The organism is Streptomyces sp. NPDC029122 (assembly GCF_055569445.1).
Map to the genome: position 1 here is coordinate 1 of NZ_JBVHWK010000038.1, position 54774 is coordinate 54774.

At 71.8% G+C, this 54774-nt stretch carries 55 protein-coding genes, 1 pseudogene and 1 riboswitch (1 of these 57 only partly in view); of the genes and pseudogenes, 25 read left to right on the plus strand and 31 right to left on the minus strand.

Going from position 1 to position 54774, the window contains the following annotated elements; translation table 11 throughout:
- The first annotated feature begins 415 nt into the window (after positions 1-415).
- Together ACZ4WZ_RS30920 and ACZ4WZ_RS30925 are read left to right on the plus strand one after the other, a co-directional pair.
- On the plus strand, positions 416-1171 hold the full coding sequence (locus ACZ4WZ_RS30920; RefSeq protein ID WP_467895893.1) for an XRE family transcriptional regulator: 756 nt from the start codon (positions 416-418) through the stop codon (positions 1169-1171).
- Positions 1158-1625 (plus strand): NUDIX hydrolase, encoded by a 468-nt coding sequence (locus ACZ4WZ_RS30925; RefSeq protein ID WP_467895896.1) that lies wholly within the window; start codon positions 1158-1160, stop codon positions 1623-1625. Before ACZ4WZ_RS30920 ends, ACZ4WZ_RS30925 begins: the two co-directional genes overlap by 14 nt.
- Before the next feature lie 759 nt (positions 1626-2384).
- On the opposite strand, the gene ACZ4WZ_RS30930 is transcribed toward ACZ4WZ_RS30925, so the two are convergent.
- Genes ACZ4WZ_RS30930 through afsQ1 form a run of 3 tightly spaced genes read right to left on the minus strand, consistent with a single transcriptional unit; the run spans position 2385 to position 5165 of the window.
- Positions 2385-3020, minus strand: coding sequence for a hypothetical protein (locus tag ACZ4WZ_RS30930; RefSeq protein WP_467895899.1), 636 nt, complete (start codon positions 3018-3020; stop codon positions 2385-2387).
- On the minus strand, positions 3001-4491 hold the full coding sequence (locus ACZ4WZ_RS30935; protein WP_467895902.1) for a sensor histidine kinase: 1491 nt from the start codon (positions 4489-4491) through the stop codon (positions 3001-3003). The genes ACZ4WZ_RS30930 and ACZ4WZ_RS30935 overlap by 20 nt, the downstream gene beginning before the upstream one ends.
- Positions 4488-5165 carry a two-component system response regulator AfsQ1 gene (gene afsQ1, locus ACZ4WZ_RS30940; RefSeq protein ID WP_180291024.1) on the minus strand — a complete coding sequence of 226 codons (678 nt, stop codon included), beginning with the start codon at positions 5163-5165 and terminating at the stop codon, positions 4488-4490. Before afsQ1 ends, ACZ4WZ_RS30935 begins: the two co-directional genes overlap by 4 nt.
- Positions 5166-5353: 188 nt before the next feature.
- Between afsQ1 and ACZ4WZ_RS30945 the strand changes: the two genes are divergently transcribed.
- A complete protein-coding gene (locus ACZ4WZ_RS30945; RefSeq protein WP_467895906.1) occupies positions 5354-6052 on the plus strand; it encodes a SigE family RNA polymerase sigma factor in 699 nt (232 codons plus the stop codon).
- 145 nt (positions 6053-6197) lie between these two features.
- Here the strand turns inward: ACZ4WZ_RS30945 and ACZ4WZ_RS30950 are convergent, their stop codons facing one another.
- A complete protein-coding gene (locus ACZ4WZ_RS30950; RefSeq protein ID WP_467895909.1) occupies positions 6198-6830 on the minus strand; it encodes a uridine kinase family protein in 633 nt (210 codons plus the stop codon).
- A gap of 143 nt (positions 6831-6973) precedes the next feature.
- Here ACZ4WZ_RS30950 and ACZ4WZ_RS30955 point away from each other — a divergent pair, with 143 nt between their 5' ends.
- Positions 6974-7345 carry a hypothetical protein gene (locus ACZ4WZ_RS30955; protein WP_467895912.1) on the plus strand — a complete coding sequence of 124 codons (372 nt, stop codon included), beginning with the start codon at positions 6974-6976 and terminating at the stop codon, positions 7343-7345.
- Positions 7346-7408: 63 nt separating this feature from the next.
- On the opposite strand, the gene ACZ4WZ_RS30960 is transcribed toward ACZ4WZ_RS30955, so the two are convergent.
- Genes ACZ4WZ_RS30960 through deoC form a run of 3 tightly spaced genes read right to left on the minus strand, consistent with a single transcriptional unit; the run spans position 7409 to position 10736 of the window.
- Positions 7409-8311 carry an aldehyde dehydrogenase family protein gene (locus ACZ4WZ_RS30960; protein ID WP_467895914.1) on the minus strand — a complete coding sequence of 301 codons (903 nt, stop codon included), beginning with the start codon at positions 8309-8311 and terminating at the stop codon, positions 7409-7411.
- Positions 8311-9768 (minus strand): aldehyde dehydrogenase family protein, encoded by a 1458-nt coding sequence (locus ACZ4WZ_RS30965; protein ID WP_467895917.1) that lies wholly within the window; start codon positions 9766-9768, stop codon positions 8311-8313. Before ACZ4WZ_RS30965 ends, ACZ4WZ_RS30960 begins: the two co-directional genes overlap by 1 nt.
- 5 nt (positions 9769-9773) lie before the next feature.
- Positions 9774-10736, minus strand: coding sequence for a deoxyribose-phosphate aldolase (deoC, locus tag ACZ4WZ_RS30970; RefSeq protein WP_388935003.1), 963 nt, complete (start codon positions 10734-10736; stop codon positions 9774-9776).
- Between the two features lie 136 nt (positions 10737-10872).
- Between deoC and ACZ4WZ_RS30975 the strand changes: the two genes are divergently transcribed.
- The 3 genes from ACZ4WZ_RS30975 to ACZ4WZ_RS30985 all read left to right on the plus strand — a co-directional run bounded on the left by ACZ4WZ_RS30975 (position 10873) and on the right by ACZ4WZ_RS30985 (position 12498).
- Entirely contained in the window at positions 10873-11502 is a 630-nt protein-coding gene (locus ACZ4WZ_RS30975) for a PH domain-containing protein (protein ID WP_467895920.1), read from the plus strand.
- Between the two features lie 155 nt (positions 11503-11657).
- Entirely contained in the window at positions 11658-12233 is a 576-nt protein-coding gene (locus ACZ4WZ_RS30980) for a VanZ family protein (protein WP_467895923.1), read from the plus strand.
- A gap of 52 nt (positions 12234-12285) precedes the next feature.
- Positions 12286-12498: a PspC domain-containing protein gene (locus ACZ4WZ_RS30985; RefSeq protein WP_388934506.1), complete on the plus strand. Its 213-nt coding sequence runs from the start codon at positions 12286-12288 to the stop codon at positions 12496-12498.
- A gap of 57 nt (positions 12499-12555) precedes the next feature.
- Here the strand turns inward: ACZ4WZ_RS30985 and ACZ4WZ_RS30990 are convergent, their stop codons facing one another.
- The 3 genes from ACZ4WZ_RS30990 to ACZ4WZ_RS31000 form a co-directional block, all read right to left on the minus strand.
- Entirely contained in the window at positions 12556-13323 is a 768-nt protein-coding gene (locus ACZ4WZ_RS30990; protein ID WP_467895926.1) for a hypothetical protein, read from the minus strand.
- A gap of 128 nt (positions 13324-13451) precedes the next feature.
- Positions 13452-13712: a hypothetical protein gene (locus ACZ4WZ_RS30995; protein ID WP_388934510.1), complete on the minus strand. Its 261-nt coding sequence runs from the start codon at positions 13710-13712 to the stop codon at positions 13452-13454.
- A gap of 140 nt (positions 13713-13852) precedes the next feature.
- A complete protein-coding gene (locus tag ACZ4WZ_RS31000; RefSeq protein WP_467895929.1) occupies positions 13853-15001 on the minus strand; it encodes an adenosine deaminase in 1149 nt (382 codons plus the stop codon).
- A gap of 112 nt (positions 15002-15113) precedes the next feature.
- Here ACZ4WZ_RS31000 and ACZ4WZ_RS31005 point away from each other — a divergent pair, with 112 nt between their 5' ends.
- Together ACZ4WZ_RS31005 and ACZ4WZ_RS31010 are read left to right on the plus strand one after the other, a co-directional pair.
- Positions 15114-15833 carry an alpha/beta hydrolase gene (locus tag ACZ4WZ_RS31005; protein ID WP_467895931.1) on the plus strand — a complete coding sequence of 240 codons (720 nt, stop codon included), beginning with the start codon at positions 15114-15116 and terminating at the stop codon, positions 15831-15833.
- Between the two features lie 52 nt (positions 15834-15885).
- Complete coding sequence (locus ACZ4WZ_RS31010; RefSeq protein WP_467895934.1) at positions 15886-16251, plus strand: cupin domain-containing protein; 366 nt, start codon at positions 15886-15888, stop codon at positions 16249-16251.
- Between the two features lie 227 nt (positions 16252-16478).
- On the opposite strand, the gene ACZ4WZ_RS31015 is transcribed toward ACZ4WZ_RS31010, so the two are convergent.
- Positions 16479-17417 carry a LysR family transcriptional regulator gene (locus ACZ4WZ_RS31015; protein ID WP_467895937.1) on the minus strand — a complete coding sequence of 313 codons (939 nt, stop codon included), beginning with the start codon at positions 17415-17417 and terminating at the stop codon, positions 16479-16481.
- Between the two features lie 98 nt (positions 17418-17515).
- Here ACZ4WZ_RS31015 and ACZ4WZ_RS31020 point away from each other — a divergent pair, with 98 nt between their 5' ends.
- The 3 genes from ACZ4WZ_RS31020 to ACZ4WZ_RS31030 all read left to right on the plus strand — a co-directional run bounded on the left by ACZ4WZ_RS31020 (position 17516) and on the right by ACZ4WZ_RS31030 (position 20795).
- Positions 17516-18823, plus strand: coding sequence for an MFS transporter (locus ACZ4WZ_RS31020; RefSeq protein WP_467895940.1), 1308 nt, complete (start codon positions 17516-17518; stop codon positions 18821-18823).
- A 180-nt stretch (positions 18824-19003) separates the two neighbouring features.
- The gene (locus ACZ4WZ_RS31025; RefSeq protein WP_467895943.1) at positions 19004-19711 is read left to right on the plus strand and encodes a L,D-transpeptidase family protein; all 708 of its coding nucleotides are present in this window, start codon (positions 19004-19006) and stop codon (positions 19709-19711) included.
- An 82-nt stretch (positions 19712-19793) separates the two neighbouring features.
- Positions 19794-20795, plus strand: coding sequence for a sigma-70 family RNA polymerase sigma factor (locus ACZ4WZ_RS31030; RefSeq protein WP_467895946.1), 1002 nt, complete (start codon positions 19794-19796; stop codon positions 20793-20795).
- Here ACZ4WZ_RS31030 and ACZ4WZ_RS31035 read toward each other — a convergent pair.
- The 10 genes from ACZ4WZ_RS31035 to ACZ4WZ_RS31080 all read right to left on the minus strand — a co-directional run bounded on the left by ACZ4WZ_RS31035 (position 20691) and on the right by ACZ4WZ_RS31080 (position 32267).
- Positions 20691-21029 (minus strand): STAS domain-containing protein, encoded by a 339-nt coding sequence (locus ACZ4WZ_RS31035; protein ID WP_467895950.1) that lies wholly within the window; start codon positions 21027-21029, stop codon positions 20691-20693. The two genes, ACZ4WZ_RS31030 and ACZ4WZ_RS31035, sit on opposite strands and share 105 nt — an antisense overlap.
- A gap of 128 nt (positions 21030-21157) precedes the next feature.
- On the minus strand, positions 21158-22435 hold the full coding sequence (locus tag ACZ4WZ_RS31040; RefSeq protein WP_467895953.1) for a thymidine phosphorylase: 1278 nt from the start codon (positions 22433-22435) through the stop codon (positions 21158-21160).
- A 114-nt stretch (positions 22436-22549) separates the two neighbouring features.
- Positions 22550-22948 (minus strand): cytidine deaminase, encoded by a 399-nt coding sequence (locus ACZ4WZ_RS31045; RefSeq protein WP_467895956.1) that lies wholly within the window; start codon positions 22946-22948, stop codon positions 22550-22552.
- Positions 22945-24207 (minus strand): ABC transporter permease, encoded by a 1263-nt coding sequence (locus ACZ4WZ_RS31050; protein WP_467895959.1) that lies wholly within the window; start codon positions 24205-24207, stop codon positions 22945-22947. Before ACZ4WZ_RS31050 ends, ACZ4WZ_RS31045 begins: the two co-directional genes overlap by 4 nt.
- Entirely contained in the window at positions 24204-25319 is a 1116-nt protein-coding gene (locus tag ACZ4WZ_RS31055; protein WP_388934548.1) for an ABC transporter permease, read from the minus strand. The genes ACZ4WZ_RS31050 and ACZ4WZ_RS31055 overlap by 4 nt, the downstream gene beginning before the upstream one ends.
- Positions 25316-26974: an ABC transporter ATP-binding protein gene (locus ACZ4WZ_RS31060; protein WP_467896076.1), complete on the minus strand. Its 1659-nt coding sequence runs from the start codon at positions 26972-26974 to the stop codon at positions 25316-25318. The genes ACZ4WZ_RS31055 and ACZ4WZ_RS31060 overlap by 4 nt, the downstream gene beginning before the upstream one ends.
- Positions 26975-27238: 264 nt before the next feature.
- The gene (locus ACZ4WZ_RS31065; protein ID WP_388934551.1) at positions 27239-28300 is read right to left on the minus strand and encodes a BMP family lipoprotein; all 1062 of its coding nucleotides are present in this window, start codon (positions 28298-28300) and stop codon (positions 27239-27241) included.
- Between the two features lie 230 nt (positions 28301-28530).
- On the minus strand, positions 28531-29775 hold the full coding sequence (locus ACZ4WZ_RS31070) for an amidohydrolase (protein ID WP_467896078.1): 1245 nt from the start codon (positions 29773-29775) through the stop codon (positions 28531-28533).
- Positions 29776-29988: 213 nt separating this feature from the next.
- Positions 29989-30639 (minus strand): leucine efflux protein LeuE, encoded by a 651-nt coding sequence (gene leuE, locus ACZ4WZ_RS31075; RefSeq protein ID WP_467895964.1) that lies wholly within the window; start codon positions 30637-30639, stop codon positions 29989-29991.
- Positions 30640-30683: 44 nt separating this feature from the next.
- Positions 30684-32267 (minus strand): acyl-CoA mutase large subunit family protein, encoded by a 1584-nt coding sequence (locus tag ACZ4WZ_RS31080; RefSeq protein ID WP_467895968.1) that lies wholly within the window; start codon positions 32265-32267, stop codon positions 30684-30686.
- A gap of 397 nt (positions 32268-32664) precedes the next feature.
- On the opposite strand from ACZ4WZ_RS31080, the gene ACZ4WZ_RS31085 reads away from it, so the two are divergent.
- Positions 32665-33552 carry a L,D-transpeptidase family protein gene (locus ACZ4WZ_RS31085; protein ID WP_467895971.1) on the plus strand — a complete coding sequence of 296 codons (888 nt, stop codon included), beginning with the start codon at positions 32665-32667 and terminating at the stop codon, positions 33550-33552.
- A 262-nt stretch (positions 33553-33814) separates the two neighbouring features.
- Here the strand turns inward: ACZ4WZ_RS31085 and ACZ4WZ_RS31090 are convergent, their stop codons facing one another.
- Both ACZ4WZ_RS31090 and ACZ4WZ_RS31095 read right to left on the minus strand, forming a co-directional pair.
- On the minus strand, positions 33815-34837 hold the full coding sequence (locus tag ACZ4WZ_RS31090; RefSeq protein ID WP_467895974.1) for a hypothetical protein: 1023 nt from the start codon (positions 34835-34837) through the stop codon (positions 33815-33817).
- On the minus strand, positions 34837-35577 hold the full coding sequence (locus ACZ4WZ_RS31095) for an RNA polymerase sigma factor (RefSeq protein ID WP_467896080.1): 741 nt from the start codon (positions 35575-35577) through the stop codon (positions 34837-34839). The genes ACZ4WZ_RS31090 and ACZ4WZ_RS31095 overlap by 1 nt, the downstream gene beginning before the upstream one ends.
- A 280-nt stretch (positions 35578-35857) precedes the next feature.
- On the opposite strand from ACZ4WZ_RS31095, the gene ACZ4WZ_RS31100 reads away from it, so the two are divergent.
- The 9 genes from ACZ4WZ_RS31100 to ACZ4WZ_RS31140 all read left to right on the plus strand — a co-directional run bounded on the left by ACZ4WZ_RS31100 (position 35858) and on the right by ACZ4WZ_RS31140 (position 43941).
- Complete coding sequence (locus ACZ4WZ_RS31100; RefSeq protein WP_467895977.1) at positions 35858-36523, plus strand: 2-oxo-4-hydroxy-4-carboxy-5-ureidoimidazoline decarboxylase; 666 nt, start codon at positions 35858-35860, stop codon at positions 36521-36523.
- A gap of 152 nt (positions 36524-36675) precedes the next feature.
- The gene (gene sdhC / locus ACZ4WZ_RS31105) at positions 36676-37056 is read left to right on the plus strand and encodes a succinate dehydrogenase, cytochrome b556 subunit (protein WP_467895980.1); all 381 of its coding nucleotides are present in this window, start codon (positions 36676-36678) and stop codon (positions 37054-37056) included.
- 5 nt (positions 37057-37061) lie between these two features.
- Positions 37062-37544, plus strand: a complete 483-nt coding sequence (locus ACZ4WZ_RS31110) for a succinate dehydrogenase hydrophobic membrane anchor subunit (protein ID WP_267033120.1) — start codon at positions 37062-37064, stop codon at positions 37542-37544.
- A gap of 24 nt (positions 37545-37568) precedes the next feature.
- Positions 37569-39323: a succinate dehydrogenase flavoprotein subunit gene (sdhA, locus tag ACZ4WZ_RS31115; protein WP_467895984.1), complete on the plus strand. Its 1755-nt coding sequence runs from the start codon at positions 37569-37571 to the stop codon at positions 39321-39323.
- Positions 39323-40081, plus strand: a complete 759-nt coding sequence (locus tag ACZ4WZ_RS31120) for a succinate dehydrogenase iron-sulfur subunit (protein WP_388934568.1) — start codon at positions 39323-39325, stop codon at positions 40079-40081. The genes sdhA and ACZ4WZ_RS31120 overlap by 1 nt, the downstream gene beginning before the upstream one ends.
- Before the next feature lie 182 nt (positions 40082-40263).
- Complete coding sequence (locus ACZ4WZ_RS31125; protein ID WP_467895987.1) at positions 40264-42261, plus strand: bifunctional metallophosphatase/5'-nucleotidase; 1998 nt, start codon at positions 40264-40266, stop codon at positions 42259-42261.
- A gap of 79 nt (positions 42262-42340) precedes the next feature.
- Entirely contained in the window at positions 42341-42760 is a 420-nt protein-coding gene (locus ACZ4WZ_RS31130) for a hypothetical protein (protein WP_467895990.1), read from the plus strand.
- A 3-nt stretch (positions 42761-42763) separates the two neighbouring features.
- A complete protein-coding gene (locus ACZ4WZ_RS31135; protein ID WP_467895993.1) occupies positions 42764-43195 on the plus strand; it encodes a thiol-disulfide oxidoreductase DCC family protein in 432 nt (143 codons plus the stop codon).
- A gap of 11 nt (positions 43196-43206) precedes the next feature.
- Positions 43207-43941, plus strand: a complete 735-nt coding sequence (locus ACZ4WZ_RS31140) for a TetR/AcrR family transcriptional regulator (protein WP_467895996.1) — start codon at positions 43207-43209, stop codon at positions 43939-43941.
- 51 nt (positions 43942-43992) lie between these two features.
- Here the strand turns inward: ACZ4WZ_RS31140 and ACZ4WZ_RS31145 are convergent, their stop codons facing one another.
- A complete protein-coding gene (locus ACZ4WZ_RS31145; RefSeq protein ID WP_467895999.1) occupies positions 43993-45309 on the minus strand; it encodes a metallophosphoesterase in 1317 nt (438 codons plus the stop codon).
- Positions 45306-45548 carry an SCO4848 family membrane protein gene (locus ACZ4WZ_RS31150; RefSeq protein ID WP_467896002.1) on the minus strand — a complete coding sequence of 81 codons (243 nt, stop codon included), beginning with the start codon at positions 45546-45548 and terminating at the stop codon, positions 45306-45308. The genes ACZ4WZ_RS31145 and ACZ4WZ_RS31150 overlap by 4 nt, the downstream gene beginning before the upstream one ends.
- 121 nt (positions 45549-45669) lie before the next feature.
- On the opposite strand from ACZ4WZ_RS31150, the gene ACZ4WZ_RS31155 reads away from it, so the two are divergent.
- Positions 45670-46947 (plus strand): D-alanyl-D-alanine carboxypeptidase family protein, encoded by a 1278-nt coding sequence (locus ACZ4WZ_RS31155; protein WP_467896005.1) that lies wholly within the window; start codon positions 45670-45672, stop codon positions 46945-46947.
- 11 nt (positions 46948-46958) lie between these two features.
- On the opposite strand, the pseudogene ACZ4WZ_RS31160 reads toward ACZ4WZ_RS31155, so the two are convergent.
- The 4 genes and pseudogenes from ACZ4WZ_RS31160 to ACZ4WZ_RS31175 all read right to left on the minus strand — a co-directional run.
- A pseudogene (locus tag ACZ4WZ_RS31160) lies at positions 46959-47858 on the minus strand (YhjD/YihY/BrkB family envelope integrity protein); the annotation flags it as partial.
- A gap of 169 nt (positions 47859-48027) precedes the next feature.
- On the minus strand, positions 48028-48612 hold the full coding sequence (locus tag ACZ4WZ_RS31165; protein WP_467896007.1) for a 2'-5' RNA ligase family protein: 585 nt from the start codon (positions 48610-48612) through the stop codon (positions 48028-48030).
- Positions 48613-48694: 82 nt separating this feature from the next.
- Complete coding sequence (gene trpS, locus ACZ4WZ_RS31170; RefSeq protein WP_467896010.1) at positions 48695-49708, minus strand: tryptophan--tRNA ligase; 1014 nt, start codon at positions 49706-49708, stop codon at positions 48695-48697.
- Positions 49709-49914: 206 nt separating this feature from the next.
- Positions 49915-51183, minus strand: a complete 1269-nt coding sequence (locus ACZ4WZ_RS31175; protein WP_467896013.1) for a serine hydroxymethyltransferase — start codon at positions 51181-51183, stop codon at positions 49915-49917.
- Between the two features lie 33 nt (positions 51184-51216).
- Positions 51217-51307, minus strand: a riboswitch (ZMP/ZTP riboswitch).
- 117 nt (positions 51308-51424) lie between these two features.
- Between ACZ4WZ_RS31175 and rocD the strand changes: the two genes are divergently transcribed.
- Both rocD and ACZ4WZ_RS31185 read left to right on the plus strand, forming a co-directional pair.
- Positions 51425-52630, plus strand: a complete 1206-nt coding sequence (gene rocD, locus ACZ4WZ_RS31180; protein WP_467896016.1) for an ornithine--oxo-acid transaminase — start codon at positions 51425-51427, stop codon at positions 52628-52630.
- A 177-nt stretch (positions 52631-52807) separates the two neighbouring features.
- Positions 52808-53350: a hypothetical protein gene (locus ACZ4WZ_RS31185; protein ID WP_467896019.1), complete on the plus strand. Its 543-nt coding sequence runs from the start codon at positions 52808-52810 to the stop codon at positions 53348-53350.
- Positions 53351-53355: 5 nt separating this feature from the next.
- Here ACZ4WZ_RS31185 and ACZ4WZ_RS31190 read toward each other — a convergent pair whose 3' ends face one another.
- Both ACZ4WZ_RS31190 and ACZ4WZ_RS31195 read right to left on the minus strand, forming a co-directional pair.
- The gene (locus ACZ4WZ_RS31190; RefSeq protein ID WP_467896022.1) at positions 53356-54552 is read right to left on the minus strand and encodes a glutathionylspermidine synthase family protein; all 1197 of its coding nucleotides are present in this window, start codon (positions 54550-54552) and stop codon (positions 53356-53358) included.
- A 6-nt stretch (positions 54553-54558) separates the two neighbouring features.
- On the minus strand, positions 54559-54774 hold the 3' portion of the coding sequence (locus ACZ4WZ_RS31195; RefSeq protein WP_467896025.1) for a hypothetical protein. The gene runs 87 nt beyond the window's last position; 216 of the gene's 303 nt are visible here — the last part of the coding sequence; the start codon falls outside the window, past its right edge — the gene reads right to left on this strand; the stop codon is at positions 54559-54561.

Consider the following 54774-nt stretch of genomic DNA (forward strand, 5'->3'; position numbering starts at 1 on the left):
TAGGCCAGCTCCATCCAGCGCTCGATGCCGGTGGCGGAAACGTTCTCGTTGACCACCGCCATCAGCACCCCCTCGGTACCGGAGGCGATGTCGCGCACTCGGCGGCGAAGGAGCTTGTGGGGGACGTACTCGTACTGCTCACTCATCGGATGCCTCCTCAAAAGTGACGAGGAAGCGCTCCCAGCCAACCCGAGCACGGTCGAGGAGCCCCTCGCTGGGCTCAGCCAAGGCCACCGGCCTTGGCCAGGGGACATCCAGGGCATCGTGAGCATTGAGACTCTTCATGGGACCTCCGGTTCGGCGACGTCGAACCGATCGTGGTTCCCACGTGGGGGCGTTACCACTCCGTTTGCGGGACGTTTAGGACGCTTTGCCGCTACCGTCTGTTCCGTTCCGGACGGCTGTGGAGAGACATTTGAATCACGCACTGCGCCGCGCGATGGCGAATGCCAAGATGACGGAAAAGCAGCTCGCAGAAGCTTGCGGGGTGGACGCGAAGACGGTCGGACGGTGGATCACAGAGCCGAACCGCGTCCCCCACGCCCGCCACCGGTGGACAGCCTGCGAGGCATTAGGCGAGGAGGAAACGGCCTTGTGGCCCAACGCCGTCCGGTCGGCTCTCAGCAGCGGCCCCGACAAGGAGATAGTCCAGGTCTTTCCCTACAGATCCGCTGCTCCTTCGAGCCTGTGGCGCTCGCTGGTAACGAAGGCGCAGCACGACCTGCTATTCGCCGGTTACACCAACTACTTCCTGTGGCTGGAGCAGGCCAACCTTGCCCACGCCCTGCGCCGCAAGGCCTTGAGCGGCTGTCGCGTCCGATTCCTCGTCGGAGATCCCGACAGCCCCGTCACCACAGCCCGTGAAGCAGAGGAAGACGTACCCCTGACACTTTCGACCCGGATCGCCGTGACCTTGAACGAGCTGGCCAAACTCAGCGATGTCAACGGCATCGAGGGTCGATTCGAGACGGGCCACGTCAACCTGTCGGTGTTCAGGTTCGATGACGAGATGATCGTGACACCCATCCTGGCTCGCCACGTCGGCCACGATTCGCCGATGATGCACCTACGACGCCGTCAGGCGGACGGCATGTTCGACCGGTTCGCGGCGCACACCGAGGAACTGTGGAACCGAGGCCGCGACATCTGGGAGGGCAATGCCCAGGCGTGACTACGAAGACGATCCGAGCGCCCCGCCGGCGAACAGCCTCGTGCCTGCCGCTTCCGCCGTCGTGGTGGACGACGACGGCCGAGTGCTGCTGCAGCGCCGGACCGACAATGGAATGTGGGCCCTGCCGGGCGGCCGGATGGATCTCGGCGAGTCCATCGGCGACTGCGCGATCCGGGAAACCTACGAGGAGACCGGGATCACCGTCGAGATCACCGGCATCGTCGGCACCTACACCAACCCTGGCCATGTCTTCGCCTACGACGACGGCGAAGTGCGCCAGGAATTCTCCATCTGCCTCCTCGCCCGCCCGACCGGCGGCACGCTCCGCACCTCGGACGAATCCTTCGAAGTCGCCTGGTTCGCACCCCACGAGACCGACAACCTCCCCATGGTCCCCAGTATCCGCAAGCGCCTCAACGACTGGCGAGCCGGCAACGGCCCAGTCGTCCGATGACGGCCGCCAGGCGCCGTGACGTGCCTCGACCTTCGGGCGTCGCCTGCACGTCACTCCAATGGAGTGAACCCTCCAGGGTGTCAAACCGATGTCACGAGAGGCGGGTCGGCCTCGGCAAGGACTTCGACGTGAACACCGGCCCCCGGGAAACTGCGACTGGTGGACCGGTCCACGAGCAAGGTGACGCTGAAGAGGTCCAGCCAGCCACCGGAGTGATCGGCTGCCGTCCGCCGACCGGTCTCACGCGCCTGACCGGTTCCCGCGCTGCTCTGGTCGTCATTTCGTGCAGGCAGCAACCCCAGACGGCGGCCAGACGCCGAGATCCGAGAAGGGCGTAGCGATCCGATGCGCCTGGGTGCTCTGCAGGGGGCTCACATCGGCCCGGATGCCCGGCGGGCCGGCGCCCGGCCCCTCGCCTCATCGCTGAGGGACCCGTCCCTTCCCCTTGGACCCGTGACCGTTCTTTTGGGGGGTTCCCGGCAGTCCTTGTCTTTCCGGGGCGGGACGGTCGGTCAAGAGTGGAGCGAAGCGACATCGCGCAGCGACGCGACGAAGGAGCGCTCTTGAGGGACCGGCACGACACGGAAGGACGCTGGGACTGACGGGAACCCCCCGAACCGGCTGTGAGGCGGCCCCGCCGGCACCCCGCTCACCTGCCCCCGGACCCGCAGGCGGGGGCGGGTGGGCAGCCGCCGCCCGGCCCCACCCCTCGAGGGGGAAATAGCCGGCCCGCGCCGCAGGCCCCGTACGCCCCCGCGCCTACGACGCCGACGCCGAAGCCGAAGGCGAAGGCGACGCCAGGTCGCCCAGGGTCGGGACGGACTCCGGCCTCGAGCGGACCGCGTCCGTGCACTCCCACGCGCGCGGCGGGTCCGCGTCCGGGCCGCCCAGGACCACCGGGCCCGGGCCCGCCGAGAGGGCGTCGCTCGCCGACAGGGTGCAGACGATCTGCGCCAGCGCCACCGGCGGGAGGTCCTCCGGCTTGCGGCTCAGCCGCAGCGTCCCGGCCGGGTCGCCCGCCCGCGCGGGGGCCGCCGACAGGCCGTCGGGGACGCTGGTGGTGAAGCCCCCGTCCCGTTCCTCCCCGGACGGTCTGCGTTCCAGTTCCTCCAGCAGTGCCTGCGCGACCAGCACCAGGGGATCCCGCGAGGCCCGCTTCTCGGGTACGGGGACCACCCGCTCCACGCCGACCAGCTGCGATCCGCACACCAGCTCCACCGTGGCGCGGAAGCCCTGTACCCCGCCGGCCCCCGCCGGCTGTCCGGCCGTCTCGCAGGACACCCGGGACGGTGCCGGGCCCACGTCGACGGGGACCGTCGTGGCCCGGATGCCGCACCCGGACAGGGCGAGCACTCCCACGGCCAGCGTCGCGGCCCTACGCCTCCACGCCGCCACCGGCGATCACCTTCCCCACGTCCACCGGCAGCCGCAGCGTGAACACCGCTCCGCCCTCCGGTCCGTTCTCGGCCGTGATGTCACCGCCGTGGATGTGCGCGTTCTCCATCGCGATCGACAGGCCGAGCCCGCTGCCGTCCGACTTGGGCCGGGACGCGCTCGCCTTGTAGAAGCGGTCGAAGACGTGCGGCAGCACTTCCTCGGGGATGCCCGGCCCGTTGTCCTTGACCGCGATGACCAGCCACTCCCCCTCCACCCGCACCGACACCCGTACCGGCGAGCCGCCGTGCTTGAGCGCGTTGCCGATGAGGTTGGCCAGGATGACGTCCAGCCGGCGCGGGTCCAGCCGGGCCACGATCCCGCGTCCGGCGTCGAGTTCGACGGCGTCCAGCCAGGCCCGCGCGTCGATGCACGCCGTGACCTGGTCGGCGACGTTCACGTCGTCCAGTACCAGCCGGGCCGTGCCCGCGTCGAAGCGGGTGACCTCCATCAGGTTCTCCACGAGGTCGTTCAGCCGCCGCGTCTCGCTGACGACGAGCCCGACCGCCGGGGCGATCATCGGGTCGAGGTACTCGACCTCCTCCTCCAGCACCTCGGCGACCGCCGTCAGCGCGGTGAGCGGCGTGCGCAGTTCGTGCGACATGTCCGCCACGAACCGCCGGCTCGCCTCCTCGCGGGCGCTCATGTCGGCGACCTTCTTCTCCAGCGCCTCCGCCGTCCGGTTGAACGTCCGTGACAGGTCCGCGAGTTCGTCGGTCCCCGAGACGTCGAGCCGGTGGTCCAGCTCGCCCTCGCCGAGCCGCCGGGCCGCGTCCCCGAGCCGCTGTACGGGCTTCAGGACGGTCCGTGCCGCGCCCTGCGCGAGCAGCGCGGAGCCGAGCAGCGCCAGTCCGGTCGCGATGGTCAGCGACCAGCCCAGCGCGTTGAGGTCGTCCCGTTCCGTGGCGAGCGACTTGTACATGTAGCCGGTGGGCCCGCCGCCCACGATCCGCGTGCCGCCGACCAGGTACGGGTTGCCCTGCGGCTTCGTCCGCTGCCAGTACATGTGGTACTCGGAGTCGTTGGCGGCGGTGGTCTTCTGCCGGTCGTTGACGGCGTGCTGGAGGGACGCCGGTACGTCGCCCAGCCCGAAGGGGACCGCGCCCGCGGCGCCGATCACCTTGCGCCCGTCCTTGCGTTCGTGGACGAGCAGCACGCTGTACCCGGGGCTGCTCCCCGCCATCAGCTCGGCGGTGTGCTGTATCTCCTCGGGCGTCGGGTCGGCGGGCAGTGCCGCGGCCCGGTTCTGCATCTCCTGGCGGAAGTCTCCGAGGGCCGCGTCCTGGGTACGGGTGAGCACCGCCTCGCGGTTGAGCCAGTACGCGATGCCGGACGCGGACACCGCGGCCGTCAGCGCGACCAGCGCGAACACCACCAGCAGGCGCAGCCGCAGGCTCGTCCAGCGCCGGCCCGCGAACAGGGCCTTGATCACTGCGGGGAGTCCAGCCGGTAGCCGACACCCCGGACGGTACGGATCAGCGTGGGCGAGGAGGGCACTTCCTCGACCTTGGCGCGCAGCCGCTGCACGCAGGCGTCGACGAGCCGCGAGTCGCCGAGGTAGTCGTGCTCCCACACCAGCCGCAGCAGCTGCTGGCGGGAGAGCGCCTGGCCGGGCCGGCGGCTCAGCTCCAGCAGCAGCCGCAGTTCGGTCGGGGTCAGCTGGAGGTCCTCGCCGTTCTTCGTGACCGTCATGGCGGCCCGGTCGATGACCAGGGACCCGAAGACGGCGGAGTCACTGGCCTCGCGCTCGCCCCGGCGCAGCACGGCTCGGATGCGGGCGTCGAGCACGCGGCCCTGGACGGGCTTGACCACGTAGTCGTCGGCTCCGGACTCCAGGCCCACGACGACATCGATGTCGTCACTGCGCGCGGTGAGCAGGATGATCGGCAGCTGGTCGGTGCGGCGGATCCGCCGGCACACCTCGAAGCCGTCGATCCCGGGCAGCATCACGTCCAGCACGATCAGGTCCGGCCGCTGCTCTCGCAGCAGTTTCAGGCCGTCCTCGCCCGTCGCCGCGGTGGCCACTCGGTGGCCCTGGCGTGACAGGGAGAGTTCGAGGGCCGTGCGGATGGCGTCGTCGTCCTCGATCAGCAACAGGAAAGGCACGGGCTCATTCTGTCCCATCGGCCGTCCGCAGTTCGACCGTCCGGAGGGGTGCAATCGCGCCACTCGCCCGCGCACCGGTGGCTGTGACAGGCCTGTGACAGTCGGCGGACACCCTGGTTATACCCGGCGGGCAGTCTTTTCTCATCGACACGACGGACCGAAGCAGACTCCACGACGGGGGGCGCGAGATGAACACGCTGCACAGCACCACGACCGGCGCGGTCGTCACGCGGCTGCACGATGTGAACCGCCGGGCGGGTGTCCGTACGGTGACGGTCGCCCGTCAGCGGCCGGCGCACGTCACAGCCATTGACGCGAAGCAGTACCAGGCGGTTCCCGCGCAGCGCAGCACGCCGTCCTCCACGTCGGAGGCGGAGTTCACCGCGTACGTCCAGGAGCGGCGGGCGGCGCTGTACGCGACGGCCTTCCACCTCACCGGCGACCGCCACGAGGCCGAGGACCTGTTGCAGAGCGCGCTGTTCTCCACGTACCGCGCCTGGGACCGGATCAGCGACAAGGCGGCGGTCGGCGGGTACCTGCGCCGCACGATGACGAACCTGCACATCAGCGCCTGGCGCCGGCGGAAGCTGAACGAGTACCCGACCGAGGAGCTGCCGGAGACGGCCTCCGACGCGGACGCCATGCGGGGTACGGAGCTGCGCGCGGTGCTGTGGCAGGCGCTGGCCCGCATTCCGGAGCCGCAGCGCACGATGCTGGTGCTGCGCTACTACGAGGGCCGCACGGACCCGGAGATCGCGGAGATCCTGGGCATCAGCGTCGGCACCGTGAAGTCGAGCATCTGGCGCTCGCTGCGCCGGCTGCGCGAGGACGAGGTGCTGAGCTTCGGACGTGACGAGGCGGAGTCCTTCGGGGAGCTCGTCGCGTAACCAAGGACCATGGGGCCGGGGGGCCCGTCCTACGGGGGTGGGGCGGGGGCCGCAGGGGGAGAAGAGGCGGGATCAAGCGGCCGGGGGTCCGCGTGATCCCGCCTTTTCGCTTTTCGGCGGGTTTTCCGCGCGTGTCAGAGGGGTGTCAGAGGGCGGTGGGGGTGCGGTGGCGGCCCGCGGCGGCCGCGGTGAGCCGGCCGAGGGCCTCGTCGCGGCCGCAGGCGTGGGCGCCGAGGGCCACGTGCCGGGCGACGATGCCGCGTTCGGCGCGCATCAGGCGGTAGCCGCGGCGCAGCAGGAACGGCAGGGACTTGCGGCCTTCGCGCAGGTCGCGCGCGAGGCGGCGGCGGAAGGTGGTCGAGGGCCGGCCGCGCAGGCAGATGGCGTCGGCGAGCAGGCCCAGTTCCCGGCAGCGGGCCGCGATGTCGGCGGCGAAGATCCCCTCCGCGATGAACAGCGGGGTGCGGTCGATGTCGAGGGTCTCCGTGCCGGTCCGGGAGGACGTGGCGATGGAGTAGACGGGGACGTCCGTACGGCCCGTGGCGCAGAGTTCCGCGATGGCGGCGACGGCGGTCTCCGCGTCCCAGGACAGCGGGGAGTCCCAGTCGATGTCGGAGCTGCCCTCGACCAGCGGGAGGGTCGGGTCCGCCGCTTCCTTGTAGAAGTCGTCCAGACGCAGGACGGGGAGGCCCGAGCGGGCCGCGAGCCTGGACTTGCCGGAGCCCGAGGGGCCCGTCAGCAGGACGACGCGCGTGGGAAGGGAAGATGAACGGCTCACGGGAGACCAGTGTGAGGCATGACCCCGGAGATCGGGGCACCGGTGACGTCTCCTGCGACGGGCCTCACACGCGCGGTTGGAATCCGGGATCCCGCCTCCACTACTGTGTGTGCGCACGCGATTACGACCACAGGCGGGAACCCATGGCACGTCACGCAGCATCCGAACCGTCTTCCCAGCGGCTCCGCGCAGCCGGCCTGAGCCTGTCCATGGCCGGGGCGGCCCTGGCGATGGCGGCCGGCGGGGCCCAGGCGGCCGAGAACCGCCTCCAGTCCGCGGAGAACGACCTCCAGGCGGCGGTGGCGGGGGTCGCCGACCCGATCGGGAACCTCAAGGTGAATCCGCTCGCCAGGACCGGGGTGGACCCCCTCGACAACGGGGTGGCGACGAAGGTCGCGGACTTCCCGGCGGTGGGGACCACGATGGTCACGGGGATCCTGACGCAGGGCCCGTCGGTCAAGGAGCTGCCGACGGCGGCGGTGACCTCGCTGCTCGGGCCGGTCCTGCCGAAGTAGCGGGCGCGCGAAGGCCCTGGCGGCACGGGGGTCGCCGCCAGGGCCGGTCTCACGCGGGCCGTTCTAGTACGAGGAACCGCCCGAGCCCAGCGAGCCCGTCGGGTGCCAGACCGTCTTGGTCTCCAGGAAGGCCGTCATGCGGTGGGTGCCCGGGTCGGCGGTCCAGTCGTCCACAGGCTGTGGACGCAGGACGCGCTTGAGGTTGTCCGCCGCCGCGATCTCCAGCTCCTTGGCGAGGGCCTCGTCGGCGCCCGCCAGGTCGATGGCGTTGACGTCCTGGTGGGCCGCCAGGTGGGGGCCCATCTCGGCCGCCTTGCCGGAGAGGATGTTCACCACGCCGCCGGGCAGGTCGGAGGTGGCCAGCACCTCGCCCAGGGAGAGCGCGGGGAGCGGGGCCCCCTCGCTCGCGATGACGACCGCCGTGTTGCCGGTCGCGATGACCGGGGCGATCACCGAGACGAGCCCGAGGAAGGACGACTCCTGCGGGGCGACGACGGTGACGACACCGGTCGGCTCCGGGGTGGACAGGTTGAAGAACGGGCCCGCGACGGGGTTGGCCCCGCCCACGATCTGGCCGATCTTGTCGGTCCAGCCCGCGTACCAGACCCAGCGGTCGATCGCCGCGTCCACGACGGCGGCGGCCTTGGACTTGGACAGTCCCTCGGCGTCGCCGACCTCCCGGACGAACTGCTCGCGGCGGCCCTCCAGCATCTCGGCGACGCGGTAGAGGATCTGGCCGCGGTTGTAGGCGGTGGCGCCGGCCCAGCCCCCGAAGGCCTTGCGGGCCGCGACGACCGCGTCACGGGCGTCCTTGCGGGAGGACAGGGGGGCGTTGGCCAGCCACTTGCCCTTCGAGTCCGTCACTTCGTACACCCGGCCGCTCTCGGAGCGGGGGAACTTGCCCCCGACGTACAGCTTGTAGGTCTTGAAGACGTTCAGACGCGTGGTCGTCTCAACGGCACTCATCAGCGCTCCCCCTTCGGGGTCGACGGGGCGAGGTAGCCCTCCAGGCCGTGGCGACCGCCCTCGCGGCCGAAGCCCGACTCCTTGTAGCCGCCGAAGGGCGAGGTCGGGTCGAACTTGTTGAACGTGTTGGCCCACACCACACCCGCGCGGAGCTTGTTGGCGACCGCGAGGATGCGGGAGCCCTTCTCCGTCCAGATACCGGCGGACAGGCCGTACTGGCTGTTGTTGGCCTTGGCGACGGCCTCGTCCGGGGTGCGGAACGTCAGCACGGACAGGACCGGCCCGAAGATCTCGTCGCGGGCGACGGTGTGCGCCTGGGTGACGTTCGTGAAGAGCGTCGGGGCGAACCAGTAGCCGGCGGACGGCAGCTCGCAGGCCGGGGACCAGCGCTCGGCGCCCTCGGCCTCGCCGGTCTCCGCGAGCGCGGTGATCCGGGCGAGCTGCTCGGCGGAGTTGATCGCGCCGATGTCGGTGTTCTTGTCGAGCGGGTCGCCCAGGCGCAGCGTGGACAGGCGGCGCTTGAGGGAGTCGAGCAGCTCGTCGTGGATCGACTCCTGCACCAGCAGGCGCGAGCCCGCGCAGCAGACCTGGCCCTGGTTGAAGAAGATGCCGGTGACGATGCCCTCGACGGCCTGGTCGATGGGGGCGTCGTCGAAGACGATGTTGGCGCCCTTGCCGCCCAGTTCCAGGGTGACCTTCTTGTCGGTGCCGGCGACCTGGCGGGCGATGGCCTTGCCGACCGCGGTGGAGCCGGTGAAGGCGACCTTGTTGACGTCCGGGTGCGCGACGAGCTCGGCGCCCGCGTCCCCGTAGCCGGGGATGATGTTGACGACGCCCTTGGGCAGGCCGGCCTGGCGGCAGATGTCCGCGAAGAACAGGGCGGACAGGGGCGTGGTCTCGGCGGGCTTCAGGACGACGGTGTTGCCGGTGGCGAGCGCCGGGGCGATCTTCCACGCGAGCATCAGCAGCGGGAAGTTCCACGGGATGACCTGGCCGGCCACACCGAGCGGGCGCGGGTTCGCGCCGTAGCCGGCGTGGTCGAGCTTGTCGGCCCAGCCCGCGTAGTAGAAGAAGTGCGCGGCGACCAGCGGGAGGTCCGCGTCGCGGGTCTCCTTGATCGGCTTGCCGTTGTCCAGGGTCTCCAGGACGGCCAGCTCGCGGCTGCGTTCCTGGATGATCCGGGCGATGCGGAAGAGGTACTTGGCGCGCTCGGAGCCGGGCAGCGCGGACCACTTCTCGAAGGCGCGGCGGGCGGCCTTCACGGCGCGGTCGACGTCGGCGGCACCGGCCTGGGCGACCTCGGCCAGCACCTCCTCGCTGGAGGGGCTGACGGTCTTGAAGACCTTGCCGTCGGCGGCGTCGGTGAACTCGCCGTCGATGAAGAGCCCGTAGGAGGGGGCGATGTCGACGACCGAGCGGGACTCGGGGGCCGGTGCGTACTCGAAGAGGGATGCCATGGTGATCAGTCCACCGTCACGTAGTCGGGACCGGAGTAACGCCCGGTGCTCAGCTTCTGGCGCTGCATGAGCAGGTCGTTCAGCAGGCTGGAGGCGCCGAACCGGAACCACTCGTTGGTCAGCCAGTCCTCGCCCGCGGTCTCGTTGACGAGGACCAGGAACTTGATGGCGTCCTTGGTGGTGCGGATGCCGCCGGCCGGCTTCACACCGATCTGGATTCCAGTCTGCGCCCTGAAGTCGCGTACGGCTTCGAGCATGAGCAGGGTGTTGGCGGGGGTGGCGTTGACGCCGACCTTGCCGGTGGAGGTCTTGATGAAGTCGGCGCCCGCGAGCATGCCGATCCAGGAGGCGCGGCGGATGTTGTCGTACGTCGACAGCTCGCCGGTCTCGAAGATGACCTTGAGGCGGGCGGCGGTCCCGTCGGGGCGGACGCAGGCCTCCTTGACGGCCCTGATCAGCTCGTACGTCTCCAGGTAGCGGCCGGCGAGGAAGGCGCCACGGTCGATGACCATGTCGATCTCGTCGGCGCCGGCGGCGACGGCGTCACGGGTGTCGGCCAGCTTGACCGGCAGGGCGGCGCGCCCGGCCGGGAAGGCGGTGGCGACGGAGGCGACCTTGACGTCGGCGCCGTTCAGCGCCGCCTTGGCGGTGGCCACCATGTCGGGGTAGACGCAGACCGCGGCGGTCATGGGCGTGCCGCGGTCGGTCGGGTCGGGGTGGACGGCCTTGGCGGAGAGCGCCCGGACCTTGCCCGGGGTGTCCGCACCCTCGAGCGTCGTCAGGTCGATCATCGAGATGGCCAGGTCGATGGCGTACGCCTTGGCCGTCGTCTTGATCGAGCGGGTGCCGAGCGAGGCCGCGCGGGCCTCCAGGCCGACTGCGTCTACGCCGGGCAGCCCGTGCAGGAAGCGGCGCAGCGCGCTGTCGGACGCCGTCACGTCAGCGAATGCGGAGAGGGTGGTGGGCATGGTCACCAGATGAGCATATCTACGCGCGTAGCGCCTGTCACCCCCCTCGGTGCACATATGGGCGTGACATCCGCCATCGGAGCCCCGGGGCCGCGCGCCCGCACCTCCGGCGGACCCATGCGGCACAATCGGCGGCATGACTACGCCCTCCCCCCACGAGCCGGTCTACGCCGACCGCGTCTACCGCTCCCCCATGGCCGTCGTCACCGGGGTGCTGCTGCTCGCGCTCGTCGCGTGGCTCTGCGGGGACGCCGCCGTACGGGGCGGGGGGAGCGCGCGGTGGACCGGCATCGCCGTCGCCCTGCTCACCGTCCCGCTGATCGTGGCGTTCACCCTGCGCCCGGCCGTCTTCGCCAACGACGACCGGATGCGGATCCGCAACCCCTTCCGGATCATCGAGCTGCCCTGGGCCGCCGTCGACGCGGTCCGCGCCGGGTACTCGGCGGAGGTGCTGGCGCAGGGCTCGAAGTACCAGCTGTGGTCGGTGCCGGTGTCGCTGCGCGAGCGCAAGAAGGCCGGCCGGCAGTTCAGCCGCCGGGACGCGCTGACCGGCAAGGGGATGACGGCCCAGGACCAGGGGGCCGAGCCGGCCGCGCCGCAGCGGGCCTCCGCCGACCGGGCCGTGGACGAGCTGCGCGAGCTCGCCGAGCGCGGGGCGGGCCGGCCCGGCGCGCAGGGCGGCGTCACCGTGCGCTGGGCGTACGAGATCATCGCGCCCGCCGTGGCCGGCGCCGTACTGCTGGCCGTGCTCCTGGCCACGGGCTGAGCGGGCCGTACGCCGGGCCGGCCGCCCGTTGAGCGAACCGCCCGCCGAGCGGCCCCGCTGCCCGGCCGCCCGCCCGTCCGCCGGGCTGCCGTAACCGCCGTGTAACGGCCGCGGCTACCGGAACCGGTGCCGCCGGGGGGTGCGTCCTCGCAGGTGTGCACCGTCATGAGGGCAGCGGCAGCGCCGCCACCGCCACACAGCTCCCGGTCCGGTCCCGGCTCCTGAGCGGGGCCCTGCTGGCCGCGCACCTGCTGGTCGTCGGATGGCTGACCCTGAGCCCCCTGGACGTCCCCTGGGCGGCCGCCGCGAACCTGACCCCGCTGGACGGGATCAGGGCGGACCTCGCCCACGGGCCGCTGGAGGCCGCCCGGCGGATCGGCGAGGGGCTGGCGCTGCTGGCCCCGCTGGGGGTGCTGCTGCCGCTGGCCGGGGGGCGGCTGACGCCCGGGCCGCTGGCCGCCTGGTCCTCGCTCGCACGGACGGCGGCCGCGGCCGTACTGATCTCACTCGGCATCGAGATGCTCCAGACCGCGGTACCGGGCCGGGTGCTGGACGTGGACGCGCTGTTGCTGAACACCGCCGGAGTGGTGATCGTCCACCTTGCCGTCGTACCGGTGCTGCGCGCCCGGCTGCGCCGCGCCCACGCGTCTCAGGGACCCACCCCGAGAATTTCCAGGGTCGGCATCGGACCCTGGACCGAGGTCCTTTCGGCGGTACCGCGCGAGTATTGAGGCATCGCGGAAGGGAAGATCCCGGAGCGCGATCCCTACGAAGGAGAAGAAAATGAGCGCGATTACCCGCCCCCGTGACGGACGGATGATCGGCGGCGTCTGCGCCGGGCTCGCACGGCGTTTCGGTATCAAGACCCGCACGATGCGGATCATCTTCGTGGCCTCGTGCCTGCTGCCCGGACCGCAGGTCCTCATCTACCTCGCGCTGTGGCTGCTGCTGCCGAACGAGAAGGCCGGCGCGGGCACGGCGCGGACCGCCTGGTAGTCCCCCGCCAAGGGCTGCCCCCGGGACATCGGGGCCCGACCGGCGCTCCGGCGGGACTCAGCCGGCCTTCCGGACCTTCTCGAGCTGCTTGTCGGCCACTTCCTGCGGGACCAGCGCCCTCTGGTCCGCGGCGGCCACGTTCAGGGCCATCAGCCGTACGACCCGGTCCCCCTCGCGCACGACGACCAGGTGGACCGACGCCGAGACGCCCTCGGCGGCGGCGGTGGTGGTCCAGCTGACCGTCTCGTCGCCCCCCGTCCTGTACGGGACGGCCTTCACGTCCCGGTAGCGGCCGGTCTGCTTCTCGACGGTGGCGGTGAAGCCCGTACCGCAGGCCGCGACGGCCTCGCGCAGCCGGGACACGACCCGCTTGGCCTCGCTCTCCCCGTAGGAGCTGACGGAGGCCGAGACCGCGAGGCCGACCTGCTTCTGGGAGCCGATGCCTCGGTTGACGGTCTCGCGGGCCGCCGGATCGGGCTTGTCGCCCATGATGTCGGCGAGCGGCTGGCAGGTCTTCTTGTCGGCGTGCGGCTGGCCGTCGGGGGCGTTCGGGTTCTTGCCCTGCGCGGAGATCTGGTAGCCGGCCAGGTCGCCCTGGACGAGGGCGGCCCGCTCCAGGCTCGCGTCCTTGGCCTTGGGCGCGGCGGGGGCCGGCGGCGCGCCGGGCGCGCCCGAGGGGCGGACGGCCGCGGAGCCCTTGGGGTCGGGGGTCTTCCCGGGCGCGGGGGCCTCCGTACCGCTGCCGCACGCGGCCGCTCCGAGGAGCAGGGCGGGGAGCAGCGCGAACCTCGTCGCGGGTGCCGTGAATCGTGCCGTGATGCGCATGACCGAACCTCATACCCATTGCGTCGGCGGGCAGTTGGTGGTGATCGTGGCACACCGCGCAACGCGGCGCACACCTCTTCGAAGGGGCGTGCGCCGCGTGCGCGTGCGTGCGATTTCCGGCGCTTGGGTCAGCCGCCGATGCCGCCGGGCAGCGGGGGCAGGCCGCCGAGCAGGCTGGTGACCGGGGCGGCGGCGTCGGTGGCCTCGCCCTCCTGGGCCGCCTGCTGCGTCTGGTCGGTGAGGGAGCTGGTGGCGCTGGTGAGGGAGCCGAGGGTGTCCGTCAGGCTGGCGGCGGGGAGCGCCGAGGCGGAGGCGGTACCGGCGGCGCCCGCGGCGAGGGCGGCACCAATCACAGCGACACCGAGGGACTTGGCAGCAGACTGCTTCATGAAAAATCGTCCTTGCGACGGGGAAACTGAGCGGCTCCGCAACCTAGCCACTTCAAACCCGGTCCCGCAAACATCCTTAAATACGAGAAAGCGTCCGGGAATTGCGATTCCCGGACGCTTTCCGTGGGTCAGGCCTTGGCCTAGGCCGAGACGGTTCCGCTGGTGGAAGCGGTCTGCCGGAACAGCCATTCGGACTTCAGCTCCGCATAGCCCGGCTTGATCACGTCGTTGATCATGGCCAGTCGTTCATCGAAAGGAATGAACGCGGACTTCATCGCATTGACGGTGAACCACTGCATGTCGTCGAGCGAGTAGCCGAAGGTGTCGACCAGGTGCTCGAACTCGCGGCTCATGCTGGTGCCGCTCATCAGGCGGTTGTCGGTGTTGACCGTCAGCCGGAAGTGGAGCTTGCGCAGCAGGCCGATCGGGTGCTCGGCGTACGAGACGGCCGCTCCGGTCTGCAGGTTCGAGGTGGGGCACATCTCCAGGGGGATGCGCTTGTCCCGGACGTACGAGGCCAGGCGGCCCAGCGTGACCGAGCCGTCCTCGGCGACCTCGATGTCGTCGATGATCTTCACGCCGTGGCCGAGGCGGTCGGCGCCGCACCACTGCAGGGCCTGCCAGATCGACGGGAGGCCGAAGGCCTCGCCCGCGTGGATGGTGAAGTGGTTGTTCTCGCGCTTGAGGTACTCGAAGGCGTCGAGGTGGCGGGTGGGGGGGAACCCGGCCTCGGCACCGGCGATGTCGAAGCCGACCACGCCGTTGTCACGGTAGCGGTTGGCCAGCTCGGCGATCTCCAGCGCGCGGGCCGCGTGGCGCATGGCGGTCAGCAGCGCGCCGACGCGGATGCGGTGGCCGTTGGCCCTGGCGCGGCGCTCGCCCTCGCGGAAGCCGTCGTTCACGGCCTCGACTACCTCTTCGAGGGTCAGGCCGGCTTCGAGGTGCTGCTCGGGGGCGTAGCGGATCTCCGCGTACACGACGCCGTCCTCGGCGAGGTCCTCGGCGCACTCGGCGGCGACCCGGAAGAGGGCCTCCTTCGTCTGCATGACGGCGCAGGTGTGCGCGAACGTCTCCAGGTAGCGCGGGAGGGAGCCGGAGTCCGCGGCGTCACGGAACCAGACGCCCAGCTTGTCGGCGTCCGTCTCGGGCAGCTTGTCGTAACCGGCCTCGGCGGCCAGCTCGATGATGGTGCCGGGGCGCAGTCCACCGTCGAGGTGGTCGTGCAGCAGCACCTTCGGGGAGCGGCGGATCTGATCCGGGGTGGGCAGGTTGGGGGTCTCGCTCGTCATCCCGGCACTCTACTCCTACGCGCGTAGAGCAGCGCGTCGGCGGCGGGGTCGATATGTAACAGAGACCGTACGGACGGGTCGCGTACACCCGCCGGTCTGAGACTGTTCCGCCATGGCACAGCATGCGCCGCCGGCGCGCGGGGCCCGCCTGGGGCGGGCGGCCGGCGCGAACGGCTCGGTCTCGACGGTCAGTGGTGTGGTGCTCCTGCTTCCGGGAGCGTCCAGATTCCCCTCCGGTCCGGTACGTCCGCTCGCGCGGGCGCTGGTCCGGGCGGGCGGGGCGCAGGGGCTGGTGGCGCACACCGTGGTGCACGGGGCCGCGCCCCGGGAGGAGGCCGCCGGGTGGGCGGCGGACGAGGTGGTCCGGCTGTACGGGGACGTACCGGTGTGCCTGGCCGGCTTCGGCGCGGGCGGCCGGGCGGCACTGCGGGCGGCCGGGCACGCGGCCGTCAACGCCGTGGTGGCGCTGGCCCCTTGCTTACCGGAGGGCGAGGACACGGGCACCCCTGAACCGGTGAAACAGCTCGCGGGCCGGCAGGTGCTGATCGTGCACGGCACGAACGACGCGCGCAGCGACCCGGAATCCTCTTTCCGGCTGGCGGCGCGGGCGAAGAAGGCGAATCGTTCTACCTGCCGGTTCGAGGTGCACTCGGACGGGCACGGCCTGCGGGAGCACCGGTCGGAAGTAGTGGCGCTGGCGGTGGACTTCGTACTCGGCGCCGTGTTCTGCGGCCGGTACTCGCGCCCGGTCGTGGACGCGCTGTCGGCGCCCCCGCCGCTGGGCCTGCGGATGCCGCTGGCCTCCGGCTTCGGGCGGTCCCTGCGGGGCTGAGCGTAGAGTGGGGAGTGGACTCGGGGTGGTTCTCTCCTGGAGGCGATCCGCCATGGCCGGGATGGTGCGCAAGAGCTTTGACAGCGCGGACGAGACGCGCCCGTTCACCGATGGCAAGGGCAGGCTGGACGTGCTCATGACGGACGGCGGCGCCGTCGGGCGCGCGGTCTTCGAGCCGGGCTGGAAGTGGTCGGAACACATCAAGCCGCTGGCGGGCACGGACAGCTGCCAGTCGGCGCACACGGGGTACGTCGTCAGCGGCCGCATGCAGGTCGTGATGGACGACGGCGAGGGCACCGAGTACGGCCCCGGGGACTTCATGCAGCTCGCCCCCGGGCACGACGCATGGGTGGTGGGCGACGAACCGTGCATGGTCGTGGACTGGACGGGCTTCGACAACTACGCGAAGCCGGCCTGACCGGACCCGGTCACGCCTGAGCCCCGCGGCACGGCGCCTGTACGCGTGAGCCGTCGAGCGGCACGCCTTCACCGTGGCCGGACCGCGGCCCCCGGGGGGGGGAGGCCCCGCCCGGCGGGTCACGGACGGAACGCACCTGCCGGCGGCCATTGCGGAGATGAGGCGCGCCGTCGGCGGCAAGCCCCGGTTCCAGCCCGGGTACGTGATCCGCGCACGCCGGCCAGTGGCTAGCCCTGGGCCTCCAGTTCCGGGATCAGGCGGCCCCTCCGGGACAGCAGGAAGCGCTTGAACGCCGCCACCGGTGGGGTGTCCGGGTGGCCGTCCAGCCAGGCCACGCCGATCTCGCGCACCGCGCGCGGCGCCGTCACCGTCAGCTCCACCACCCCCGGCCGGGGCACCGCCGGCGGGGGCAGCAAGGCGACCCCGAGGCCCGCCGCGACCAGGCCGCGCAGGGTCTCGGCCTCCTCGCCCTCGAAGGCGACCCTAGGCGTGAACCCGGCCTCCGCGCACAGGTCGTCGGTGATCCGGCGCAGGCCGTAGCCGGCCTCCAGGGTGACGAAGGTTTCCTCCGCGGCCTCGGCCAGCCGGATCCGCTTGCGCACCGCGAGGCGGTGGTCGTCCGGCACCACCAGGCGCAGCCGCTGCTCGTCGAGGCGGCGGGCCACCAGGTCGGGGGCGTCGGGCACCGGCGAGGTCAGGCAGAGGTCGAGTTCCCCGGCGCGGAGCTTCTCCAGCATGGCCTCGCCGTAGTTCTGGACGAGGGAGAACCGTACGCGCGGGTGGTCGGCCCGGAAGGCGCGGATCAGGCCGGGTACGGTCTCGGGGCCCAGGGTGTGCAGGAAGCCGAACGCGACCTTGCCGAACGACGGGTCGGCGTCGTGCTGGACGGATCCGGCGGCGCGGGCGATCCCGTCGAGGGCCTGCTCGGCGGAGGCGAGGAAGGTGCGGCCGGCCGTGGTGAGGGCGACGGTACGGCCCTTGCGGGCGAACAGCGAGACGCCCAGGTCCTGTTCGAGGCGGACCATGGCCCGGGACAGGGTGGACTGCGGTACGCCCAGCTCGTGGGCGGCGCGGGTGACGTGCTCGTGCCGGGCGACCGCGACGAACTGGGCGAGCCGGGGGGCCAGCTGTTGTGTCACGGACATGTCTTCTTCGTAACGGTTCATTGATATCCGAAGCCGTGAGCTGTGCTGATGCGTGAGTGGATCGATTATCCCGGATTCGTGCATTGGACGCATGAAAAAGGGACACCTACCTTCGACGTATGCCTCCCGCTCATACCGGGGCACCTGTCATCCCGGGTGCCTCCACTCCGTCGTTCCCTTCGTCGCCGGCACCCCTGGGCGAACCCCGCTCCCCCGGCCGTCCCGGCTACCGCCGGATGAGCCTCGCCCTCTTCGCCGCGGGCCTCGCTACCTTCGCCCTCCTCTACTCCACCCAGGCCCTGTTGCCCGCGCTCTCCGCCGGTTTCGGCGTGACGGCCGGCCGGGCCAGCTGGACGGTCTCCGCGGCCACCGGCGCGCTCGCCCTGTTCGTCCTGCCGCTCAGCGCGCTGTCCGAGCGGTTCGGCCGGACCCGGATGATGACCTGCTCGATGGTGGTGGCCGTCGGCATCGGCCTGGTGGTGCCGCTCGCGCCGAGCCTGGAGTGGCTGGTGGTGCTCCGTGCGGTGCAGGGTGCGGCCATCGCCGGCATCCCCGCCTCCGCGATGGCGTACCTGGCGGAGGAGGTCCGGCCGAAGGCGCTGGTCGGTGCGATCGGCCTGTTCGTGGCGGGCAACTCCATCGGCGGCATGAGCGGACGGATCGTCACCGGCTGGGGCGCGCAGCTGTGGGGCTGGCGCGGCGGGCTGCTGGCCGTCGGCGTGATGGCGCTGGTTTGCGCGGTGGCCTTCCTGGTGCTGCTGCCCCGGGCGCGGTTCTTCCGGCCGGCGTCGCTGAACCCGCGCGCGGTGGGGCGTACCGTCGCCGGTCACCTGCGCGATCCGCTGCTGCTGCGGCTGTACGGGATCGGCGCGCTGTTCATGACCGTCTTCGGCGCCGTGTACACCGTCATCGGGTACCGCCTGGTGGAGGCGCCGTTCTCGCTGGGGCAGGGCGTGGTCGGGTCGGTCTTCCTGGTCTACCTGGTGGGTACGGCCTCCTCGGCGGCGGCCGGGCAGCTGGTGGCCCGGGCGGGCCGGCGCGGGGCGCTGTACCTGGCGGTGACCACGACGGCCCTCGGGCTGCTGCTGTCGCTCGGGGACTCGCTCCTGCTGGTCCTGCCGGGACTGGTGCTGATCACGGCCGGCTTCTTCGCGGGGCACGCGGTGGCCTCCGCGGCGGTGAGCCGTACGGCGAGGACGGGCCGGGCGCAGGCCTCGGCGCTCTACCAGTCCGCGTACTACCTCGGCTCCAGCGCGGGCGGCACCCTGGGCGCGCTGGCGTACCACGCCTCGGGGTGGGCGGCCACCGTCGGCATCGCGCTGCTCGCGGTGCTGGGCGTCGTCGCGATCACCCTGTACGGGTCCCACGCGGCCCGCGCCGAGCGGCGGCGGCCGCTCGCGGGCGGGCGGGCCGCGGCGGCCCGCTGAGGCTCGCGGGGTTCTCCCCGGGGCTCCGGGGGCTCGGGGGGCCTCGGAAACGGTCGCCCGGCGCTCCACCTGCGGTCCGCACCGGCCAAGTCCGTTCAAAGTCTGTGCGGCGTGCGCGACTCGCTCTAGCTTGGAGGGCATCGGCGCCCCCACGGTGCGGGCGCGGCAGGGGAGGACCGGATGGCGGCGATACGCGTGCGCGCGCGGCGGCGGGCTGCGGTGGTGTTCGGCGGGGCTCTGGCACTGGCGGCGCCCCTGGTGGTCCTGGGGGGCGGTACGGCGCAGGCCGCCGCCTGCAACGTGACCACCGGGCCCTACCAGCGGCAGGTCGAGCAGTTCCTGGGGCGGCCGGTGGACGGGGTGCAGTCGGCGGCGGACTGCACGGCCATACAGTCCTTCCAGGCCGCCCACGGGATCACCCCGACCATGGGGTACGCCGGGCCGCTGACCTGGCAGACGATGAGCACGATGCTGGCGCAGCGGGCGGCCGGCACCAACCCGAACGCCGACCGCAAGTGCCCGACCAACCTGGGGCGGATCGCGTGCGTCGACCTGACCCGCCAGCTGAGCTGGATCCAGGACGGGGCCACGCTGAAGTACGGTCCGGTGCCGGTGCGCACCGGCAAGGCGGAGACGCCGACGCGGACCGGCCTGAAGAAGATCTACTACCGGAGCATCAACCACTGGTCGACGATCTACAACGTCGCGATGCCGTACTCGCAGTTCTTCGACGGGGGGATCGCCTTCCACTCGGTCACCAAGAGCATGTGGAACCCGCCGGGCTCCGGGGGCTGCGTGAACATGACGACGACCGACGCCAAGGCGTACTGGAACATGCTGGGCAACGGCGAGGACGTCTACGTGTACGGGCGCAAGCCCGGGACCTGACGTTCCCCGCCGCCCGGGCTGCCGTTGTCGGACCCCTCGGGTAGTTTCCGAAGGGACGGAAACCACCTGGGGGACGGCAGCCATGAGTGACCTCGCGACCTCGTCACCGGAACTCGACGCGGCGATGGACCGCTACCGCGTCGAGCTGACCGGCTACTGCTACCGGATGCTCGGCTCGTCCTTCGACGCCGAGGACGCGGTGCAGGACGCGTACGTCCGTGCCTGGCGGGCGTACGAGAGGTTCGAGGGGCGTTCGTCGCTGCGGTCGTGGCTGTACCGGATCGCCACGAACGTCTGCCTCGACCTGCTGAAGGCGGGGAACAGGCGGGCGCGGCCGATGGACCTGTCCGCCCCGCAGCACCAGGCCTCCGCCGTGCTCAGCGAGCGGCCCGAGGTGACCTGGCTGGAGCCGGTGCCCGACGGGCGGGTGCTGCCGCAGACCGCCGACCCGGCGGAGATGGCCCTGGCCAAGGAGTCCGTCCGGCTGGCCTTCGTCGCGGCCCTCCAGCACCTCCCGGCGAAGCAGCGGGCCGTGCTGATCCTGCGGGAGGTGCTGGCCTGGAAGGCGGACGAGGTCGCCGAGCTGCTGGAGACCTCGGTGGCGGCGGTGAACAGCGCGCTCCAGCGGGCGCGGGCGACCCTCGCGGGGCAGGCGCTGCGCCCGGGTGATCCGGCGGACCCGCTGGACGCGGCGCAGGCGAAGCTGCTGGAGCAGTACCTGTCCGCCTTCGAGGCGTACGACATCTCGCGGCTCACCGCGCTGCTGCACGAGGACGCGGTGCTGTCGATGCCGCCGTACGACCTGTGGCTGCGGGGCCACGAGGACATCGCCGCGTGGCACCTGAACCAGGGCATCGGCTGCAAGGGCTCGCGCCTGGTCCCGACGACGGCGAACGGCCTGCCGGCCTTCGGGCAGTACCGCCCCCGCGAGGACGGCCTGCCCGGGCACGTGCCGTGGGCGCTCCAGGTGCTGGAGATATCAGACGGCCGGATCGTCGGCCTCAACGCCTTCCTGGACACCGCCCGCTGGTTCCCCCTGTTCGGCCTGCCCGAGCAGCTCGACGAGACCCACGAGGCGCAGTAGCGCCAGCAGGGCCGGGCCCGCGCCGGTGAGCCGGAGGCGGCTCCCGTGGCGGCGGGCGGCGAGCGCCAGGCGCGCGACCGCGTCGACGGTGGCGAGGGTGGGGGCCGTGACGGCGCGCACGTCGCAGGTCACCGGCCGGCCCGGGCCGTCCCGGCACAGGTCGCGGAGGCGGGCGCAGAGCGCGGGGACGTCCGGGTGGGGCCCTTCGTCCAGGGCCAGGGTTCTGATCTCCACGGGTGGATGACCGTCACCGGCCCCCGGACTCATCGGCGGCCGGCCCCGCGGCCCCCGGGGGAACCGGCGGGGGCGGGCCGGGGAGCCGCCCGCGCGGCGGTGACCCCGGCCCACCTCCCGGCCGGGGACTACGCGATGCGGTCCAGGACGATCGGCGTGGCGGAGTACGCCGTGCCGGCCGGGGCGATGTCGTAGCAGCCCTCCAGCGAGGCCAGGGCGTACTCGAACTTCTCCGGGGTGTCCGTGTGCAGGGTCATCAGCGGCTGGCCGGCGGTGACGGTGTCGCCCGGCTTCGCGTGCAGCTCGATGCCCGCGCCCGCCTGGACCGGGTCCTCCTTGCGGGCGCGGCCCGCGCCCAGGCGCCAGGCGCCGACGCCGACCGCGTACGCGTCGAGGCGGGTCAGGACGCCCGAGGCGGAGGCGGTGACCACGTGCTGCTCGCGGGCCACCGGCAGGGCCGCGTCCGGGTCGCCGCCCTGGGCGGAGATCATCCGGCGCCACACGTCCATGGCGGAGCCGTCGGCGAGGGCCTTCGCGGGGTCGGCGTCCTTGATGCCCGCCGCGTCCAGCATCTCCTTGGCCAGGGCGATGGTCAGCTCGACCACGTCGGCCGGGCCGCCGCCGGCGAGGACCTCGACGGACTCGCGGACCTCCAGGGCGTTGCCCGCGGTGAGGCCGAGCGGGGTGGACATGTCGGTGAGCAGGGCGATCGTCCTGACGCCGCTGTCGGTGCCCAGGGCCACCATGGTGGAGGCCAGTTCCCGGGCGTCCTCGATGTTCTTCATGAAGGCGCCGGAGCCGACCTTCACGTCGAGGACGAGCGAGCCCGTGCCCTCGGCGATCTTCTTCGACATGATCGAGGAGGCGATCAGCGGGATGGCCTCGACCGTGCCCGTGACGTCGCGCAGGGCGTAGAGCTTCTTGTCCGCCGGGGCCAGGCCGTCGCCCGCGGCGCAGATGACGGCGCCGGTGGTGTCGAGGACGTGCAGCATCTCCTCGTTGGAGAGCAGGGCCCGCCAGCCGGGGATCGACTCCAGCTTGTCCAGGGTGCCGCCGGTGTGGCCGAGGCCCCGGCCCGAGAGCTGCGGCACGGCCGCGCCGCAGGCGGCGACGAGCGGGGCCAGCGGGAGGGTGATCTTGTCGCCCACGCCGCCGGTGGAGTGCTTGTCGGCGGTCGGACGGGAGAGGGAGTCGAAGTTCATCCGCTCGCCGGAGGCGATCATCGCGGCGGTCCAGCGGGCGATCTCGGCCCGGTTCATGCCGTTGAGCAGGATGGCCATCGCGAGCGCCGACATCTGCTCGTCGGCGACGACCCCGCGGGTGTACGCGTCGATGACCCAGTCGATCTGCTCGGGGCTCAGCTCACCGCGGTCCCGCTTGGTCCGGATGACGGAGATGACGTCCATGAGGTGACTTCCTTCTACGCGCATAGAGATGAGGGAGGGAGGTTCGAGGAGTTTTCGAGGGGGCGAGAGCGGCGACGGCCCTCCGCCCGGCAGGGCGGAGGGCCGTCGGTGCGGCTATCTCAGGTGGTCGGGCCCGAAGGCCTGCGGCAGCATCGCGCTCAGCGGCAGGATCCCGTCCGGTGTCTCCACCAGCAGCTCCGGGCCGCCGAACTCGTAGAGCAGCTGGCGGCAACGGCCGCAGGGCACGAGGACCTCGCCCTTGCCGTCCACGCACGTGAAGTGGGTGAGCCGGCCGCCGCCGGTGGCCTGGAGGGAGGAGACCAGGCCGCATTCGGCGCACAGGCCGAGGCCGTAGCTGGCGTTCTCCACGTTGCAGCCGGTGACCACCCGGCCGTCGTCCACCAGGGCGGCGACCCCGACCGGGAAGCCCGAGTAGGGGGCGTACGCCCGGGTCATCGCCGCCCGGGCGGCCGTCCGCAGGGCCTCCCAGTCCACCGCCTGGTGCGGGGTCACTTGCCCTGGCCCTTGCGGTACGGCATGCCGTCCGCCTTCGGCATCCGCAGGCGCTGCGCCGACAGCGCGAGCACCAGCAGCGTCGTCACGTACGGGGCGGCGTCCACGAACTGGCTGGGCACCTGGTCGGTGGCCGCGTACCAGGCGAAGAGCCCGGCGGCGCAGACGGCGGCGATACCGGCCTGGAGGTACTTCTTCTTGTACAGCTGCCAGCCGAGGGCGAGCACCAGCAGGATGGCGATCAGCAGCAGCATCGCGTGGACGTTCTCGGCGCCGCCGCGCAGCTTGAGGCTGTCGGTGAAGCCGAAGAGGCCCGCGCCCAGAGCCATGCCGCCCGGCATCCAGTTACCGAAGATCATCGCGGCGAGACCGATGTAACCGCGGCCGCCGGTCTGGCCCTCCTGGTAGATGCCGGTGGAGACGATCGCGAGGAACGCGCCGCCGAGGCCGGCCAGGCCGCCGGAGACGATCACGGCGATGTACTTGTACTTGTAGACGTTGACGCCGAGGGACTCCGCCGCGACCGGGTTCTCACCGCAGGAGCGCAGGCGCAGGCCGAAGGCGGTGCGCCACAGCACCCACCAGGTGGCGGGGATCAGCAGCACGGCGACGATGGTCAGCAGCGACAGGTGGGTGACCAGGCCGCCGAGGACGCCCGCGACGTCCGAGACCAGGAACCAGTGCTTGGCCTGGAGGCTGTCCAGCCCGCTGGAGAGTCCCGGGACGGTGATCTCGGTGATGGACTCGATGCGCGGGGACTGCTTGGAGGAGCCGCCCTCGGCCTTGTCGAAGGTGAAGTTCGACAGGTACTGGGTGAAGCCCGTCGCCAGGATGGTGACCGCCACACCGGAGACGATGTGGTTGACGTTGAAGGTGACGGTGATGATCGCGTGCAGCAGGCCGCCGATGGCGCCGCCGACGATGCCCATCAGGACACCCGACCAGGGACCCCACTGGTAGCCGGCCCAGGCACCGAACCAGGTGCCGAGGATCATCATGCCCTCGAGGCCGATGTTGACCACACCGGCCCGCTCGGCCCACAGGCCGCCGAGGCCCGCGAGGCCGATCGGCACCGCGAGCTGGAGGGCCCCGGAGACCTGGCCGACGGAGGTCAGGTCGTTCGCGCCGGAGATGACCCGGACCAGCGAGACCAGCGCGAGGCCACCCGCGATGATCAGCAGGATCCAGGGCAGGGTGAGCTTGCGGCGGCCGCCCGGCTCGGGCGCGGCTTTCGTCGTGGAAACGGTGCTGGCGCTCACGCCGCGACCTCCTTCTCGGTCTTGATGGCGTGGCCGGCGGCCAGCTCCTCGCCGACCTTCTGCTGCTGACGGCGGATGCCGTAGCGGCGGACGAGCTCGTAGCTGACGACCACGGCGACCACGATCAGGCCCTTCATGATCGTGCCGATTTCCTTGGCGAAGCCGGCCGTGTCAAGGCCGGCCGAGGCCTTGTCGATGAAGGCGATCAGCAGCGCGGCGAAGAAGATGCCGACCGGGTTGTTGCGGCCGAGCAGCGCGATGGTGATGCCGGTGAAGCCGATGCCCGCCGGGAAGGACAGGTTGTACGTGTGGGACTCGCCCAGCAGCAGCGGCATGCTGACCAGACCGGCGACGGCGCCCGAGATGAGCATCGAGGTCATGATCATCTTCTTGGCGTCCACACCGGAGGCCTGGGCGGCGGACTCGCTGGCGCCGGTGGCGCGCAGGTCGAAGCCGAAGCGGGTGCGGTTGAGCACGAACCAGTAGACGATGCCCAGCGCGAAGGCGATGAAGGTGAAGCCGTAGATCTCCAGGCCGTCGCTGAGCTCCACGCCCGGGAACCAGCCGGACTCCGGGATGTCACCGGTGGTCAGGTCGTTGGAGCCGACCGGCTGCACGCCGAGGTTCTTGGGGAGGATCAGCCAGGCGATCAGCGAGGTCGCGATGGCGTTGAGCATGATCGTCGAGACGACCTCGCTCACGCCGCGCTTGGCCTTGAGGACGCCCGCGATGCCGGACCAGAAGGCGCCGACGAGCATCGCGACGAGCACGATCACCAGGATGTGCAGCGGGCCGGGCAGCGTGACCGCCGCGCCGACCAGGGCGCTGACCATCGCGGCGAGGCGGTACTGGCCGTCCACACCGATGTTGAAGAGGTTCATCCGGAAGCCGATGGCGACGGCCAGGGCTGCCAGGTAGTACGTGCCGGCCTGGTTCAGGATGAGGACCTGGACGTCCTCGTAGCCGGACTGTTCGATCATGATGCGCAGCGGCTCGATCGGGTCCACGCCCGAAGCGGCCAGCACGATCATGCTGAGTACGAAGGCGCTGACCAGTGCCAGCGCGGGTCCGGCGAAGCCGAGAAGCAGCCGGTCCTTGTCGAATTTCTTCATCGGGCCTCGTCCTCCGTCGTGTCGCCGTCGACCTCGGCGGAGTGGTCGTCAGTGGCTTCCAGGTGCCCGGTGGCGGCGCCCGTCATGGCGGTGCCGAGCTCCTCGGGGGTGATCGTCGCCGGGTCGGCGTCCGCGACCAGGCGGCCGCGGTAGATGACGCGGAGCGTGTCGGACAGGCCGATCAGCTCGTCCAGGTCGGCGGAGATCAGCAGCACGGCGAGGCCCTCGCGGCGGGCCTCGCGGATCGCGTCCCAGATCTGCGCCTGCGCGCCGACGTCCACACCGCGCGTGGGGTGGGCGGCGATGAGGAACTTGGGGTTGTGGCTCATCTCGCGGCCGACGATCAGCTTCTGCTGGTTGCCGCCGGAGAGCGAGGCCGCGGTGACGTCGATGCCCGGGGTGCGGACGTCGTACTCGCGCACGATCCGCTCGGTGTCCTTGCGGGCGGCCTTCGGGTCGAGGATGCCGCGCCGGGAGTTGGGCGCCTCGGTGACGTGGCCGAGGATGCGGTTCTCCCAGAGCGGGGACTCCAGCAGCAGGCCGTGGCGGTGGCGGTCCTCGGGGATGTAGCCGATGCCGCCCTCGCGGCGCTTGCGCACCGGGGTCCTGGTGATGTCGTCGCCGTCGAGGGCGATGACGCCGGCGTCGGGGGTGATCATGCCCATGAGGGCCTCGATCAGCTCCGTCTGGCCGTTGCCCTCGACACCGGCGATGCCGAGGACCTCGCCCTTGTGGATCGTGAAGCTGATCCCGTCGAGCAGCAGGCGGCCGGCCACCGGGATCTCGCGGATACCGGTGTCGGAGTCGCCGAGGGCGCTCGTGGAGGTCTCGGGGGCGACGACCACACCCGCGTCGGCGACGGTCAGGCCGTCGACCTTCAGCATGGGCGTCGTGGTCACCGTGGACTCGCGGGTCTCCGGCGAGGGCAGCTCGCTGCCGACCATCAGCTCGGCGAGCTGCTTGGTCGTGGCGGTCTTCGGGTCGGCGGTGCCGACCGTGGTGCCGCGGCGGATGACGGTGATGTCGTCGGCGACCTTCAGGACCTCGCCCAGCTTGTGCGAGATGAAGATGACCGTCAGGCCCTCCGCCTTGAGCTCGCGCAGGTTGTCGAAGAGCGCGTCCACTTCCTGCGGCACGAGCACGGCGGTCGGCTCGTCGAGGATGAGGGTCTTGGCACCGCGGTAGAGGACCTTGAGGATCTCCACGCGCTGGCGGTCGGCCACACCGAGGTCCTCGACCAGGGCGTCGGGGCGCACGCCGAGGCCGTACGCGTCCGAGATCTCCTTGATCTTCTTGCGGGCCTTGGCGCCGATGCCGTAGAGCTTCTCGCCGCCGAGGACGACGTTCTCCAGGACGGTGAGGTTGTCGGCCAGCATGAAGTGCTGGTGCACCATGCCGATGCCGCGGGCGATGGCCTCGCCGGGGTTGTTGAAGGAGACCTGCTCCCCGTCGATGGCGATGGTGCCCTCGTCCGGCTTCTGCATGCCGTAGAGGATCTTCATCAGGGTCGACTTGCCGGCACCGTTCTCGCCGATGAGGGCGTGGACCGTGCCCTTGCGGACGGAGATGGCGATGTCCTTGTTGGCGACGACGCCGGGGAAACGCTTGGTGATGCCGTGCAGTTCTACGGCGAGAGGGGGGCTGGACGCGTTGATGACGCACTCTCCTTGGCGCGGAAGGAGCTGGAAAAGCCGAGTGGGCAGGGGGACAGGGCGGAGATCGGCCGGGCGGGTGGGCGGGAGTCGGACGGTATCGCGTCCACCATGCCTCTACGCGCGTAGCACTGTCGGAAGTGAAAACTTGCGGCCAACTGGCCACAAGTGGTCACCGACTCAGGGGGGAGACGCGGTGCGGGGTCCGGGAGCGGTTGAGACCGCTTCCCGGACCCCGGTGACCGCGACGGGATGTCAGACGGGCCGTTACGGCGTGGTCTTGACGGTGATCTTCTTCGCGATGATGTCGGCCTTCGCCTTGTCCACCGCGGCGATCAGGTCGGCCATGTTCTTGTACTCGGGGTTGGAGTCGGCCAGGCCGACGCCGTCCTTGTCCAGGCCGTAGCGGACCTCACCGGACTGCGGGCTGCCGTCCTTGACCGACTTGATCAGGTTGTAGACCGCGTCGGAGACGTCCTTGGTGACCGAGGTCAGGATCTTGTCCTTGTACTTCGACAGACCGGCCTGGTTGTACTGGTCGGAGTCGACACCGATGGCCCACTTGCCGGAGGTCGCGGCGGCCTCGATGGCGCCCGAGCCGGCGAGGCCGGCGGCGGCGTAGATCACGTCGGCGCCGCCGTCGATCTGGCCCTTGGCCGCGGCCTTGCCCAGGTCGGGCTTGGCGAAGCCACCGAAGTCCGGCGGCTGGGAGAGGTACTTGGTCAGTACCTTCGCGTTGGGGTTGGTGTCCTTGACGCCCTGGGCGAAGCCCGCCTCGAACTTCTTGATCAGCGGAACCTCGACACCGCCGATGAAGCCGACCGTGCCGCTCTTCGACGCCTTGGCGGCGGCGACGCCGGCCAGGTAGGAGCCCTGCTCCTCGTTGAAGACCAGGTTGGCGATGTTCTTCTCGGTCACCGAGGTGTCGTCGATGATGCCGAACGTGGTGTTCGGGAACTTCGCCGCGACCTTCTTGATGGCCGGCGCGTAGGCGAAGCCGACGCCGATGACCGGGTTGTTGCCCTTGCGGGCCAGCTCGGTGAGGCGCTGGACCTTGTCGGCCTCGCTCTCACCCTCGGTGGGCTCCGCCTCGGCGCCCTTGACCTTCAGGTCCTTCTCGGCCTTCTCGAGGCCCGCGTAGGCGGCGTCGTTGAACGACTGGTCGCCACGGCCGCCGATGTCGTACGCGATGGCCGCGCCCGCGGAGGAGGAGGCGCTGCCGTCGGCAGACGGGCTGTCCGAGGACTTCTTTCCGCCACAGGCGGTGGCCGAGAGGGCCAGCGCCGCGGACGCGAGGCCCACGGTGGCGATCCTGGTGATCCGGCGCAAGGGGAGGCTCCTTCAAAACCTGACCGAAGCGCCACGACCGGCGCTGGTTTCGCGGCGATCGTAACGCGCGTAGATGTCAGTTAAAGGCCCGTTCATGAGTCGTTATCGGATCGACGCGAACCGGACAGTGACCGATCGGTAACGGGACAGGCGTCCGGCCCTTGTGTACCAAGGGCTGGACGCCGCCGACGGCCGGCCCGCCGGTGCTGTACGGAGCTTTGCCGGATCTTTCAGCCGACGGGCCTGCCGCGGCGCCCGTCGAGGAGCGCGGCGGCCGTGAAGAACTCCACGCCGTAGCCGATCGCGGACTCGTCGACGTCGAAGTCACCCCGGTGCAGGTCCCGCTTGGCGGTGTCGCCGGGCCGGCGGACGCCGAGGCGGGCCATGGCGCCGGGGACGTGCTCCAGGTACCAGGAGAAGTCCTCGCCGCCGAGGCTCTGCTCGGTGTCCTCGACCGACTCGGGGCCGCAGCGGGCACCCATGGCCTCCCGGAGCAGTTCGGTGACCACCGGGTCGTTGACCACCGGGGGCACCCCGCGCACGTGGTTGATCTCGAACTTGGCCCCGTGCATGGTGGCGACCTCGTCGATCGCCGCGTGGATCATGTCCGGGGCCTCGTACCAGGCGTTGAGGTCCAGGCAGCGGACCGTGCCGGACAGCTCGGCGTGCATCGGGATGACGTTGCAGGCGTGCCCGGACTCGATCCGGCCCCAGGTCACGGACATGCCCGAGCGGGCGTCCATCCGGCGGGCCAGCAGCGCCGGGACGTCGACGGCGACCCGCGCGGCGGCCGTCACCATGTCGGTGGTCAGGTGCGGGCGGGCGGTGTGGCCGCCCGGGCCGGCCAGGGTGACCTCCAGGCGGTCGCAGGCCGAGGTGATGGGGCCGGGCCGCAGGCCGATCATGCCGGCGTCGACCCGGGGGTCGCAGTGCACCGCGATGATCCTGCCGACGCCGTCCAGCACCCCGGACTCGATGGCCTCGGTCGCGCCGCCCGGCAGCACCTCCTCGGCCGGCTGGAACAGCAGCCGCACCGGGCGGGGCAGCAGGCCCTGGCGGTCGAGCTCGGCGAGGACCAGGCCGGCGCCGAGGACGACCGCGGTGTGGACGTCGTGGCCGCAGGCGTGGGCGCGGTCCGGGTAGGTGGAGCGGTACGGGACGTGCGTCTTGGCGTCCGGGATGGGCAGGGCGTCGATGTCCGCGCGCAGGGCCAGCATCGGCCGTTCCCCGTCCCAGGTGCCGACGTCACAGATGAGCCCGGTACCGGACTCCAGGACGCGTGGGCGCAGGCCGGCCTTCTCCAGCCGGGCCTTGATCGCCGCGGTGGTACGGAACTCCTGGTGTCCTAGCTCGGGGTGCATGTGCAGGTCCCGGCGGAAAGCGATCAGTTCGGCACGGAGCCGGTCCGGCAGCTTGCCGGGCAGCTCGGGCCGGGCAGGCTTGCCGGGCAGGGCGGTCTGGGGCTCGCGGGACATCAACTGGTTCACCCGTTGAAGGGTAGGCGCACGGATGGGTCAACTGTCCGGAGATCACCAAAAGTTCATGCCCTTAGGGGAAAGAAAAGCGACCTCTGGACGCATGACCGGTTGCGGCCGGGGGTAAACTCACGCGCTCATCCGGCCGCGGGGCCGCCCCGCACCGGGAGCGGAAGCCGCCGGTCGCACCGCCCCCGGTCCCCGACGGGGTGATCAGCTGACGGCGAGCTTCGCGGCGAAGCCGAGGAAGACCACGCCCGCCGCCGAGGTCGCGCCGGCCGACAGCCGCTTGCGGCGGCGGAAGGCGGTGGACAGGCGGGTGCCCGCGAATATCAGGGTGGACAGGTAGAGGAAGCTGATCAGCTGCGAGACCGCCCCGAGCAGCAGGAACGACAGCGCCGGGTAGGCGTACCCGGGGTCGACGAACTGCACGAAGAAGGAGAGCAGGAAGAGGATCGCCTTCGGGTTGAGCAGGCTCACCAGCAGTGCCCGCCGGTAGGGCCGCTCGGCCGTGCCGGCGGCCGGCTCCTCCCCGGCCCGCTCCTCGTCCCGGACCCCGCGGCCGCGCCACATGCCCCGGGCGGCGCGCAGCATGCCGACGGCCAGCCAGCCGAGGTAGCCGGCGCCCAGGACCTTGACCACGGTGAACAGCACCGGGCTGGCCTGGAGCAGCGCGCCCGCCCCGACCGCCGCGAGCACCATGAGCACGGTGTCCCCGCTGAACACCCCGCAGGCGGCCTTGTACCCCTCCTTGACCCCGCGCCGGGAGGCGACGGAGAGCACGTAGAGCGAGTTCGGCCCCGGCAGCAGCACGATCAGCACGACGGCGGCGAGATACGTAGGAAGATCTGTCACACCCAGCATGGGCAGGAGTGTCCATGAGGACACACCTGTCACGCCAGTCGATTTCAGTGGGCGGGACCGGACGGTTCGTAGCGCCCCCAGACCTCCCGCAGCACCCCGCACACCTCCCCCACCGTGGCCCGCGCCCGCAGGGCCTCCTTCATCGGGGGCAGTACGTTGTCCCGCGTGCCGGCCGCCGCCTCCCGCAGTGCGGCCAGCGTCCGCCCCACCGCCCTTCCGTCCCGCGTCGCCCTGAGCCGTTCCAGAGCGGCGCACTGCCGGGCCTCGATCGCCGGGTCCACCCGCAGCGGCTCGTACGGCTCCTCCCGCTCCAGCGCGAAGCGGTTGACGCCGACCACGATCCGCTCGCCGCTCTCCTGCTCGCGGGCGATGCGGTAGGCGTTGGCCTCGATCTCCTCCTTCTGGAAGCCCGCCTCGATCGCCGCGACCGCCCCGCCCAGGTCCTCGATCCGCCGCATCAGGGCGAGCGCGGCCGCCTCCACCTCGTCCGTCATCCGCTCCACCGCGTACGAGCCGGCGAAGGGATCGACCGTCAGCGGCACGTCCGTCTCGTACGCCAGCACCTGCTGGGTGCGCAGCGCGAGGCGGGCCGCCTTCTCCGTCGGCAGCGCGATGGCCTCGTCGAAGGAGTTGGTGTGCAGGGACTGGGTGCCGCCCAGCACGGCGGCCAGCGCCTGCACGCCCACGCGTACGAGGTTCAGCTCGGGCTGCTGCGCCGTCAGCTGCACCCCGGCCGTCTGGGTGTGGAAGCGCAGCATCAGGGACTTCGGGTCCCGGGCCCCGAACTCCTCGCGCATCACCCGGGCCCAGATGCGCCGCGCGGCCCGGAACTTGGCCACCTCCTCCAGGAGGGTGGTGCGGGCGACGAAGAAGAAGGACAGCCGGGGCGCGAACTCGTCGACCGCCATCCCGGCGTCGAGCGCGGTACGGACGTACGCGATCGCGTCGGCGAGGGTGAAGGCGATCTCCTGCACGGGCGAGGCCCCGGCTTCGGCCATGTGGTAGCCGGAGACGGAGATGGTGTTCCACCTGGGCATCTCCTCGCGGCAGTAGCGGAAGACGTCGGCCGTCAGCCGCAGGGAGGGGCCGGGCGGGAAGATGTAGGTCCCGCGGGCGATGTACTCCTTCAGGACGTCGTTCTGGACGGTGCCCGTCAGCCGCCCGCCCGCGATGCCCTGTTCCTCCGCGACCAGCTGGTACATCAGGAGCAGGAGGGCTGCGGGGGCGTTGATGGTCATCGAGGTCGACACCCGGTCGAGGGGGATGCCGTCGAGGAGCACCCGCATGTCCTCGACCGAGTCGACGGCGACGCCGACCTTGCCGACCTCCCCGTGCGCGAGGGGGGCGTCGGAGTCGTGCCCCATCTGGGTGGGCAGGTCGAAGGCCACGGAGAGGCCGGTCCCGCCGCCCTCGATGAGCGCCCGGTAGCGGACGTTGGATTCGGCGGCCGTGCCGAATCCGGCGTACTGGCGCATGGTCCAGGGCCGTGCGGTGTACATCGTGGGGTGGATGCCGCGGGTGTAGGGGTACTCCCCGGGGCTGCCGAGCCGGACCTGGGGGTCCCAGTCCCCCAGGTCGGCCGGGCCGTAGACGGGTTCGAGGGGGATTCCGCTCTCGGTTCGTGCCATCGACGTGCCTCCGTGGATCCTGTCCCGGATGGGACCGGTGAGGTCCCTGCCTACCGCGCGGGGGCGGGCCGGAGGCGGCTGACGCGCCTGACCGCTGTCCTCCCGGCCGCCCGGACGCCGCGCGCTACCACTCGTTCGAGTGTGCTGTGGGGCTCCGGCGGAGAGGGAGCCGGCCCCGGTTCCGCCTTGGCATCACGCCGGCACGGGGAGCCGGGGAGCCGGGGAACCGCCGGGCGGCAAGGTCCGGGGCACCTGCCGGCCGCCGCCCTCGGCCTCGTCGGCGCCGCTGTCCGGGTGGGACCGGAGCCGTCTTGGTGACATCGCGCGGCCGGGTGCAACTTTCCGTGCCTTCGAGGCGTCACCCTGATACACGACGTTGAATTCGGGGGACCCCACCATGCAGCGACAGAGAGCCATCGTCCGTACGCTCGGCCTGGCCGCCGCGGTCGCGGTCGCCGCGACCGCCTGCGCTCCCCAGGGCGCCGGTGCCGGTCCGGCCGCCCCCTCCTCACCGGCGGCGTCCCCCACGGCCTCCCCGTCCAAGCAGGACGACAAACCGGGCGAGTCCTCGCCCTCCGCGTCGCCCTCCCAGTCCGCGTCGTCCTCTCCGTCGCCGTCGTCGTCGCCGTCGTCCTCGTCTGCCGCCCCCGGCCCCAAGGCGCTCATGGCCAACGGCGACGAGAGCGAGCAGGTCCGGGAACTCCAGGCGCGGCTGCGCCAGCTCAAGCTGGTTTCGACGGCGCCCACCGGCTTCTACGGCTCGAAGACGACCGCCGCGGTCAAGACCTTCCAGTCGCAGCACGGACTGCCCGCGACCGGGTCGGTGGACGAGGCCACCTGGCAGAAGGTGCAGGCCCTCAGCAAGAAGCCGACGGAGCAGGAGCTGCGTCCGCCGACGACCAACGAGGTGGACGCCCCGGACCCGCGCTGCATGCAGGGGCGGGTGCTGTGCATCAGCAAGGAGAGCCGCACCCTGGCCTGGATGATCGACGGCAAGGTCGTCTCCACGATGGACGTGCGCTTCGGCTCGGAGAACACGCCGACCCGCGAGGGCCTGTTCCAGGTGGAGTGGAAGGCGAAGCAGTGGACGTCGACGATCTACCACACGTCGATGCCGTACTCGATGTTCTTCAGCCAGGGCCAGGCGGTGCACTACTCGTCCGACTTCGCGGCCCGCGGCTATGACGGCGCCTCGCACGGCTGTGTGAACGTCCGGGACAAGAAGAAGCTGTCGGAGCTGTTCGACCAGGTGAAGGTGGGCGACAAGGTCGTCGTCTACTGGTGACCGGGGCCCGGTGGTCCGGGGGCCGGTCACCGAGGCCCGGGGGCCGGTGACGGTCGTGAGGAGAGGGGGCGCGGGCAGGGCCGGGGGAACGTGCCCCACCCGCGCCGGGTGCGCCGAGCCCAGGGGTACGGGGGGAACCCCGGCTCGTGCGCGGCCGATGACCAGTCGGCTCGATACGTACTGCGCCGACGGTTCGAAAAGTGTTACTGCCCCGGGCGGAGGGTCTGCGGAAACGATTCAGCCGACGGTTGCGGCCACCGTTTCAGCGGCTGCGGAAGCCCAGCCCGCCGCTCGTCAGGGAGGACGGCGAGGGCAGCGGAACGCCGCCCTGGCCCGCGCCGCTCTGCGGGACGCCGCCGCTCCGGGGGGCTCCGTCCAGCAGGGTCGCGCAGAAGCGCTGGACCTTCGCGGCCCCGCCCGCCAGCTTGGCGAGGTACTCGCGCCGGTCGTCGCTGAGCTTCTTCGCCTTGTTTTCCCGGCACAGGTCTTCGGGCCTGGGCTTTTCCGTACCGCCGTGCCCGCCGCCGCCGTCGGCGCCGCCGCCGCTGTCGCCGCCGCCGCTGCTGTCGATGAACCTGTCAGGGGTGCCGTCGGTGCCCGCCGCGCCCCCGCCGCCCGTGGCGGCCGTGCCGGGCGGCGCCGACGGGCTGGGGGCGGCGCCGGAGGGCGTACGCGTGTCCGTGCCCGGTATCCGCGAGGCGTCCGGGCCGTACGTGAAGCCGCCGCCGCCCAGGGACGGGGTCGGCCGCAGCTGCGGGGCGAGGGGGCTGGGGCCGGCGGTGTCCCCGGCGGGTGCCGGGTCCGAGTCGGCGGTGACGGAGACGGCCGGGGCGGGGCCCGCCGTCAGGTGCGCGGCGCGGTCCAGCAGGCCGGTTCCGGCGACGGCCGCGATCCCCCCGACGGCGACGCCGGCCAGCGCGGCCGCCAGCCCGAACCGCGCGGCCGTGACGGGGCGCCGCTGCGCGGGGATGCGTACGGGGGGTATCGGGGCCAGGTCGACCAGGGGTTCACCGGCGCCGCCGGCCGGGGCGGGGGTCCCGGCGGGCTCCGGCGGGGACGCCGTCGCGGGCGCCGTGGCGCGGGCCGCGCGGAAGGCGGCCAGGGCGGCTTCCTCGCCGGGCAGCTCGCCCCCGGCGGTCCGGGGCGTCAGGGCGTCGAGGGCGGCACGCATCCGGGCGGCCTCCGCCCGGGCGCGGGGGTCGGCGCCGACCGGGTCGGGGGTTCCTCCGCGCAGCAGTTCGTCCGCCGCGGCCCTGTCCAGCCACGCGTTGTGCTCGTCGGCCATCACATGTCCTTCTGCGTCCGCCAACGTGAATGCGTCACACCGGTTTGCTCCACCAGGTCCCCCGCCCGCGCGCGCTGTGCGGGTACCGCGTCGAGATCGCGCTCCCGTGCCTGGTCCCCGGCATTATGGCCGACCCGGGCGCGGGATCCCGCTTCGTTTTCCGTCCCGTCCGCCCCGCCGGAGGGGCCGGACTCCGCGCTCAGCAGTTCCGCGAGCTTCTTCAGCCCCCGGTGGGCAGCCGTGCGGACCGCTCCGGGGCGCTTGCCGAGGGTCTCGGCCGCGCTCTTCGCGTCCAGGCCGACGACCACGCGCAGCACGACGGCCTCCGCCTGGTCCTGCGGGAGCTGGGCTATCAGCTTCATGGTCCGCCCGGTGGACAGGGCTTCCATGGCCTCGCCGTACGTGTCGGAGTCCGCGGCCCGGCCGGTCAGCTCGGTCTCGTCGCCGCCGATGGCGGGGCGGCGGCCGCGCATGCGGATGTGGTCCAGGGCCCGGTTGCGGGCGATGCGGGCGGCCCAGCCGCGGAAGCGGTCGGCGTCGCCGGTGAAGGATCCGAGGTCGCGGGCGATCTGCAGCCAGGCCTCGGAGGTCACGTCCTCGGCGTCGCCGTCACCGACGAGCGTGCGTACGTATCCGAGCAGGCGCGGGTGCACGGTGCGGTACACAGTCCGGAACGCGCTCTCGTCGCCGTCCTGTGCCGCGAGCACCGCGGCGGTCAGCTCCGCGTCGTCCCCCAGCAAAGTCCCCAACCCGTTCAACGTCCTGTACGTGTGGCGCAAATCCGCACGTTACGGCTTTCAAGTACCTCTCGTCCACGAGTTCTACAACCAGCGACCAAGCCTGCGCGGAGCGGGGTGTGACAGAAAACGCACTCCATACGCTGACATGGATACGGGCTTGTCGCACGAGTCCGTGACGGATGGCGACCGGGGCCTCTCCTGTGGGGGGTGGCGGCCCCGGTCGTCCTCCCCCTCCAGCCGGGGCAAACCTCCCCGCCTCATCCTTTCGGCTCACTTCCGGGTGAAATCCCCGTATGGGCAGGGCACCGCCCCTCCGAGATCGCTAGCGTGGCGGTACACCCGCGCCACGCCCCGAGGAGAACCGCTGTCCAGCCAGCTTCCGGCACAGGTCCGCGGTCCGGCCTCCGCCCCCGGCGCCGGACTGGCGCGCTTCAACGCCCTGCCCCCCGAGACCGCCCGCGCCGTCCTGCTGCGCTGCTGCGGCAGCGGGCGCTGGGCCCACCGGGTGGCCGCCCACCGCCCCTACCCCGACACCGCCTCCCTGCTGGCGGCCGCGGACGAGGCCGCGTACGACCTCTCCCAGGGCGACCTCTCCGAGGCGCTGGCCCTGGAGTCCTCGGCGGAGCTGGGCCAGGGGGCACCGTACGCCGCGCTCCTCGCCCTCGACGCGGCGCGGGCGGAGTACGAGCGGACCTTCGGGCACGCCTTCGTGATCTGCCTGGACGGGCACCCGCCGGAGGAGCAGGTGGACCAGCTGCTGGCCGCGATCCGCCGGAGGATGGCTCACGAGATCGACGAGGAGCGCTCGATCGCCGCCGACGAACTGCGCCTGCTGACCCGCTCCCGGATGGTCCGTCTACTGGACCGACTCGCCGGAGCGCACCGCCCGGACCCGGACGACGGCCTGCCTGCTGCCGATTTCGGACTATTTGCCCCTGCGGGGTAGCCCGTCCGTGCCTGTTTGATCACACCGACGGACCCCGGGCGAGGGAACCGACAAAGCGTCGCTACGATGTCCGGGGCCGGTGGACCGTACCCGGCCGGGCCCGACCGACAAAGAAGCCGGCTGGCCCCCGCCCCGCTTCCGGAGGGTTTTCCGTGCCGGCTGGAACGTTGTACCGCGGCCGGGAAGGAATGTGGTCCTGGGTGGCTCATCGAGTCACCGGCGTCCTCATCTTCTTCTTCCTGTTCGTACACGTCCTCGACACCGCTCTCGTCCGCGTCTCCCCCGAGGCGTACGACGATGTCGTGGCTACCTACAAGACCCCGATCGTCGCGCTGCTGGAGTACGGCCTCGTGGCCGCCATCCTCTTCCACGCGCTCAACGGTCTCCGTGTCATCGCCGTGGACTTCTGGTCCAAGGGCCCGCGCTACCAGAAGACGATGCTCTGGTCGGTCGTCGTGGTCTGGGTCGTCCTGATGGGCGGGGCCCTGTACCCCGTACTCGGCCACGCCTACCTCGAACTGTTCGGGAAGTGACACGCATGTCCTCTGACACTTCTTCCGCCAAGGCGATCGGCGACGTGGAGGGCGTTTCCCTCTACGACACCGACAACCCGGCGCCCTACATCGAGGCGCCGCGCAAGCGCACGGGCAAGACCCCGCGCTCGACCCGCGGCAACTTCGAGATGGCCGCCTGGCTCTTCATGCGCCTCTCGGGCATCGTCCTCGTCGTCCTCGTCATCGGCCACCTGCTGATCCAGCTGGTGCTGGACGGCGGCGTCTCCAAGATCGGCTTCGCCTTCGTGGCCGGCCGCTGGGCGTCCCCGTTCTGGCAGGTCTGGGACCTGCTGATGCTGTGGCTGGCCATGCTGCACGGCGCCAACGGTCTGCGTACCGTCATCAACGACTACGCGGAGCGCGCCAACACGCGGCTGTGGCTGAAGGGCCTGCTCTACACCGCCACGGTGTTCACCATCCTTCTGGGCACGCTGGTGATCTTCACCTTCGACCCGAACATCCGCTAGGCACGGGCTGAGGCGAATCGACTCATGAAGATCCACAAGTACGACACCGTCATCGTCGGCGCCGGTGGCGCGGGCATGCGCGCCGCCATCGAGGCGACGAAGCGCAGCCGCACCGCGGTGCTGACGAAGCTCTACCCCACCCGCTCCCACACGGGCGCCGCGCAGGGCGGCATGGCCGCCGCGCTGGCCAACGTGGAGGACGACAACTGGGAGTGGCACACCTTCGACACGGTCAAGGGCGGTGACTACCTGGTCGACCAGGACGCCGCCGAGATCCTGGCGAAGGAGGCCATCGACGCGGTCCTCGACCTCGAGAAGATGGGCCTGCCGTTCAACCGCACCCCGGACGGCACGATCGACCAGCGCCGTTTCGGCGGCCACTCGCGCAACCACGGCGAGGCCCCGGTCCGCCGGTCCTGCTACGCCGCGGACCGCACCGGCCACATGATCCTCCAGACGCTGTACCAGAACTGCGTCAAGGAGGGCGTGGAGTTCTTCAACGAGTTCTACGTCCTGGACCAGCTCCTGGTCGAGGAGGACGGCGTCAAGAAGTCGGCCGGTGTGGTCGCGTACGAGCTCGCCACCGGCGAGATCCACGTGTTCCAGGCGAAGGCCGTCATCTACGCCTCCGGCGGCACCGGCAAGTTCTTCAAGGTGACCTCCAACGCGCACACCCTCACGGGTGACGGCCAGGCGGCCTGCTACCGCCGCGGCCTGCCGCTGGAGGACATGGAGTTCTTCCAGTTCCACCCGACGGGCATCTGGCGCATGGGCATCCTGCTGACGGAGGGCGCCCGCGGTGAGGGCGGCATCCTCCGCAACAAGGACGGCGAGCGCTTCATGGAGAAGTACGCGCCGGTCATGAAGGACCTCGCGTCCCGTGACGTCGTCTCGCGCTCCATCTACACGGAGATCCGTGAGGGCCGCGGCTGCGGTCCCGCCGGTGACCACGTGTACCTGGACCTGACGCACCTGCCGCCGGAGCAGCTCGACGCGAAGCTCCCGGACATCACCGAGTTCGCGCGCACCTACCTGGGCATCGAGCCGTACACGGACCCGATCCCGATCCAGCCCACCGCGCACTACGCCATGGGCGGCATCCCGACCAACGTCGAGGGTGAGGTCCTGGCGGACAACACCACCGTCGTCCCCGGCCTGTACGCGGCCGGCGAGGTCGCGTGCGTGTCGGTGCACGGCGCCAACCGCCTGGGCACCAACTCGCTGCTGGACATCAACGTCTTCGGCAAGCGCTCCGGCATCGCGGCGGCCAAGTACGCGGCCGAGAACGACTACGTCGAACTGCCGGAGAACCCGGCGCAGCAGGTGGCCGACCTCGTCGAGCAGCTGCGCAACTCCACGGGCAAGGAGCGGGTCGCCGACCTGCGCCTGGAGCTCCAGGAGACGATGGACGCGAACGTGATGGTCTTCCGTACGGAGCAGACCATCAAGACCGCGGTCGAGAAGATCGCGGAGCTGCGCGAGCGCTACAAGAACGTGTCCGTCCAGGACAAGGGCAAGCGTTTCAACACGGACCTGCTGGAGGCCATCGAGCTGGGCAACCTGCTCGACCTGGCCGAGGTCATGGCCGTGTCCGCCCTGGCGCGCAAGGAGTCCCGCGGCGGTCACTACCGCGAGGACTACCCGAACCGCGACGACGTCAACTTCATGCGCCACACCATGGCGTACCGCGAGGTCGGCGCCGACGGCCAGGACTCCGTGCGCCTGGACTACAAGCCCGTCGTCGTCACCCGCTACCAGCCGATGGAGCGTAAGTACTGATGGCCACCCCGACCCTGGACAAGATGGAGGCGGCGGCCGCCGCCTCGCCGTACATCACGGTCACCTTCCGGATCCGCCGCTTCAACCCCGAGGTCTCCGACCAGGCGGAGTGGCAGGACTTCCAGATCGAGATCGACCCGAAGGAGCGCGTGCTCGACGGTCTCCACAAGATCAAGTGGGACCTCGACGGCACGCTGACCTTCCGCCGCTCGTGCGCGCACGGCATCTGCGGCTCCGACGCGATGCGGATCAACGGCAAGAACAGGCTCGCCTGCAAGACGCTGATCAAGGACATCAACCCGGAGAAGCCGATCACCGTCGAGGCCATCAAGGGCCTCACGGTGATGAAGGACCTCGTGGTCGACATGGAGCCCTTCTTCCAGGCGTACCGCGACGTCATGCCGTTCCTGGTCACCAAGGGCAACGAGCCGACGCGCGAGCGCCTGCAGTCCGCCGAGGACCGCGAGCGCTTCGACGACACCACCAAGTGCATCCTGTGCGCCGCGTGCACGTCCTCGTGCCCGGTGTTCTGGAACGACGGCCAGTACTTCGGCCCGGCGGCGATCGTCAACGCGCACCGCTTCATCTTCGACTCGCGTGACGAGGCCGGCGAGCAGCGGCTGGAGATCCTGAACGACAAGGACGGCGTGTGGCGCTGCCGCACGACCTTCAACTGCACCGACGCGTGCCCCCGCGGCATCGAGGTCACGAAGGCGATCCAGGAAGTCAAGCGGGCGCTCATCACCCGCCGCTTCTGATCCTTCCGTACGCATCGGGCCCCGCCCCCGGACATCCTCCGGGGGCGGGGCCCTGCGCGTACGCGGGGTCCGCCGGCGGAGGTGGCCCGCCGGCCGCCGTACGCCCTCCCGGGGGACGAGCGGTACGGGCTCGCGGCCCGGTGCGTCGACACGGGCAGGGCGGCGCGGGAGCATGAGCCGTTGTGACGAGGCTCGCCAAGACCCCATGTCCGGACCGGAGCACGGCCCGCCTCGGGCGGCGGACGTTCCTCACCTCCCTGGGGACGGTGGCCGCCGCCTTCGCCACCGGCGTCCCCGCCCACGCCACCGAACACGCGCGTGACGCCGCCACCGCCGCCGAGTACGTGGACGTACAGCTCCTCAACATCACCGACCTGCACGGCTACCTCCAGGGCGCTCCCGGCGGCAGCGCCGTCATCAGCGGCAACGGCGGCCGGACCTACACCGTCGGCGGCGTCGCTTACATGGCCGCCCACCTCGCCCGGCTCCGGGACGGGCGGGCCCACTCGTTCTTCTTCACGCCCGGGGACGCCTTCGCCGGCTGGGAGTTCGACACCGCCGCCTTCGCCGACGAGCCCACGGTCGAGGCGCTCAACCGCATGGGGCTGGACTTCGCGACCGCCGGGAACCACGAGTTCGACAAGTCCCCCGCGATGCTGCGCCGCCACATGGAGCAGGGTGTTCCGTTCCCCGTCGAGGGCCGCGACGCCACCTTCACCGACTCCTCCGGGGCCCGCTTCCACGGCTGCGATTTCCGCTACCACAGCGCGAACGTCGTCTGGGGGGCCGACGGGCGCACGGTCCTGCCCGCGTACAACGTCGAGACGGTCCGCACCGCCGCCGGGCAGGAGCTGCGGATCGGCTTCATCCACCTCACCGCCCTCGGCACCGAGCGCATGCCGGGCTCCTACCAGCCCGGGCTCGCCACCCTCGACGAGGTCGCCACCGCCGACCGGTACGCGGCCCTGCTCAAGGCCCAGGGGGTGGGCGCGATCGTGCTCAGCGTGCACGACGGAGCCGTCGCCGGCGCCGACTTCAACAGCGGCGCCGACCCCACGGGCCCGGCCCTTGACCTGGCGCTGCGCGTCTCCCCCGACATCGACGCCATCGTCACCGGCCACTGGCACGCCCGGTTCAACATGATGGTCCCCGACCCCCACGGCGTCCCCCGGCCCTTCGTCGAGGCGGGCTGCCACGGGCAGCTCGTCAACGAGATCAGCCTCCGCCTCGACCCCGCGACCGGGAAGGTGGTCCGCGAGCTGACCGTCTCCACGAACCACCCCAACACCCGTGACGTCGCCCCCGACCCGGCCCTCAAGGAAGTCACCGACTACTGGGCCGGCCAGGCCGCCGCGCGGGACGCCTCCCGGATCGGCAGGCAGACCGGCTCGTTCCTGCGTACGCGCAACACCGCCGGCGAGTCCACCATGGGCGACCTGGCCGCCGACTGGGCGCTGTGGGCGGCCCGCGGGCCGGCCGACCCCGAGAACGACGCCAACGTGCACCCCGACGTGCCGGCCCAGCTCGCGCTGGTCGCCGCCGCGCCCCGGGTGGGCCAGACGGTCATCGCGGGCGACCTCGTGCGCGACGCGGCCTCGAGCGGCGCCGTCACCTTCGGCCGCGCCTGGAGGGCCGTCGGCTTCGGCGACCCGGTCCTCAGCGCGACGGTGACCGGGCAGCAGATCCACGACGCGCTGGAGCAGCAGTGGACGACGACCGCGAGCGGCGAGCTCCGCTTCGCGCCGCTCGCCGTCTCCGCGAACGTCCGCTACACCTTCGACGCCGCGGGGGCGGCCGGCGACCGCGTCAGTCCGGCGGACGTGTTCATCGACGGCGTCCCGCTCGACCTCGCCCGCGGCTACCGGCTCGCGTCCTCCTCGTACACCTTCCTGGCGCACGACGGTTACGGCGCGCTCCGCGGCTTCCAGGCCCCGTACCGCCACCAGCGGGACTACGAGAGCTTCGTGGGGTACGTACGCGAGAGGCGGACCCTGACCCCCGCGCCCCTGGACCGGGTGACGGCCTCGAACACCGCCCGGCCCGGCGCCGACGTCGGCACGGTCGTGGAGCCGGCTCCCGTCCTGCTGCCCGACGGCTCCCGGATGCCCCGGCCCGAGGCGGCGATCGTCACGGCGGACCGCCCGCCCGGCACCCTCGACGGCTTCCGGGCTCCCTGCTGACCCTTCGCTTGAACCTGTTCAAAAAGAGGTCTACAGTCAAGCCTGCCAGAGAGTTGAACACGTTCAAGGGGGCTGGGGCATGGACCTCACCGTGGCCGCGTACGTCATCTACCTGTTCATCAGCATCGGACTGACCGTCTGGGTGGCCCGTACGCTCAGCCGCAACGGCCGCGTCTTCATCGCCGACGTCCTCCAGGGGAACGAGAAGCTCGCGGACGCCGTCAACCACCTCCTGGTGGTCGGCTTCTACCTCGTCAACATCGGCTTCGTGACCCTGTACCTGCGCTCGGGCGAGACGGTCCTCGAAGCCCGGGGCCTCTTCGAGGCCCTGTCGGTCAAGCTCGGCGTCGTCCTGCTGGTCCTCGGCGTCATGCACCTCGGCAACGTGTGGGTACTGAGCCGGATGCGCCGCCGGGGGATCATGGAGCGGCAGGCCGCGCAACTGCCGCCGGTGCCGCCGCTCCCCCCGCAGGGGTGGACCGTCCCGGCCGGAGCCTGATCCGTGGCGCGGGCCGCGCGGGCCGGCGCCGTCCGGTCCCTGACCGTCCTGTACGACGCCGGCTGCCCCGTGTGCGTCCACATCCGGAACTGGCTGGGCCGGCAACGGCAGCTGGTCCCGCTGCGGCTGGTGCCGGCCGCCTCCGCCGAGGCGCGGCGGCGGTTCCCGGGGCTGGCGCACGCCGAGACGCTCCGCGAGATCACCGTCGTCGGCGACGCGGGGCAGCTGTGGCGCGGGACGGACGCCTTCGTCGTCTGCCTGTGGGCCCTGGCCGAGTACCGTTCGAAGGCCGACTGGCTCGCCACCCCGGCGGGCCGTCCCTTCGCCGGGGCGGCCATGCACACGGCCGCCGCCGTACGGCACGCCGTACGTTCCAAGTCCGAAGCGGAGCCCGGGGAACCGGCCTGTGACGAGCAGTGCTCCGCACCCCGATAAAGTCGGACACCGTGACAGATCAGAAGGCTCCCAAAAGCGAGCAGACCCGCACGCTCATTCTCGAAACCGCGCTCCGGCTCTTCCAGGAGCGCGGTTTCGACAAGACGACCATGCGGGGCATCGCCAAGGAGGCGGGGGTCTCGGTCGGCAACGCGTACTACTACTTCGAGTCGAAGGAACACCTCGTCCAGGGCTTCTACGACCGGATCGGCGCGGCCCACCAGGCGGCGGTCCGGCCCGTCCTGGACCAGGAGACCGATCTCCAGAAGCGGCTCGCCGGCGTACTGACGAGCTGGCTCGAAATCGCGGAGCCCTACCACGAGTTCGCCTCGCAGTTCTTCAAGAACGCGGCGGACCCCGAGAGTCCGCTCAGCCCGTTCTCCGCGGAATCGGAACCGGCGCGCAAGGCGGCCATCGACATCCACCGCGAGGTGCTGGCCGGCGCGAAGACCAAGGTGCCCGCCGAACTGGCCGACGCCCTGCCGGAACTGATGTGGCTCTCCCAGATGGGCCTGGTCCTGTACTGGGTCTTCGACCGCTCGCCCGGCAGCGAGAAGACCCGCCGGCTCGCCGAGCGCGGGGCGCAGCTGACCACGCGCGGCATCGTGCTGGCCCGGTTCCGGGTGCTGCGGCCGCTGGTGCGCGAGGTGCACGAGCTCTTCGCGGACTTCCTGCCGGGCATGGCGCAGACGGCGGCCTCGCGCGCCGGGACGCGGGCCTCGGACCCCCGCTCCGGGGAGGAGTGAGGGTCCCGGGTCACCGGAGCCGGGGAGTCCGGCGCGGGCTCAGGCGCGGGCTCAGGCCTGGTACGAGGCCAGTTCGACGACGGTGATGTCGGACGGCGCGCCGACCCGGACCGGCGGCCCCCAGGCACCCGCGCCCCGCGACACGTACAGCTGGGTGTCGCCGTAGCGTTCCAGGCCCGCGACGGTCGGGTTCGCCAGCTCGGCCAGGTACTTGCCGGGCCACAGCTGGCCGCCGTGGGTGTGCCCGGAGAGCTGGAGGTCCACGCCGTGGCGCACGGCCTCGTCGATCACGATCGGCTGGTGGGCGAGGAGTACGGAGGCACGCGCGCGGTCGCGGTCCCCGAGGGCCGCGCGGAAGTCGGGGCCCTTGCCCTCCTTCTCGCCCTGGACGTCGTTGACCCCGGCGAGGTCGAAGTGGGGGAGCTCGCGGCGGGCGTTCTCCAGGGGGACGAGGCCGAGTTCGCGGACGTGGTCGATCCACTGCTGGGCGCCGGAGAAGTACTCGTGGTTGCCCGTGACGAAGTAGCTCCCGAGACGGGCGCTCAGCTCGCGCAGCGGCTCGGCGGCGGGGCCGAGGTCCCGGACGTCGCCGTCCACGAGGTCGCCGACGATGGCGATGAGGTCGGGCTGGGTGCGGTTGACGGTGTCGACGATGCGGCGGGTGTGGGCGCGGCCGAGGACCGGGCCGAGGTGGACGTCGCTGACGACGGCGATCCGGAACCCGTGCGCGGCGCGGGGCAGCCGGGCCAGCGGCACCTGCACCCGCTTCACGCGGGGCCCGCGCAGCACGCCGTGGGTGCCGTTCCCGACGGTCACCCCGGCCGCGGCGACGGCGGCCCCGCCGAGCACCCGCGCGACGAACACCCGCCGGCCGACCACGCCGGGGCCCGGGCCGGGGGCGGCGCCGGGAGCCGGGTCGGGGGCAGTGCCGGGAGCCGGGTCGGGGGCAGTGCCAGGAGCCGGCGGGGCCGTTCCCCCGGCCGCCCCGGCCGGTCCGCCCGCGGCGGAGGCCAGTTCGAGCCCCTCCGGCGCCCGGGGGGCCGGGGGTGCGGGAATCCGGCGGAGCCACAGGCTGCGGACCGGTTCCGCCACCGCCATCGCCATCGTCAGGTACAGCAGCACCGCCAGCCACATGTACCCCGGCCACGCCACCAGCCGCTCGAGCCAGAACGGCGCACCCGCCCGCCCGGCGGTCAGCGCCGCCAGTGCCAGCAGCGGCAGCGCGAAGGCCAGGACGGTGCCCGCCTTCCGTGCCGGGCCGCCCGCGCGGGTCGTGTCGCGGACCAGCCGGACCCACAGCCAGCGGTGGACCGACGCGAGCACCGCCAGTACCGCGACCACCGCCACGATCGCCACGACCGCGGTCATCGTGATTCCCGTCGCAGGGCCAGGATGCCGCGCAGCCCGATCACACCAACGGCCGTCCCCAGCAGAAAGGACGTGACCGCCAGGAGAAGGTGGACCCAGAAGTAGGCAGTGGGCCTTCCGTCGTCGAAAGCCAGACCGCTGGCGTCGTGGAAGAGGTTCTTGACGAACGTGGACCAGATCACCCAGGACCAGGCTCCGAACGCTGCGAGGAACCAGGACGCGGTACGGCTGAGTTTCATGTCCCCAGTATCGGTTTCGTCCCCAGGACGGACGCGCCGGGGTGGGCCGTACCGGGTGTGGTTGAGCCCGGTTGGCCGGTCCCGGACGCCTGGCAGTCCATCGGGATGTACGTTCACCTGCGTGTCTGTAAAGAAGACCGCGCTGACGGTCCTTTCCGCCGCACTGCTGCTGCCAGCGGTCCTCGTGGCACCCGCGAGCGCGCCCGCGCTCGCCGCGCCGGCGCCGCCCCCGTCGGCCGACGGGAAGGGCCGGCCCCGGAAGGCACCGCACGCCCCGGCGCCGCCCCCGGCGATGTCCACCGTCGGCGGCGCCCGCCTCGGGCTGCCCGGGACCCAGGTCAACCCGCTGCCCGGGGCGCCCTCCCTGCCGGCCAACCTCAGCGGCCGGTCCTGGATCGTGGCGGACGCCGAGACCGGCGAGGTCCTCGCGGCGCACAACGCCCACTGGCGGCTGCCACCGGCCTCCACCCTGAAGATGCTCTTCGCCGACACGGTGCTGCCCGGCCTCCCCAAGGACCGGGTGCACAGGGTCACCGACGAGGACATGGACGGGGTCGGCCCCGGCAGCAGCCTGGTGGGGGTCAAGGAGGACCACGAGTACACCGTCCACGACCTGTGGCTCGGCGTGTTCCTGCGCTCCGGGAACGACGCGGTGCACGTCCTCTCGGCCATGAACGGCGGCGTCGAGAAGACCGTCAAGGACATGCAGGCGCACGCCGAGGAGCTCCAGGCCCTGGACACCCACGTGGTGTCCCCCGACGGCTACGACGCCCCCGAGCAGGTGTCGAGCGCGTACGACCTCACCCTCATCGCCCGCTCCGGGCTCCAGAAGCAGGACTTCCGGGAGTACTGCGGCACGGTCGAGGCGAAGTTCCCCGGCAGGCAGGAGGAGGGCAGGCCGCGCGAGTACTTCGAGATCCAGAACACCAACCGGCTGATGACCGGGGCGGGCGGCATCAGCCCGTACAAGGGCATCGCCGGGGTGAAGAACGGCACCACCACCATGGCCGGCTCGACCTTCACCGGCGCCGCCCAGCGCGGGAACAAGAAGCTGCTGGTGACGGTGATGAACCCGGACAACGGCGGGCTGAACGGGGTGTACGAGGAGACCGCCCAGCTCTTCGACTGGGGCTTCGAGGCCGCCGGGAAGGTCAAGCCGGTGGGCGAGCTGGTGCCGCCGAAGAGCGCGGACACCTCCCCGCACGGCTCTCCCGCCCAGTCCCACGAGAAGCGCGGGACGTCGGCGGGCGGCGACGCCTCCGGCAGCAGCGGCCTCGGCACGGCGCTCGGCATCACGGGCGGGGCGCTGGCCGCCCTGGTGGGCGGGGCCTTCGCGGTCAACCGCCGCTGGCCGCGCGGCCGCCGCGGCCCCGGGGGCGGCGCGGGCAGCGGCGGCTAGTCCGCGGCCGTCTCCGCGGCGGCGTCGGCTTCATCCGCGTCGGCGTCGTCCGGGTCGGCGTCCTCGTCGGGCGTCGCCGTCCAGGCCGCGCAGAAGAGGAGCAGCCGCGCCGTGAAGCTGATCCACAGCAGCAGGGCGATCGGCACGCCGAAGGCCCCGTACATGCTCTTGGCCGCGACCTCCCTCATGTAGCCGCTGAGCAGCAGCTTCAGCAGCTCGAAGCCCGCCGCGCCGATCAGTGCCGCCTGGATCAGCCGGCCGCGCGGCGGCTCCACGCCGGGCAGCAGGGTGAGCAGGTAGAGCAGCAGCAGGAAGGCCGCCAGTACGCCGACGAGGAAGGCCGCGGCGCGCAGCAGCGCCCCGCCGGCGCCCTCGCGCGGGATGCCGAGGAGCTCGGCGGACTTGCCGACCGCGCTGGCTCCGACGATCGACGCGGCCGCCGAGGCCAGGGCCGCGGCGCCGAGGCCGAGGAGCACGAGGGCGTCCTTGCCCTTGCGCAGGAAGGGGTTGCCCTCGTCTTCGTCGTCCTTCTCCCAGACGGCGCGCAGGCAGTCGCGCATGGAGCCGATCCAGCCGATGCCGGTGAAGAGGAGGAGGACGCCGGCGACGAGGCCGACGGTACCGGCGTTGGCGACGAGCCCCTCCAGGTCGAGCTGGTCGGAGATGCCGGGGACCTGTTCGGCGAGGCTGCGCTGGAGCCGGTCCAGCTGCTCCTGGCTGAGCAGCCCGGCGCCGACGGCGGCGGCGACCGTGATCAGGGGGAACAGCGCGAGGAAGCTGATGAAGGTGATCGCGGCGGCGAGCCGTGTCCAGTGCACCCGGTCGAGACGCTCGTACGAACGCCAGGCGTGGGTCCGCATGGCGGCGGACGCCGCCGGGCCGATCACCGGGAGTTTCTTCAGCCAGTCCATGGGGCCACCGTAAATGAGCTGCTGGAAATAGCCGGGATTGCCGCTTTCGGGCACTACGGTCGTCGATTGTGACTTTTCGCCCTACGGATCGTCCCCCGGCCCGCCCGTTCCACACCCTGCTGCTGCGGAGCCTGCGGTTCCGCGCGTACCGGGCCCTGCGCCCCCTGCGTCAGGAGCGCGGCACGGCCGTGTCGCCCACCGGAGCGGGCTGTGCCGGGACGCCCGGGGCGCCCGCGCCGAAGGGGTACTCGCGCAGCTTGCGCCAGACCCCGTCCGAGCCCTGCTCGTAGAGCGCGAAGCCCTCGCACAGCCAGCCGGCGGCGTAGTCGGCCAGCTCGGCGTAGGCCCGGTCCATCGCCTCCTCGGAGATCCCGTGGGCGACCGTGACGTGCGGGTGGTACGGGAAGGCCAGCTCGCGGGCGAGCGGCCCGCGGGGGTCGCGTACCCGTCCCTGGAGGCGGGTGCAGTCCGGGGTGCCCTCGGCGAGCCGGACGAAGACGACCGGCGAGAGGGGGCGGAAGGTTCCCGTCCCCTCCAGGCGCATCGGAAAGGCCCGGAAGGCCCGCGCGACCTCCGTCAGGTGGGCGCGGATCGCGGGCAGCCGGTCCGCCTCCACCTCGGTGGGCGGTACGAGGGTGACGTGCGTGGGGATGCCGTGCGCGGCGGCGTCCCCGAAGCCGGCGCGCAGCTGCTGGAGCTGGCGGCCGTACGGCTCCGGGACCGCGATCGAAACGCCGAGCGTTACGGTCCCCACGTATGTCTCCTTGGTGTGTGTACGAGGTGCTGCCGCTCAGTGTGGCGCCAGCACGCCCTCGGCCGCCAGGGGCGTCGGTCCGTCAGTGCTTGGCGGGCAGGAAACCGAGGCGGTCGTAGGCCTGCGCCAGGGTCTCCGCGGCGACCGCCCGCGCCTTCTCCGCACCCTTGGCCAGCAGGGAGTCCAGGGTCTCCGGGTCGTCCAGGTACTCCTGGGTGCGCTGCTTGAAGGGTGTGACGAAATCGACCATCACACCGGCGAGGTCGGTCTTGAGCGCCCCGTAGCCCTTGCCCTCGTACTGGGCCTCCAGGGCGGCGATCGACTCGCCCGTGAGGGTGGAGTAGATCGTGAGCAGGTTGCTGACGCCCGGCTTGTCCTCGGTGTCGAAGCGGATCTCGGACCCGGTGTCGGTGACCGCGCTCTTGATCTTCTTCTCGGTGACCTTGGGCTCGTCGAGGAGGTTGATCAGGCCCTTGGGGGAGGACGCGGACTTCGACATCTTGATCGCCGGGTCCTGGAGGTCGTAGATCTTCGCGACCTCCTTGACGATGTGCGCGGCGGGGAGGGTGAAGGTCCGGCCGAAGCGCTGGTTGAAGCGCTCCGCCAGGTCGCGGGTCAGCTCGATGTGCTGGCGCTGGTCCTCGCCGACCGGGACGGCGTTCGCCTGGTAGAGGAGGATGTCGGCGACCTGGAGGATCGGGTAGGTGAACAGGCCGACGCTGGCGCTGTTGACCCCGCCCTTGGCGGACTTGTCCTTGAACTGGGTCATCCGGCTGGCCTCGCCGAAGCCGGTGATGCAGTTCATGACCCAGCCCAGCTGCGCGTGCTCCGGGACGTGGCTCTGGATGAAGAGCGTGCACCGTTCGGGGTCCAGGCCGGCGGCGAGGAGCTGCGCGGCGGACAGGCGGGTGTTCGCGCGGAGGTCCTTCGGGTCCTGCGGCATGGTGATCGCGTGCAGGTCGACGACCATGTAGAAGGCGTCGTGCGTCTCCTGGAGGGCGACGTACTGGCGGATCGCTCCGAGGTAGTTCCCGAGGTGGAACGAGCCGGAGGTGGGCTGGATACCGGAGAGCGCGCGGGGACGATCAGAAGCCATGCCCCCATTCTCTCAGGTGCGGGGCCGCTCTCCGGCCGCACACCGGCCGGAACCCACCGGTGCGGTTCGGGCCCGGGGCCGGGGTCGGCGCCGGGCGGCCCGCGCGGACGGGTGCCCGGGTGGCCGGATCCCGCCGCCGGCCGGGCGGCCCGTCAGGCCCGTGGGAAGCGGGGCGGGGGCACCCGGCCCCCCCCCCGCTCTCCCGGTCAGGCGAGCGGCAGGCCTGGGGCCGGGAAGGCGGCCATCAGGTCCGCGACCTCGGAGCGGATCGCGGCCAGGGCCGGCTCGTCGGACTTCGCGGCGGCGTCGACCGCGCGGGAGATCCAGCCCGCCACCAGCGGCATGTGTTCCGCCCCCAGGCCCCGCGACGTCAGCGACGGGGTGCCGATGCGGATGCCCGACGGGTCGAACGGCTTGCGCGGGTCGAACGGCACCGTGTTGTAGTTCACGACGATCCCCGCCCGGTCCAGCGCCTTCGCCGCGACCTTGCCCGGCACGTCCCGCGAGGTCAGGTCCATCAGGATCAGGTGGTTGTCCGTACCGCCCGAGACGAGGTCGAAGCCGCGCTCCAGCAGGGCGGAGGCCAGCGCCTTGGCGTTGGCGACGACCGCGTGCGCGTACGAGACGAAGGACGGCTGCGCGGCCTCGTGCAGGGCCACCGCGATGCCCGCCGTCGTCTGGTTGTGCGGGCCGCCCTGGAGGCCCGGGAAGACCGCCTTGTCGATGGCCTTCGCGTGCTCCTCCCGGCACATCAGCATCGCGCCGCGCGGCCCGCGCAGGGTCTTGTGGGTGGTCGTGGAGATCACGTCCACGTGCCCCGCCGGGGAGGGGTGGGCGCCGCCCGCGATCAGGCCGGCGATGTGGGCCACGTCCGCGACCAGAACCGAGCCCGCCTCCTCGGCGATCGAGGCGAAGGCCGCGAAGTCGATGGTCCGCGGAAGGGCCGTACCACCACAGAAGATGATCTTCGGGCGCTCCGCCAGGGCCAGCTCCCGGACCGCGTCGTAGTCGATGAGCCCGGTGTCGGGCCGCACGCCGTACTGGACGCCGCGGAACCAGGAGCCCGTCGCCGAGACGCCCCAGCCGTGCGTCAGGTGGCCGCCCATCGGCAGGGCCATGCCCATCACCGTGTCGCCGGGCTTCGCGAAGGCCAGGTAGACGGCCAGGTTCGCCGGGGAGCCGGAGTAGGGCTGGACGTTCGCGTGGTCCACCCCGAACAGGCCCTTGGCCCGCTCGACGGCGAGGGCCTCGACCCGGTCGATGTTCTGCTGGCCCTCGTAGTAGCGGCGGCCCGGGTAGCCCTCGCTGTACTTGTTCTGCAGGACGGTGCCGGAGGCCTCCAGCACGGCCGCGGAGACGTAGTTCTCGCTGGGGATCAGCCGCAGGGTCTCCGCCTGGAGCGTCTCCTCGGCGGTGACGAGCGAGGCGAGCTCGGGGTCGGTGGCGTAAAGGGCGGGCTGGCGGTGCGCGGTCATCGCGGCTCCTCCGGGGTCGATGTCGGTTCGTCCCCGCGAGGCCCAGGCGAGCGGCCCTGTGTGCGGTCGTGCGCGCACGACTCCCCCGGAGTTCGTTCCCCGTGCGCCAGTCGCCGTGCGTACCGGACACCTTAGCTGGCGCGGCACGGGGGATGTTTCCGGTCCCACGATCCGAGCGACGATACAAAGGACGTCACCCACGTCACCCGCGCCACCAGCCAGACGGACGATCGGAGACCCCGTGTCGAGAACTGCTGATGCCATCCGCTCCGCCGACGAACACAGCGCGCACAACTACCACCCCCTGCCGATCGTCGTCGCGTCGGCGGAAGGGGCGTGGATGACCGATGTGGAGGGCCGCCGGTACCTCGACATGCTCGCCGGGTACTCGGCGCTCAACTTCGGCCACGGCAACCGCAGGCTGATCGACGCCGCCCGCGCCCAGCTGGAGCGGGTCACCCTCACCTCGCGCGCCTTCCACCACGACCGCTTCGCCGACTTCTGCGCCGAACTGGCCGCGCTCTGCGGCAAGGAGATGGTGCTGCCCATGAACACGGGCGCGGAGGCGGTGGAGACCGCGGTGAAGACGGCCCGCAAGTGGGGGTACGAGGTCAAGGGCGTCCCCGACGGCCAAGCCAAGATCGTCGTCGCCGCGAACAACTTCCACGGCCGTACGACGACCATCGTGTCCTTCTCCACCGACCACGAGGCCCGCGACCACTACGGCCCCTACACGCCCGGCTTCGAGATCGTCCCGTACGGGGACCTGACGGCCCTCGACGCCGCCGTCACCGCCAACACCGTGGCCGTGCTGCTGGAGCCGATCCAGGGCGAGGCGGGGGTCCTCGTCCCGCCCGCCGGATACCTGTCGGGTGTACGGGAACTGACGCGCCGGCGGAACGTCCTGTTCATGGCGGACGAGATCCAGTCGGGCCTGGGCCGCACCGGCCGGACCTTCGCGTGCGAGCACGAGGGCGTCGTGCCCGACGTGTACGTCCTGGGCAAGGCGCTCGGCGGCGGGGTCGTACCCGTGTCCGCCGTGGTCGCCGACCGGGACGTGCTCGGGGTGTTCCGCCCCGGCGAGCACGGGTCCACCTTCGGCGGGAACCCGCTGGCCTGCGCCGTCGCGCTGGAGGTGATCGCGATGCTGCGCACCGGCGAGTACCAGGAGCGCGCCGCCGAACTCGGCGACCACCTGCACCGGGAGCTGAACCTGCTGACCGGCGGCGGCGCGGTGACCGCCGTACGCGGCCGCGGGCTGTGGGCGGGCGTGGACGTCGACCCGTCGCGCGGGACGGGCCGCGAGGTCTCGGAGAAGCTGATGGAGCTCGGGGTCCTGGTGAAGGACACCCACGGGTCCACGATCCGGATCGCGCCGCCGCTGGTGATCACCAAGGAGGACCTGGACTGGGGGCTGGACCGGCTGCGGTCGGTGCTCTCCGCCTGACGGCGCCGCGGCGGCGGGCGCGGCGGGCGCGGCCGGACCCTCCCGGTCCCGGCGGCGCCCGTCGCCGCTCCCGGCCCTGCGGTGGACACCGGGAGCGGTCCGCCGGACGATGGGAGGACCCCGTACGGGTGCGCGCCCAGCCGATCCCGGGCCCGACCCTCCGATGGGAGCATCCCCATGCACCGACGCATCCGACACACCCTGCTCTGCGGCGTCCTGGCGTCCTCGGTCGCCCTCGGCGGCGCCGCCGCCCTCGCCGCACCGGCCGCCGCCGCCCCGGTGGCGGTACCCGCCGCCAGCTGCACGGTCACACCCGACCCGCAAGGGCGTTTCGTCGTCATCACCGGCGAGGGGTTCACTCCCCCGCGCACCCTCAACGACGGCGAGTCCACCGAGCCGCTGAACATCGACGCCGACGGCAACTTCCGGGTCCAGCGGTTCCAGAAGAACGTCGACTACACCGTCCTCGCGGTCAACGAGGACCAGTCCCCCGTCTTCGTGAACTGCGAGGTCGCGGGGTCCACGCCCTCCGCCGGGGACTCGCGGGAGTACCAGAAGGGCTACGCGGACGGGCACACGGCCGGCATGGCGGCGGCGTCCCGGTCGAACTGCGACGTCCCGGCCCAGCCCGACAAGAGCCAGGACCACTCCGAGTCCTACTGGCGCGGCTGGAAGTCGGGGGCCGAAACGTCCTTCGACAGCTACTGCGGCGACAACTGACGGCCCTACAGGATGACGTGGGGCAGGAAGCGGGCGTACTCGTCCGTGACGAGACCCGCCGATTCCCGGATGCCGAGCCCCGCCGCCTCCTCCTCGACGACCCACGCGCCGAGCACGACGCGGTTGCCGTCGAAGTCGGGCAGCGGGGCCAGGGCCTGGAAGACGTACGTCTCCCCCTCGGCCGGGACGAAGGGCTCTCCGCCCCCGCCCGGCTCGTGCAGCGTGACCCCGGCACCCTCGCGTCCCAGCAGCGGCTTGGCCGCGTACCCGCAGGTGGCGGCCAGCTCGCGCGGGCCGTCGAGGTAGGCGGGCAGCAGGTTCGGATGGTCGGGGAAGAGCTCCCAGAGGATCGCCAGCAGCGCCTTGTTGGCGAGCAGCATCTTCCACAGCGGCTCGATCCAGGCGGTGGTGCCGGAGCCTCCGCCGTGGTCGTAGGTGCCCAGCACCTGCGGCCCGAACTCGTCGGTGACCAGCCACTCCCACGGGTAGAGCTTGAAGCAGCTGCGGATGAAGCGGAGCCGCTCGTCCACGAACCGGCCCGAGAGGCTGTCCCAGCCGATGGTCTCCACCGAGAGCGCGTGCGTCTCCAGCCCGGCCTGCTCGGCGGTCTCCTGGAGGTAGGCGACCGTCATCAGGTCCTCGCCGAGCTCGTCGGTCTCGGAGTGCGCGAAGTGCACCGGGCCCGGCGGCAGCAGCTCGGCCTGGTGCCGCCACGCCTCGACGAGGCGCTCGTGGAGGGAGTTCCACTGGTCGGCGCCGGGAAAGCGCTCCTCCATCCAGAACCACTGCGGGCTCGCCGCCTCCACCAGGGAGGTGGGCGTGTCGGCGTTGTACTCCAGCAGCTTGGCGGGCTCGCCGGCGCCGTCGTAGCGCAGGTCGAACCGGCCGTAGAGGGAGGGCTGTTCGGCGCGCCGCCGCCAGGACTCGGTGATCCGTGCGGCCAGTTTCGGATCGGTGATGCCGAGGTCCGCGAAGCGGTCGTGCTCGACGATGTGCGCGGCCGCGGCCAGGCACATGGCGTGCAGCTCCTCGACGACCTCCTCCAGGGCCTCGACCTCCGGGAGTGAGAAGGAGTAGTACGCGCTCTCGTCCCAGTAGGGCCGCAGGGAGTCGTCGGGGTAGCGGGTGAGGGGGTAGATCAGCCCCTGCTCCTCGACGGTCTTCTGCCAGCCGGGGCGCGGTTCGATGGTGTGCCGCTGCATCTGCGCTCAGCCGCCGGAGGAGCCGGAGCTGCTGTGGCCGCCGATGCCGCCGCGGGTGACGGCGGACTTGTCGAAGCTGCCGCCGGTCACCTTGCCGTTGCGGACGGTGCCGCCGTAGTAGTACGAGCCGGTGCCGCCGCTCCTGCACTCCTTCGAGTTCAGGTGGTCCAGCGTCGAGCGGGAGGCGCAGCGCTTGTCGGGCTCGTCGTTGCTCCCGCAGGC

What these genes read in the sequence shown, in the direction of transcription:
- ACZ4WZ_RS30925 (WP_467895896.1), top strand. Translation starts at nt 1,158, where the DNA reads ATGCCCAGGCGTGACTACGAAGACGATCCGAGCGCCCCGCCGGCGAAC.
- ACZ4WZ_RS30945 (WP_467895906.1), top strand. Translation starts at nt 5,354, where the DNA reads ATGAACACGCTGCACAGCACCACGACCGGCGCGGTCGTCACGCGGCTG.
- ACZ4WZ_RS30955 (WP_467895912.1), top strand. Translation starts at nt 6,974, where the DNA reads ATGGCACGTCACGCAGCATCCGAACCGTCTTCCCAGCGGCTCCGCGCA.
- ACZ4WZ_RS30960 (WP_467895914.1), bottom strand. Translation starts at nt 8,311, where the DNA reads ATGAGTGCCGTTGAGACGACCACGCGTCTGAACGTCTTCAAGACCTAC.
- ACZ4WZ_RS30965 (WP_467895917.1), bottom strand. Translation starts at nt 9,768, where the DNA reads ATGGCATCCCTCTTCGAGTACGCACCGGCCCCCGAGTCCCGCTCGGTC.
- deoC (WP_388935003.1), bottom strand. Translation starts at nt 10,736, where the DNA reads ATGCCCACCACCCTCTCCGCATTCGCTGACGTGACGGCGTCCGACAGC.
- ACZ4WZ_RS30975 (WP_467895920.1), top strand. Translation starts at nt 10,873, where the DNA reads ATGACTACGCCCTCCCCCCACGAGCCGGTCTACGCCGACCGCGTCTAC.
- ACZ4WZ_RS30985 (WP_388934506.1), top strand. Translation starts at nt 12,286, where the DNA reads ATGAGCGCGATTACCCGCCCCCGTGACGGACGGATGATCGGCGGCGTC.
- ACZ4WZ_RS30990 (WP_467895926.1), bottom strand. Translation starts at nt 13,323, where the DNA reads ATGCGCATCACGGCACGATTCACGGCACCCGCGACGAGGTTCGCGCTG.
- ACZ4WZ_RS30995 (WP_388934510.1), bottom strand. Translation starts at nt 13,712, where the DNA reads ATGAAGCAGTCTGCTGCCAAGTCCCTCGGTGTCGCTGTGATTGGTGCC.
- ACZ4WZ_RS31000 (WP_467895929.1), bottom strand. Translation starts at nt 15,001, where the DNA reads ATGACGAGCGAGACCCCCAACCTGCCCACCCCGGATCAGATCCGCCGC.
- ACZ4WZ_RS31005 (WP_467895931.1), top strand. Translation starts at nt 15,114, where the DNA reads ATGGCACAGCATGCGCCGCCGGCGCGCGGGGCCCGCCTGGGGCGGGCG.
- ACZ4WZ_RS31010 (WP_467895934.1), top strand. Translation starts at nt 15,886, where the DNA reads ATGGCCGGGATGGTGCGCAAGAGCTTTGACAGCGCGGACGAGACGCGC.
- ACZ4WZ_RS31015 (WP_467895937.1), bottom strand. Translation starts at nt 17,417, where the DNA reads ATGAACCGTTACGAAGAAGACATGTCCGTGACACAACAGCTGGCCCCC.
- ACZ4WZ_RS31020 (WP_467895940.1), top strand. Translation starts at nt 17,516, where the DNA reads ATGCCTCCCGCTCATACCGGGGCACCTGTCATCCCGGGTGCCTCCACT.
- ACZ4WZ_RS31025 (WP_467895943.1), top strand. Translation starts at nt 19,004, where the DNA reads ATGGCGGCGATACGCGTGCGCGCGCGGCGGCGGGCTGCGGTGGTGTTC.
- ACZ4WZ_RS31030 (WP_467895946.1), top strand. Translation starts at nt 19,794, where the DNA reads ATGAGTGACCTCGCGACCTCGTCACCGGAACTCGACGCGGCGATGGAC.
- ACZ4WZ_RS31040 (WP_467895953.1), bottom strand. Translation starts at nt 22,435, where the DNA reads ATGGACGTCATCTCCGTCATCCGGACCAAGCGGGACCGCGGTGAGCTG.
- ACZ4WZ_RS31055 (WP_388934548.1), bottom strand. Translation starts at nt 25,319, where the DNA reads ATGAAGAAATTCGACAAGGACCGGCTGCTTCTCGGCTTCGCCGGACCC.
- ACZ4WZ_RS31070 (WP_467896078.1), bottom strand. Translation starts at nt 29,775, where the DNA reads ATGTCCCGCGAGCCCCAGACCGCCCTGCCCGGCAAGCCTGCCCGGCCC.
- leuE (WP_467895964.1), bottom strand. Translation starts at nt 30,639, where the DNA reads ATGCTGGGTGTGACAGATCTTCCTACGTATCTCGCCGCCGTCGTGCTG.
- ACZ4WZ_RS31080 (WP_467895968.1), bottom strand. Translation starts at nt 32,267, where the DNA reads ATGGCACGAACCGAGAGCGGAATCCCCCTCGAACCCGTCTACGGCCCG.
- ACZ4WZ_RS31085 (WP_467895971.1), top strand. Translation starts at nt 32,665, where the DNA reads ATGCAGCGACAGAGAGCCATCGTCCGTACGCTCGGCCTGGCCGCCGCG.
- ACZ4WZ_RS31090 (WP_467895974.1), bottom strand. Translation starts at nt 34,837, where the DNA reads ATGGCCGACGAGCACAACGCGTGGCTGGACAGGGCCGCGGCGGACGAA.
- ACZ4WZ_RS31110 (WP_267033120.1), top strand. Translation starts at nt 37,062, where the DNA reads ATGTCCTCTGACACTTCTTCCGCCAAGGCGATCGGCGACGTGGAGGGC.
- sdhA (WP_467895984.1), top strand. Translation starts at nt 37,569, where the DNA reads ATGAAGATCCACAAGTACGACACCGTCATCGTCGGCGCCGGTGGCGCG.
- ACZ4WZ_RS31120 (WP_388934568.1), top strand. Translation starts at nt 39,323, where the DNA reads ATGGCCACCCCGACCCTGGACAAGATGGAGGCGGCGGCCGCCGCCTCG.
- ACZ4WZ_RS31130 (WP_467895990.1), top strand. Translation starts at nt 42,341, where the DNA reads ATGGACCTCACCGTGGCCGCGTACGTCATCTACCTGTTCATCAGCATC.
- ACZ4WZ_RS31145 (WP_467895999.1), bottom strand. Translation starts at nt 45,309, where the DNA reads ATGACCGCGGTCGTGGCGATCGTGGCGGTGGTCGCGGTACTGGCGGTG.
- ACZ4WZ_RS31150 (WP_467896002.1), bottom strand. Translation starts at nt 45,548, where the DNA reads ATGAAACTCAGCCGTACCGCGTCCTGGTTCCTCGCAGCGTTCGGAGCC.
- trpS (WP_467896010.1), bottom strand. Translation starts at nt 49,708, where the DNA reads ATGGCTTCTGATCGTCCCCGCGCGCTCTCCGGTATCCAGCCCACCTCC.
- ACZ4WZ_RS31175 (WP_467896013.1), bottom strand. Translation starts at nt 51,183, where the DNA reads ATGACCGCGCACCGCCAGCCCGCCCTTTACGCCACCGACCCCGAGCTC.
- ACZ4WZ_RS31185 (WP_467896019.1), top strand. Translation starts at nt 52,808, where the DNA reads ATGCACCGACGCATCCGACACACCCTGCTCTGCGGCGTCCTGGCGTCC.
- ACZ4WZ_RS31190 (WP_467896022.1), bottom strand. Translation starts at nt 54,552, where the DNA reads ATGCAGCGGCACACCATCGAACCGCGCCCCGGCTGGCAGAAGACCGTC.